The sequence below is a fragment of the Nereida sp. MMG025 genome (assembly GCF_021654165.1).
Taxonomy (GTDB): Bacteria; Pseudomonadota; Alphaproteobacteria; order Rhodobacterales; family Rhodobacteraceae; genus Nereida.
In genome coordinates this window covers 1-57671 of record NZ_JAKFZN010000001.1, presented here as the reverse complement: position 1 = coordinate 57671, position 57671 = coordinate 1, and the positions used below count along the sequence as shown (strand labels likewise).

Below are 57671 nucleotides of genomic sequence, written 5' to 3'. Positions count from 1 at the left end.
TTTCGACCTGATGACGTGCAAACAGCGGCAGGCTGTCTTCGTAACGCTTTACGTTTTTGGCGTGGCTCGGCATGATCATTTTCATGAAATCTTTTGCCGTGCGATACCCAACCTCGCCCTCAACCCAGACCTCATCAATCTCGCGGTTGTAAAGGTCGCGGATGGAGCGTTTGATCAGGTTGCCTTCCTCGTAAATCTTGGCAGGTGCCATGGATTTGAGGGTCAGCTCGCGGATTTGTTCCCAAAGGCGTTGCAAATACTCATAGTCGCGCTTGATTTCCGACTTGGTCCGCTTGGCCCCCGCCGTGCGCACGATCAGGCCAGCCCCGTCAGGAACCTGAATTTCATTGGCAATTTCTTTGAGCTTTTTGCGGTCCGCTGCATTGGTGATCTTGCGGCTGATACCGCCGCCACGCGCTGTATTTGGCATCAAAACACAATAGCGGCCAGCAAGGCTCAGGTATGTGGTAAGTGCGGCACCTTTGTTGCCGCGCTCTTCCTTGACAACCTGCACAAGCAGGATTTGACGAACCTTGACCACTTCCTGAATTTTGTAGCGACGCGGACGTGGCTTGCGCACGCGGCGCACTTCTTCGGCGTCATCGTCATCGGCGACAGTGTCAATGCTGTCGTCTTTGTCGGATGCCGTAGGTGCGCTATCCTCATCACTGTTATCAGTGTCGTCATCTGTGTCGTTCTGTGCTGCGGTGTCTTTTTTCAGCGCAGGCGCATCATCTGCCCCCTCGCCTGCATCAGAACTCACCTCGTCAGCGGCAGGTGTTTCAACGGGTGTTTCGCCCACCAGCTCCATCGGCGAGGATCCTTCTGGCGCATCTGCATCCAGATCAATCGTCTCCATTCCGGGCACAGCGTCGTCCGCGACCTCGGCTGTCACAACGGCATCATCGTGCTTGGCAGATTGCGCCTTGGACCGCCCGCGACCGCCACGACGGCGCCCGCGCTTGGGTTTGTTTTCTTCTTCCTCTTCCTGCGCCTTCAGGCTTTCGGCATACGCGCGCTCTTCGGCCAAAAGCGCCTCTCGGTCCGCAACAGGAATTTGATAGTAGTCAGGATGAATTTCCGAAAACGCCAGAAACCCGTGGCGATTTCCACCATAGTCCACGAAAGCCGCCTGAAGCGAAGGTTCCACCCGTGTAACTTTGGCGAGGTAAATATTTCCTGCAAGCTGGCGTTTATTTTCGGATTCAAAGTCAAACTCTTCAACTTTGTTTCCATCAACTACTACAACGCGTGTTTCCTCGGCGTGTGTGGCGTCAATAAGCATCTTTTTAGGCATTGTATCCATTCGCACCGTCCGCCCAAACGCTTAAACATCCCAGGCGGTGGCCTGAAACGCGTAAACAGTTGATCGGATGGGTGTCTATCTGAGGCGATGTGCAGTGCGAAAGACCCGTCAACAGGCAGGCCGAAAAGGCCTGTCATCTGCTGCTGTCCTATCGTCGCGCGCGTCATCGCGTTTCTTCTCCGACGCTGGCCGCTTTTGTGCGGTGCGCCCGTTTTATCGCCCGCATCCATCTGCAAAAGCAGGGATCGGGCCAATTACTCTTGGGTCAAATGACCCGCTCTCGGTCTGATCTGTCTGGTCTTTTCCCGCTTTATGCGGTCTCCACGACAAATCAGCGAAACTCATACCGCGGCACCACTTTTGAGCCCGCGTCCTTACACATAACGACAGTATGATATGAAATACAATGGACAAAGACGCACAGTGGGCAAATTGCGCCGACACGCGATGGTTGTGCTAGGCCAAGTAGTCAGATCGCTGCAGCCCGTATTTGGCCATTTTCTCGTTCAATGTGCGGCGCGGAAGGCAAAGTTCTTCCATTACACTGACGATGCTGCCTTTGTGGCGACGCATTGTGTTGTCGATCAGCATCCGTTCAAACGCTTCGACATATTCCTTAAGCGGCTTGCCTTCGGTGGTCATAACCGGCGCGATTTGATCGGTATCAGCCATAAGAAGCGATGTGATCGAGCCAGAGCCACGGCGGTTTTGTAACACAGCCCGTTCGGCGATATTGATCAACTGACGCACGTTGCCGGGCCAAGGGGCTTGCAACAACTGGGCCGCTTCTTGTGCACTGACCTGCGGCGCATCGCAGCCGTATTCTTCGGCAAATTGATCAGATAGACGGGTGAAAAGGGTCAAAATATCCTCACCGCGTTTGCGCAGCGGCGGCACGGTGATCCGCAACGCGGCAAGGCGGTAAAACAAATCGCCACGCAAAACATCTTCGCATGTGCGGCCCTGCTCTTGCAGGTTCGAGATGGCAACAATGCGTGTTTCCGCAGGAGAGCCCTGTTCGTTGATGACCTGCAACAACCGCGCTTGGGCGGCATCCGACAGGCTTTCGATGTCTTCCAGCACCAAAGTGCCGCCTCGGGCCTCTTCAATCGCAGGGATGCTGCCATCGCTGCCCGGTTCAAACAGCCGCTCAATCAGCGCGTTCTCTTCGAAGGCAGAGCAGCTTACGATAACAAATCGCTTCGATGCGCGCGCGCCAACCGCATGCAGCGCATGCGCGACAAGCGTTTTGCCAGTGCCCGTTTCACCATCGATCAGAACATGGCCGTCCGCCTGCCCCAGATCCAGAATGTCTTCTTTAAGCCGCTCCATCGCGGGGCTGACCCCGATGAGCTTTTTCATCAGTGCACCACCATCTGAAAGCTCGCGGCGCAAGGCGCGGTTGTCCAGCGTCAGACGGCGGGCTTTAGTGGCCTTTTTGGCCAATTCGGACATGCGATCGGGGTTGAATGGCTTTTCAAGAAAATCAAACGCGCCGACCCGCATCGCCTCGACCGCCATAGGCACGTCACCATGCCCTGTGATCATAATAACGGGCAGCGCGCTATCGACGGCCATAAGGCGCTTGAGAAACTGCATGCCGTCCATGCCGGGCATTTTGATATCGCTCACCACGACGCCGGGGTAGTCTTGCTCAAGGCCTTTCAAGGCATCCTCGGCACTGGCAAAGGTTTCTGTTTCATAACCTGAAAGGGCCAACCACTGGCTGATGGACTGGCGCATATCACGCTCATCATCCACAATCGCAATTTTCATTGGTTTCACCATGACTTATGGCTCCTTCTTGATGTGCTTTTTGCGCCGCTCGATCTTATTGCGCCGCGACACCACTGTCTGCGTCTTCGCGGTAAATGGGAAGCCGTACCTCAAAAACAGCCCCGCCATTGGCGGCATTCCGCGCGGTCAGACGTCCTCCAAGGTCGCCCACGATGCCAGACGATATGGCAAGCCCAAGCCCGACCCCATCTCCGGGTTGTTTGGTGGTGTAAAACGGCTCAAACAGATCATCGAGGTTTTCGATCCCCGTGCCATTGTCACGCACCGCCAGCAGAACTTCGTCCCCCACCGTCAGCAAGATATCCAGCGCAGGATCATCACTGGAGCGCGTCGCATCCAGCGCGTTGCGCAAAAGGTTAATGATGACCTGCTCCAACCGCAGCCGATCGGCCATGACCAATACGTCCATCGGTGGCATGGTTTTGGTGATCTGCACGGTTCGGCTTTTTAGTTGCGGCTCCATGATCGCAAGCGCCGAATTGATCGCCTCTTCGCAGTTCACAGGTTCAAAACTGTCACCTGCCTTGCGCGCGTAGGATTTAAGCTGACGGGTGATCGCCCCCATCCGTTCGATCAGATCATCAATCCGCGCGAACGACGACAAAGCCTCTTCGGAGCGTTTGCGCTGCAACAACAGCTTGGCCCCTGCCAGATAGGTTTTCATCGCCGCAAGCGGCTGGTTCAATTCATGGCTGACCGCCGCGGACATTTCGCCCAAAGCCGCCAATTTCGAGGATTGCGCCAAGGTTTGTTCGGCGCTTTTCAGATCCGCCTGCACCCTTTGACGCTCTGCAATCTCTTGTTGCAGTCGCGCGTTCAGCGCCCGCAATTCCGCACTTTCCAGTTGGAACACACGGGCAAGGGATGCAGATTTCCGGTTAAGAAAATAGAACGCCAAGGCCAGTAGAATTGCAAAGGCCATAATCTCAAGCGCCAGCACGCCGTTCACACGCTCGCGCACTGATTCAAAAGATGTGAAACTGGCCAGCCGCCAGCCGCGAAACGGAATACGCGCCTCCAGCCGCATCACCCCACGACCGCTCAGATAAGCGTCTGGCGTGGTGTTCCAATCGGCCGTTGCCTGCAGCGCACGCTGCAGAGCCGTGGGCACAGACGTATCACTCAGCGCGGCCACTTCTGCCTGCCCGCGCCAGCGCGGTTCGGTGGCAAGGATAATCGTGCCTTCACTGTTGGTGACCAAAACAGCGTCCGAAATGCCCGCCCAACTGCGTTCAAACTTTTGCAGATCAACCTCGACCACAACAACACCAAGCCGTTCTCCGCCCACCAAAACACTGCGCGAATAGCGAAAGGCAAAGCCGCCCTCTTCCCGCTCTTCGGATGTAAACACAGTGTCGTTCGAGCGCAGCGCATCCACGAAATAGGCCTTGGTGCGATGGGTTGATCCCAGTTCCTCACGGTTGGTGGTGGCCACAGCGCGCCCGTCAATATCCATGAGCATCAAGGACGCCGCACCAATTTCATCCACAAAGGAAATCAACCGCTGCGTTGTTTGCGAATAGTCCGCCGCGTTCAGTGCCGAAATCAACGTCGGGTCACGTGCCAAAAGCTGTGGCACAATGGCGTTGCGTTGCAATTCGGACAGGATATTGGCGCTATAGAGGGTAAGACGCACCTCGGCGCGGTTGCGCGTGGTTTCCGTGAACCGTTCTGTCAGGATTAAATTGGTGATCCAAATTGTGACACCCGCCAGCGCAAACAACAGCAAAAGCAAGGCGCGCACACGCCAACTCATCGCGCCACGATCACGTTGGGGTCGATCTGACAGGGATGTATCTTGCAGCGCCATTGGGTCAGACTACCGCCCTGCCCGCTGGCTGCCAAGTCAGGCGTTGACCAATCCGTCAACCAATGCGCGGAACATCGCCTGACCATCTGTGCTTGGGTGCAGCGGGTCAATGGCGCGTTCGGGGTGTGGCATCATCCCCAAAACGCGGCGGTTTTCAGACAGAACACCTGCGATATCCGCACGGCTTCCGTTGATCGGCGTTTCGTAGGTAAAGGCAATGCGGTCATCCCCCTGCAACACTTCCAAAAGCGCATCATTTGCGAAGTAGTTGCCATCGTGGTGGGCCACAGGAATTTGCAAGATATCGCCCGCGTTATAACCATTGGTGAAATCACTGTTGGAGGTCACAACCTGCAATCCGACGGTTTTCGACACAAATTTCAATGCGCCATTGCGCATCAAAGCGCCCGGCAAAAGGCCCGTTTCGGTCAGCACCTGAAAACCATTGCAAACCCCAAGCGCATAGCCACCCCGTTTGGCGTGATCCACAACCGCTTGGCACACGGGTGATTGCGCCGCAATCGCACCGCACCGCAGGTAGTCGCCAAAAGAAAACCCACCCGGAACGGCCACCAAATCGACGTTGTCAGGAAGGTTCGCATCTTTGTGCCACACCATTGTGACATCCGCGCCCGCCTGTTCCAAAGCGACCTTCATATCGCGATCACAATTCGATCCTGGGAAAACGATGACAGCGGCTTTCATGGCGATGATCCTTTTGAATGTTAGCGCGGGTTTAGTCGGCACAGACGCATGAGTCTATCCCGCGAAATCAGTTATAACGGCAATTCCCGGCGGGGCTGGTGCATCAAAGGCCGCAACAGCTTCGCTTGCCTGGCTCAGGGCGATTGTGCGGGTGACCAGCGGGGTCAGATCAATCTTTGCGGTCTGGATGAAGGACAAAAGCGACGGGTATTTCCACGCTGGCATCCCGCGCGTGCCAAACACACTGAGTTGCTGGCCATAGACAACATCCATCGGGATTGGCATGACCGTGTGATCGCCTGCGGGCATTCCCACCTGCACCATACGCCCCAGTTTGCCCAAGGCCTTCAAGGCGGGAATGGTTGTTTGCGGCATGCCCAGTGCTTCGATGCTCAGGTCCGCGCCACCGTTCGTCCACGCGTGGATCACAGACACCGCATCTGTTTTGGACGCATCTACTGTAAGATCGGCCCCTAATCCTTTGGCATATAACAATTTATCGGCATCGATATCGACAACGATGACACGTGCGCCCAATCCCTTTGCCAGCAACAAAACCGACAGACCAATTCCCCCGCCGCCAAAAATCGCAACCGTTTCGCCTGCCCGCAACGCCGCGCGATCCGTCAAAGCATGCCACGCGGTTGTCACACGGCAGCCAAGGGCAGCCGCCAAAGGCGGTGCCAGTTCATCTGGTAAGGCCGTCAGGTTTGCATCGGCATGCGGGACCGCCAGAAATTCAGCAAAAGATCCATTGCAGTTGAAACCGGGCAAAACTTGGGTCGCGCACGTCGTTTGATGCCCCGATGCGCAAGACGGGCACTGACCGCATGCCAAAATAAACGGCGCAATCACGCGATCCCCCACGCGCCAGCGCTGCACATTGGCCCCTGCGGCAACAACTTCTCCACAGTATTCATGGCCCGGGATAAGCGGCAGTGCTATCGCGTCACCACCCGACCACACATGCCAATCACTTCGGCACACGCCAGACGACAGCACCCGCACAACAACGCCATTTGGCGGACAATCGGGGTCTGCAACGGTTTCGATGCTCAGTGGTTGGCGAACGCCATGCAGAACGGCAGCGCGCATCTATAAGGCGATTTCGATCTGGTAGCTTTCGATCACAGTATTGGCCAAAAGCTTTTCGCACATTTCAGTGACAGTCGCTTCGGATGTCCCATCGGCCAGATCAAGCTCGATGATCTTGCCCTGACGCACGCCATCAACACCCTCAAACCCAAGCGTTCCAAGGGCGTGTTTGACGGCCTCGCCCTGTGGGTCCAGCACACCGTTTTTCAACATTACATGCACACGTGCTTTCATTTTGCTCGTCCTTCAATTCACAAGTGTTGGTTTGCTGGCATTGCTGACGTTGGCAGGCAACACACCCAGACGACGCGCCACTTCGGTATAGGCGTCGGCCAAATCCCCGAGATCACGGCGGAACACGTCTTTATCCAGTTTCTCGCCTGTTTTCTGATCCCACAGGCGGCAGCTGTCGGGGCTGATTTCATCCGCAACGATCAAACGCTGGTAATCACCATCCCACACGCGGCCAATTTCGATCTTGAAATCCACCAATGTGATGCCGACACCGCACATCAGCCCCGACATGAAATCATTGACCCGCAGTGCCATCGCAATGATGTCGTCCAAATCCTGCTGCGACGCCCATCCGAACGCGATGATATATTCTTCGGGTACCAAAGGATCGCCCAAGCTGTCGTCTTTATAGGAAAATTCGACAATCGGGCGCGGCAACACTGTGCCCTCCTCCATGCCAAGTCGCTTGGCGATAGAGCCCGCCGCACGGTTGCGCACAATCACTTCCAGCGGAATAATTTCGCACTGACGGATCAATTGCTCCCGCATGTTCAGCCGTTTGATAAAATGCGTCGGGATACCGATTTGCGCCAACCCCGTCATGAAGAATTCCGAAAGGCGGTTATTCAACACGCCTTTGCCTTCGATAACGTCCTTTTTCTCGGCGTTAAAAGCTGTGGCATCATCTTTGAAATACTGCACGAAGGTTCCGGGCTCTGGACCTTCGTAAAGAATTTTGGCCTTGCCTTCATACACAAGTTTGCGACGCGCCATCGGGGATCTCCGTGATCAAGCGTCTGCGTCGATGATCGGGCCTTTGCCCACCCGCAGACTCGCGCCATCTCATACGCCAAGCGCATCATTGTCGCAAGCGCGTCACTGTCGCCTTGCGATAGCCCGCGTTCGTCGCCATATTCAACACGAGCCAATGGATAACAAGGACCAACCCCAGATGAGCACTTTTGATGACCGCGAAAACGCATTCGAAAACAAATTCGCCCACGATGCCGAAATGCAGTTCAAGGCGGATGCGCGACGCAACAAACTCCTTGGCCTCTGGGCGGCCGACCTGATGGGCAAATCGGGCGATGATGCCGAAGCCTATGCAAAAGAGGTCGTAAAATCCGATTTCGAAGAAGCGGGTCACGAAGATGTCTATCGTAAAGTCGCAGGCGATCTGGGCGATAAGGTCGACGAAACAACCCTGCGCGCCAAAATGGCAGAACTGATGGCCGTGGCCAAAGAACAGATCATGTCAGAACTCTAGGGTTTTAGACAAATAAACCGGATCAAAGGGGGGCTCCGGCCCCTCTTTTTTGTTGGCTGTTAAGACGGCATTCATGCTGGATGGATATAACACCTACACCAGTCAAAGACGGAAAGTAGGTTGGACCATGACATTTCTTAAGGGCCGCGAACATGCGTTTGAAAGCCAGTTTGCCCTAGACGCTGACGCCGAATTTCGCCAGCGCACGGCCAAACATCGCGCTGCCGGACTTTGGGCCGCGGCTCTCATGGATCACCCTGCCCCCGATGCATATGCCGCAAAACTGGTCAAATTGGGCATGCAACCGCACGGAGAACGCGACATTTTTGACAAATTGCATGCAGACCTAAATGACCTTACTAGCATTGCAAATATTCGGTGCCACCTTTCTTCCCCAAACGGCGACACGATCCGCCAAGCATAGTTGCAGGCATATGACTGTAGACAGCTCTTTTGAAAAACTTGGCCACGGCCAAAACATCGGCGCGACCAAGCGCACAAAAGTGTTGCGTCTGTTGCGGTTTTTCGCGCCTTTGGTGGTGGTGATTGCGTGCCTGGTGTGGATTGCGCAAACAGTGCCGCTTCCCAGTTGGGAAGATCTTCGCGCCGCGTGGAAGGATATTTCCGCAGCGGCATGGCTCATGGCGCTTTTTTGGACCGCAATCAGTTTTTGGGCGGTGGGTGGCTATGACGGCATCTGGCATCGCACCCTGAAAACGGGCATCGCGATGCGGCGAACGCGGATCGCAGGCATGGCAGCCGTGGGCCTGGGCCAAGCCACAGGCGCAAGCGCACTTGTGGGCAGCCTTTTGCGTTGGCGACTTCTGCCATCTCTGGGGGTCATGAAATCCGGCGCAATGACAGCCTCCGTCGCGATCAGCTTCATCCTCGCTTGGGGTACACTTACGGCGATCACCCTTCTGGTCCTTGGCCTTCGAACCGATTTGGCTGTTCTAAGCATCGCATTTCTGATCGGCATCGCCGTTCTGTTGACGCTTGGGCGCAATCTCGGCACGCTTCGGTTTTTCGGACGCACTGTGCATATCCCCACCCTAAGGGCCTGCGCGCAGATGCTTGCGCTGACCGCACTTGATACGGCCGCCGCGGCTCTTGCGCTTTTTGCCCTTATGCCAGACGGAATTGCCTTTGCTGACCTCTTCGCGCTTTACCTTCTGGGCCTTGGGGCCGCGCTGATTTCCAACACACCTGCAGGCATCGGGCCGTTTGATTTGGCCTTACTGGCGGGTCTTGCAGCACTTCCCACCAGCCCCGACACTGCGCAAGTTGTCGCCTCTTTGCTGGCGTTCCGGCTTGTTTACTACGCATTACCTGCGGGTCTGGCCGTCGGTGTTTTGGTCTTGGACCGCACATCACAACAGCTGTCGCAAACAACCCTCGCCAACCCATCACCCAAAATGCTGTCGCAAGCCGCCCAGGCGAAACGCAGCGAAACGCTATTGATGCGTGCGGCAGGCTCGAAAATCCTGACCGATGCAAACGGGGCAGGCACATGGCTGGCCCGCCCCTTGCGCAACACTCTTGCTGTGCTGTTCGACCCGATCACCGACCCCGCCACCAACGCCCTCACCGCCCTTGACCAGCACGCCAAGGCACATGGATATCGCCCCTTCATCTATAAGTGCAATCAGGAGACGGCCGCGACGGCCCGCCGCCTTGGCTGGACGACGATGCATATCTCTGATGAGGCCGAAACCCCGACACATCCCGCCCCCGACATGCCCGGCCCCGAGTTTCGTCAAGTACGGCGCAAATTACGCAAAGCCAAGCGCGCGGCGGTTTCCGTCCGGACGTTCCACAGCGCCCTGCCCCATGATTGCTTGCAACGCGTCGCAAGCGATTGGGTGGACCGCAATAAAAATGAACGCGGATTTTCCATGGGACGCATGGATCAGGCATGGTTATCTGACCAGCTTGTCTTGGGCGCCTATTATAACCAGCAAATGGTCGGCTTCGTCAGCTTTCATACGGGGCACCACCATTGGACACTGGACCTTGTTCGCATTGGGACAGACGCACCTGATGGCACCGCGCACACGCTGATCGTTGCGGCCCTTGATGCGGCCAAACAGGCAGGTCTTGCATCCATCTCGCTGGCCGCCGCCCCGCGACCGCGCGATGCAACCGCAAGCTTTTTACAAAACGCACTGTCTGACGCCACAAAGGGCGATGGACTGCGCCAGTTCAAACAGGCTTTTGCGCCCGATTGGCAACCGCTTTACGCTTGTGCGCCGTCACGTTGGGATCTGTTCTGGGGCGGCGTTGAGGTAACGCGACACATCCACAAAGGTGAAACCACCGCCACCTCATAATAATCATGCCGATTATGAATTTGCATAATGTGCATCAATTTGCGATTGGGCCCCTGACACAACGATTGGAACGCGTCATGACCCATCCAAATGCACTCAGCGATCTTCTGTCCAAGCGCGACTGGCTTTTGGCGGATGGCGCAACCGGCACAAACCTTTTCAACATGGGGCTTGGTGCGGGTGACCCGCCCGAATTGTGGAATGTCGATCACGTTGATCGTATCGAAACCCTATATCGCGGTGCGGTAGAGGCTGGCAGTGATCTGTTTTTAACCAACACATTCGGCGCAAATGCGTCTCGATTGACGCTGCATAATGCGCAAAGTCGCGTGCGCGAGCTGAACAAAGCAGGTGCCGAAATCGCCCGCGACATCGCCGATGCGTCGGGCCGCGACGTGGTGGTCGCCGGATCGGTCGGACCAACGGGCGAGATTATGGCCCCAATGGGTAGCCTGACCTTCGACATAGCGGTCGAGATGTTTCACGAACAAGCCGAAGGTCTAAAAGAAGGTGGCGCGGATGTCGCTTGGGTCGAAACGATCTCGGCGTTTGAAGAATTCGCGGCTGCCTCCAAGGCGTTTTCACTGGCGGGTATGGCCTGGTGCGGCACCATGAGCTTTGACACGGCCGGACGCACCATGATGGGTGTGACCAGCGCAGATATGGTGCGCAAGGTCGGCAAACTGGAACATGCCCCCATTGCCTTTGGTGCAAACTGCGGGGTCGGCGCATCGGACTTGCTGCGCACCGTTCAAGGCTTCAGCGCCTGCGCGCCAACTGTCCCGCTGATTGCCAAAGGCAACGCTGGTATCCCCAAATACCACGACGGACATATCCATTATGATGGCACGCCTGATCTGATGGCCGACTATGCCTGCCTTGCGCGCGACAGTGGCGCAACGATCATCGGCGGGTGCTGTGGCACCACGCCCGAGCACCTGCGCGCGATGCGTGCAGCGCTTGAAACGCGCAGCCCCGCATCCAAGCCGACGCTTGATCAGATCACAGAGGCTTTGGGCGGTTTTTCATCTGCCTCTGACGGCACAGACGGCGCCGGCCCTGCCCCCCGCCGCACCCGAAGATCCAAACGCAGTGCCTAGACCGTTTTGTCAAAAAAACGTGCAAGTTGTCGCACCAGCGTCGGCCAGACAGCGATCTATGTCGCAAATGCCCTAGGTTAGACAAAAATCTTTCTGCCATATTCGAGAGTAGGAAACGTAGCGCAACTGACTGCGCCCTGAATAAGGAAGACCCGATGTCCGACGAAGAAGACGATATCATCCTCGCCGATCTGAACGATGAAGAGCTTGTCGCGCAGATGTTTGACGACCTTTATGACGGCCTCAAAGAAGAGATTGAAGAAGGCGTAAACATCCTTCTCGAACGCGGTTGGGCCCCATACGATATTTTGACCAAGGCGCTTGTCGGCGGCATGACAATCGTGGGCAATGACTTCCGCGACGGTATTTTGTTCGTGCCAGAGGTTTTGCTGGCGGCCAATGCGATGAAGGGTGGGATGTTCATCCTCAAACCGCTGTTGGCCGAAACAGGTGCGCCGCGCGTTGGCAAAATGGTGATCGGCACGGTCAAAGGCGACATCCATGATATCGGCAAAAACCTTGTATCAATGATGATGGAAGGTGCGGGCTTCGAAGTGGTCGATCTTGGGATCAACAACCCTGTGGAAAGCTACCTCGACGCATTGGAAGCAGAAAAACCTGACATCCTTGGCATGTCGGCGCTTTTGACCACGACCATGCCCTACATGAAGGTTGTCATTGATACGATGGTCGAAAAAGGGGTGCGCGACGACTATATCGTTTTGGTGGGCGGTGCCCCGCTGAACGAAGAGTTTGGCAAGGCAATCGGCGCTGATGCCTACTGCCGCGATGCCGCGGTCGCTGTTGAAACGGCCAAAACCTTCGTCGCGCGCAAACACAACCAAATGGCTGCGGGATAACGGCCCGACGCAGGCTTTACGCAATGCCGCCCTGCCCTGTTCGGGCGGGGCTTTTTGTTGGGACTGGTGCATATGGACGACAACACACTCGCAGTTCAGGGCTTGCCCGCCAATGGGTCTGGTTCTGTCCTTTTGGTTGCATGCGGTGCGCTGGCCCGCGAAATACTGGCCCTCAAGGCAGCCAATGGATGGGACCACATGGATCTGACGTGTCTGCCTGCCCTTTTGCACAACACGCCCAACGCAATTCCAGATGCGGTAGAAGCAGCCGTGACCCAACATCGCGCAGCCTATGACCACATATATGTGGTCTATGCCGATTGCGGCACGGGCGGTATGTTGCAAAAGCGCTGTGCGGCCTTAGGCGTTGAGCTGGTGGAAGGCCCCCATTGCTATGCGTTTTTCGAAGGCAATGCCGAATTTGCCGCCCGCGGGGAAGTTACCTGTTTTTATCTGACAGACTTTCTGGTGCGACAGTTCCATGCCTTTGTGATGAAACCGCTTGGGTTGGATAGACATCCCGAACTTCGCGACATGTATTTTGGCAATTACACCACCCTTGTTTACCAAGCCCAGACCGATGATGCAGCCCTGACCGATCTGGCCAGACACCATGCAGACAGACTGGGTTTGGCGTTTGAACGCAGGTTTACGGGATACGGCGAACTTCAGACCACCCTACAGACATGGGCAGCAGGGTCTTAGGCTGACACGGCCTCGGCCGCGGTCAGGCGGATACGTTCGACCATCGCACGCACACCGTTGGACCGTTGTGCCGACAAATGTTCGTTCAGCCCAAGACGTCCAAGCTCGGCCAACGCATCAACCTCGCCCACCTCTTTAACAGTAAGCCCTGCGTAAAGGTCGTGCAAAACCGCGATCAGCCCTTTGACGATCATCGCATCGCTTTCGCCTTGAAAGTCGAACTGCGCCGTAGGTCCGGTGCCCTCTATCATCGGGCGCAGCCAAACCTGGCTTGCACAGCCGTCGACCTTGAAGGCGGGCACCTGAAACGCGGGGTCCAACCCCTCAAATGACTTACCCATATCGATGACGTGACGATACCGATCTTCCCAGTCGTCCAGAAACTCGAATGTTTCGGCAAGGTCTTCAAATTTTTCGCTGGCCATGGTCCGTCTCTCTCGCACTTACGTTTGTTCCAAACAGGTAGGCGGCGCGTGCCCGCACGTCTAGGGGCAAATCGCGCATAACTGCTGCTTTTCAAAACCGCAGCGATCCGATAGGCATTGCGCAAGAAGATCAAGGAACACGCCTATGTCCGCACGTCCGTTTCACCGCATTGCACGACACATCTGTCTGATTTTGGCTATAGGTCTCGGCGTCTCTGCATGCGGGCGTCTGGCCGAAAGCCGCGTGAACCCTGTGAATTGGTTTGATCGCGAACGCCCCGAACGTGTGCAGCCTTTGGTCGAAGACATTTCTGTCGAGATCGACCCCCGCCCGCTGGTGCAAGACGTCAGCCAGCTGACCATCGAACGCGTGGCAGGTGGTGCCATTGTTCGCGCGACAGGCGTGCCGCAAAGCCAGGCGTTTTATGAGGCCGAGCTTGTGGAAGTTGAAAGCGACGACCCAACAACCTTGACCTATGAGTTTCGCGTGATCCCGCCCCGCGCAGGTGCGCCAGTGGGCTCGCAGGCCTCGCGTGAAATTATCGTTGGGCAGTTCGCGACGGATCAACAGTTGCAAAATGTGCGGATCATCCGTGTTCTGGGGTCAAACACCGCACGCTCGGTCCGCCGCTAAAGGCGCGCCGCCCTATTTTAATTCGACGGTAACAACCTTTTCGCCGTCAGCAGCAAGGCCAATCTTGCCCTCGCACAGGCGCAGTGCATCGTCGCCAAAGACCTCGGCCCGCCAACCGCGCAGCGATCCGGTCGATCTATCACCAGAGGCGATTGCATCCAATTCCGACGCTGTGGCAACCAGTTTTTGTGCCACGCCCGTCGTATCGCATTTTGCTTTCAGCAAAACACGCAGCAGATCGGCCAAGGCCGGATTCACCTGCTGATTTGCCTTTGTATTGGCGACTTTGGGGTAGGCTTCGGGCGGACAGGCCAAACCCTTTTGAACAGCGTCCAAAATACCTTGTGCAATGTCCCCTTTGCGTGCTTCGCGCATCAACAACCGCGCACCACCAAGATCCTTTAAGGATCCAGGCTTCATAGAGGCCATTTCAAGCAACGCATCGTCTTTCAACACACGGTTGCGCGGCACATTTTTGGTCTGCGCATAGGTTTCCCGGAATTCTGCCAAAGCCTGAACAAGCGCCATAAACCGTCCTGAATTGGTGCGCGTTTTGACACGGCGCCAAGCCTCTGACGGGATCATCTGGTAGGTCTCGGGGCTTGTGAGAACTTGAAGTTCTTCCTCTACCCACTTGTAGCGATTGGATTTTTTAAGCTCTGCCGACAGAAATTCATAAATCTGGCGCAGATGTGTGACATCGGCCAAGGCATAGTTTTTCTGAGCATCAGACAGCGGCCTGCGCGACCAATCCGTGAACCGCGAGGATTTGTCCAACGGTTGTTTGGCAATTTTGCGCACCAAAGTCTCATAGCCGACCTGTTCGCCAAACCCGCAGACCATGGCGGCCACTTGCGTATCGAAAAGCGGGTTGGGAAAGACCTGTGCATCAACAAAAAAGATCTCCAAATCTTGCCGCGCGGCGTGGAACACTTTGACGACAGACGTATCGCGAAAAAGATCATAAAGCGGCGCAAGTGACATCTCGCCCACCAATGGATCGACCAGCACAGCGTCATCATCCCCACCGCCGGGGAATGCCATCTGGATCAAACAAAGTTTGGAATAATACGTCCGTTCGCGCAAAAACTCTGTATCGATCGTAACATAGTCATGGGATTTGGCGCGATCGCAGAATTCTGCGAGATCTTGGGTCGTTGTGAGTATCTTCATTCTTGGCCGCCGATTGTAATTTGTGCAAGATTGCCCGCCTTGCATGCGCGATTGCTCAGTCTGGTTTAGCCTTTTTTATCAGCAATATATAGCAATTTTGTCCAATTTATCTGACACCCCCGCGTCAATTAAAACTTACAAGTTGCGGCGATCAACCTTGCTGCGCCGCAGCAAACTTGCGCAAAACCTCTGGATATAACTTATGTTCTTGGACCAAAACACGATTTGCAAGCACCTCAGCGGTATCCTCTTTCTGCACCCGCACGGTTGCCTGCCCCCAAATTGGACCATCATCCAGCAGGGCTGTAACTTCATGAATCGAGCACCCATGCAAGGAATCACCCGCATCAATCGCCCGTTGGTGGGTGTTCAGACCTTGGTATTTAGGCAGCAACGACGGGTGAATATTCAGCATCCGCCCTTCCCACTTCGACACAAATCCGGCCGTCAGAATACGCATAAACCCCGCAAGGCAAATGATATCGGGGCGAGATTGTTCAAGCCGCGCATGTAGTGCTTCTTCAAAGGCCTCGCGGGTGGCGAAATTCTTGTGCGCAACCGTGGCCGTTTCCACGCCAAGTGCATCCGCCTTGTCCAAACCACCTGCGCCCGCAATATTGGACAGAACAAGACACGGGCGCGCGGGATGGTCGCCGCTCATACTTTCGACAAGCTTAACCATATTCGAACCGCCGCCCGAAATCAGGATCGCCACGCGGAGTGTCACAGAAGCGTGCCTGTGTAGCTGACGTCGCCCTGCCCCTCGCTGACCTGCCCAATCGCGGTGACCACGTGACCATCACGCGCAAAAGCGTCTGTCACCACATCCACCTTACCCTCTGGAACAAAAGCCACCATGCCAATGCCGCAGTTAAAGGTTTTCAGCATCTCGGCCTCGGCAATACCACCGACCTCGGCCAGCCACTTAAAGACAGGCGGCAGATCCCAGGCAGACAGATCAATCTGACAGGCCAGACCATCTGGCAAAGCGCGCGGCAAATTCTCGGTCAGGCCACCGCCTGTAATATGGGCCAACGCATGCAGCGCATCTGCGTGCTTGATCGCCTCAACCGCGCCTTTGACGTAAAGCGCCGTAGGCTCAAGCAGGGCCGCGCCCAAGGTGCCTTCGGTCCATGGGCACGACGCGTCCCATCCAAGCCCCGACACATCTACGATTTTACGGACCAGCGAATAGCCGTTTGAATGCACACCGTTCGATGCAATCCCGAGCAAAACATCACCCGCTTGGACATTCGCAGGCAACCTCACACCGCGTTCCATCGCACCCACGGCAAATCCCGCAAGATCAAAATCGCCACCTTCATACATGCCAGGCATTTCAGCGGTTTCCCCGCCGATCAACGCACAGCCGCTGTCTTGGCAGCCCTTGGCGATCCCGTTGATCACGCGCGTTGCATGGTCCAGGTCCAACTTACCCGTTGCGAAATAATCCAGAAAGAACAGCGGTTCCGCGCCTTGGCAGATCAGATCGTTGACACACATGGCGACCAGATCAATGCCCACCCCGTCAACGTTGCCCGTATCAATCGCGATCCGCAATTTCGTGCCAACACCATCTGTTGCCGCAACCAAAATCGGGTCGGAATATCCAGCCGCCTTTAGGTCGAACAACCCGCCAAACCCGCCAAGCCCCGCCATAACACCAGCGCGATTGGTGGCTTTCGCCGCAGGCTTGATCCGGTCAATCAGCGCATTGCCCGCATCAATATCAACGCCCGCATCGGCGTAGCTTAGGCCAGTCTTGTTTGAAGGGGTATCGGTCGACATGAAAGCAGCTCCATCAAATGTTGCCGCCTGCTAACAGGTCCGCCCGAATGCGTCAAAGGGCCAATCTGTCTTTTGCCGCCCGATCAGCGTTTGATCCCGTCCCGACCGCCCAGAAAAAGAAACAAAACAGCCACACCCGTATAGACGACAAACAAAACTACCATCACCAAAAGCAATGCACCTGGCGCAAGCGTATCCATCGGCACCAATCCAGACGCCAGCGTGATAAACAGCCCCATAAGCAATTGAATGGCCACCACAAAGGCCGCAAATTTGATCATCTCAGAACGCGTCATGACACGTTTTTCCGCTTTGGCAAATTGCATTCCCGTCAAAAATGCAGGCACCAAGGTTGCCACAACCCCACCCATCTGTCCCAAGCTGACGCCCAGAACGGCCTGCAAGGTGATATTGAGCAGCATGATAAAGATGAGGGTCAGCACCAGATACAGGAAAAATCGGCCAACCCACCGCCAAAGATATGTCATTTTGAGTCCCTTCGAACGCGCTAAGTGAGCCGAATTGTCTTGAAGGCTGAGATGCCCCCGAACGCTGGCGTTATGAATTTTTTTGTTGGGCTAATCAATCACGCAAATGACATTTGCCTGCATTAGGTGGGCAAGGCTTTTGACGGGATGATCTTGACGACGCGGCCATGTCTCGGTAGCTCGCTAAATGTGTGGGCCTGTAGCTCAATTGGTTAGAGCAGAGCGCTCATAACGCTTTGGTTGCGGGTTCAAGTCCTGCCGGGCCTACCACACAAAACTGTCCTACTTGCTGAATATCATATCCGCGCGCAGGCCGCCCATCCGGTCTGACTGCGACAGGCGCAAGGTGCCGCCGTGTGCGCGCATGATATCGTTGGCAATAGCCAGCCCAAGGCCAACGCCCGATGCCTTGTTTTGATTGCGCCCCCCTTCCAGACGCGTGAAGGGTTTAACCGCATCCTCGCGTTGATCTGCTGGAATGCCGGGGCCGTCATCTTCCACGCGGATACGGACCGATCGGTCCATTTGCGAAACGCTGACGGCCACGCGGCCTCCGTATTTGGCCCCGTTGGAAATCAGATTGTCCAAGGCCCGCTTGATCGCAAGGGGCTTTACAGCCATCACAATACCCGCGGGCGGGCTGTCCAGCGTCACGGGATGATTGGCCCTTATCGCGGTATCCACGCAGTCTTTGACAAGGGCGCCCATATCCGTGCGCTCTACATCTTCGGAACTGCCGTCTTTGGCGTAGTTCAAAAACTCATCCAGCATGCTTTGCATCTCTTGGATGTCACGCTCCAGATCTGTTGTGTCGTCCTCAATCAACGACAACCCAAGCCGCATGCGCGTAAGCGGTGTGCGCAAATCGTGGCTGATGCCCGATAACATCATACGCCGTTGTTGTGCATGACGGTCCAGACGTGCGCGCATGTCCAGAAACGCATTGCCCGCCAGCCGCATCTCTGTCGCGCCCGATGGCCAATAAGGCACAATCTGACCACGGCCAAAGGCGGTGGCCGCATCCGCCATTCGTTTGATGGGACGCAACTGGTTGCGCAAAAAGATATATGCGATGATCGTCATCACGATCCCGATGAAAAGCATCCAGACAAACAGCTGGTGGGGATTGTCAGGCGACACGCGCACGCGATCAAACCGTATCGCCACAGGGCCATATCGCGACGCGGCAACAAGCGACACGCGGTCACCGTCACTTGCCAGATCAATCGCGTCAATCGGATCAACCATTTCAAACAAGATCCGCCGCACGGTCATGCCAGTCAGGTCAAACCACGGGCGGTCGTCGCGCACATCCACATCTTGCAAGTTGACGTCCAATTCCAATGCGCGGCCGCTCTCTTGCGCGATCTGTGCTGCCTGCTGCCTGTCAGCCGCCGCCTCGACGGTTTCCAGAATATAGGCAATCTCAAGACCAACGACGCGGCTCATTTGTGCTGTGACATCCTCAAAATGGCGTTGGACAAAGGCAATCGCCACCACCACCTGAAGCATCACGACAGGCAGGATCAGGATCAACGCTGCCCGTCCGTAAAGGGACCGCGGCATGTATCGTTTGAGCCAAGCAAAAAACATACCTATTGGTAGACGCAGCCGTGCCACGAAGAAAGCCGATAAATGAGCCTGACCTACCAAACACCCTATGATCTGACCCGCGCTGGCAGCCCTGCCATCCGACGCGTGATTTGCGAAAACCCCTCGCCCCTGACGGGATTTGGCACCAACAGCTATTTGATTGGCACGCGCGATGTTGCGGTGATCGATCCTGGCCCAGATGATGACAGACACCTTGCCGCAGTGCTGGACGCGCTGACGCCCGACCAACGCATCACACACATTCTGGTGACGCACGCCCATCTGGATCATAGCCCGCTTGCCCGCAAACTGTCTGAACGCACAGGCGCGCCCGTCTTCGCCTTTGGCGGCCCTGATGCTGGTCGATCGGATATCATGACCGAATTGATGGCCCATGCGGATCTTGCAGGCGGCGAAGGCCGAGACGAAATATTCCGCGCTGATGTCACTTTGAAAGATGGCGACACTGTAAAAGCCACGGATTGGGCGCTGACCGCCCATTGGACACCGGGTCATTTTGGCAATCATATGACGTTCGAAACTGGTGATACGGTGTTTTCAGGTGATCTTGTCATGGGGTGGGCAACCTCGCTTGTTTCGCCACCCGATGGGGATTTGACGGACTTTATGGCCTCGTGCCGTGCGCTGCGGGGCCGCGCCCCCGCACGCCTGCTGCCCGGTCACGGTGCTGTGGTCGAAAACGCCTGTGAGCGCATTGACTGGCTGATTGACCACCGGCTGCAACGCGAAGCACAGATTCTTGAGGTTCTTTCCACCCGCAGCGCAACAGCCGCTGACATCACCAAGGTCGTCTATCGCGATGTTGCCACCCACCTTTGGCCTGCCGCAACCCGCAATGTTCTTGCCCATCTTATTGACTTAAAACAACAAAACCGCGCTTTCACACAATCGCCCATCAAACCGGACAGTGTTTTTTCGGCCTCAAAATAACCCCGGGAAACCCTGTGCAAATAAACTGTGCTTTTTGACGAAAACCCTCTTGTCGGAGCCAAATGCCATTGCTATACGCAGCCTCGGTATTCCGGCGTAGCTCAGCGGTAGAGCAGTTGACTGTTAATCAATTGGTCGTAGGTTCGATCCCTACCGCCGGAGCCAACTTTCCTTCAAGCTATTGAAAACGTGTGGTTTTCGGATTTAGCTCCGTACGCTTTCGGGTGTTTCGGCGCTTTGCTGACACCTAGATGTCACAACGCATGCACTCCTGGTGAACAGGTCAGTCCTTCGGTGTCCCTCATCAAGAGGGCATCATGCGATCCAAACCTACTTTTACCGCCAAGGCCGCCACTTTCATTTTCGACGCCGCATCCCGGGGTTATCCACATCTATTCGTCCCATTCGCATCGCTTGGGGACGACAGACGAGAAAACGGCGCATACGTGGTCCAGAACACTGATTACAGAGTTCGAAGCCATGCTGGACGCCTTTCTTTTCGTAATTGACCCCCTCCCTGAAGAGCTGATCGCGCAGTACTTTGATGCACGGCTGAAGATACCCTGCGCCGTCAGTCGCAAATGCAGCGGATGTCTGGCCGTTCGGCAGCCCCCGGCACTGCTGCACCCATCCAGCGCACCGTGATCGAAAGCCTCTTGAAAGACGGGATCAAGGATGGCTTTCCTCCCTCTCGCCTAAACCCCAAGTGGTGTGCCCAAGAAGTCAAAGGCGCTGTGGATCTCTACGCCGCTGAACACGAGTATCAGATTTTGGAAGCATACCTGCACGCAAGACTTGCTGCGTTGGGCGCGGAACAGGTTGCTCAGATTTTTCGCGCCAAGCTCTACGAAGATCGCGCAAAGGAGATGGTGACCTCAGCGGACATCCTTCAGTCATTCGAAGCGCCCCAGATCGCAGCAGCGCGGCAGCCCTGGTCCGACGGTCAAGCAGAGGAGCCACAGGGGCCACTACGCGTTAGTTCCCAACCTATTGCCGTCGCGACCCCAAGCCCTTCCCTGCCACCATTGGCCACAAAAGTTTCCGCCTTTACTGAAGGTGTTTCCCAGATCAACGGCCCGTTCACGATCGCGAAACTTCGCCAGCAGTTGAAGCAAGCGGAAGATGTCGCCAAGGAGAGAGGCCAAGCGCAAAAGGGCGCCGATATCGCCAGCGTTTTTTGGCGCATGGCACTCACTGATGGCTTCTCCAACGAAACGATCAACCAGCGGATTACTGAGATCAGATTGTTCTGTCCAACGACCGGTTTGCAAATGGTTGACCAGATCCGGCAGCATCACCTGTCTGTATTCCGGGATGCAATGAGCGATTTTCCGAATAACTTCATGAGATCTGAGCATGATGCCACGAAGACCTACGAAGAAATCAGGCACGCAGTAAGGCAGAATCCAAAGTCGTTTGCCGCCCTGAGCGACACCACTCGAAAACGGCACACGAAACGATTGAATTGCTCTTGGAACGCGCCGCTTCCGAAGGTTATCAGCTGGACGACGCTCTGGATGTTTCTAAGATCACCCCGAAGGTCAAAGGCCAGTCCAAAAAGCACAAAAAACGCGCCGCTTTCAAGTTTTCGGAGGTTCAGGCCGTGTTCGGACATACGCTTTGGCAAGGAGCCCAAAGCAAGGGACGACGGCATGTTCCTGGGAATGTCATCACGAAGGATTGCCGTTTCTGGATTCCGCTGATCCTCCAGTATACTGGGGCGCGCCGCGCTGAAATCGCAGGGCTGCTTTCATCGGATATTCAAGTCCGCGAGGGCTACGATTGCATCGTTATTCACGCGAACAAATATCGAGGGATCAAGGGCGAAGACCCAGGCGAGACGGATGAGGCGTTGAAGCTGACACGTGTTGTGCCGATTCATCCGCATCTGATTGAACTCGGGTTCCTGGAATATGCGCAAGAGATGCAGAAAGAGGACAGCCCCCTTCTGTTCCCCGACGTCGTGCCCACGCCTCGTAAGGGCTCAAAGAGATCTCTCGCGCCTGACCCAGAGATGCACGTCGATAAATTTGGTGAATCGATTGACGACATTTGGCGGAACGGCCTGAAGCATGCTCTGAACGGCAATCCACGGAAGCTCTGTATGCATTCCCTGGGTCACTACGTGAACAACTTCTTCTTGTTTTCGAAGGATGTCAGTGCTCTGGTTCGGCTCGCTATCGTTGGCCATGTCGACAATGACAAGGAAGATACGAACACTGACGTTTACCGCGATGATGCTCCCATGGAGTTGAAAGTGAAAGCCATTCGTATGCTACCCAGAGCGTTCTGAAGCAATAGGTGGAGCGGGCATCAGCTGGTGGAAGCTTGATTTTCTGAAAGACGCATGAACGACGACGATGATCTTATCGCCAAAATCGAAATCACCTTATCCCCAGCCATCTAAATATGCGCACTGGAAATTTGTCCTTGCGGCTAACGCTTCCCACCGTGCAGCTGGAGTTAAAAACTTGGAACTCGCAATCAGAACCAACGGTCCTTGCCGGGCCCTTTTCGGCCGTTTTGGGCTCCTGCACGTCGTCCATACCAGATGGCTGCATTTAACGCGGCTCAAAAGTCTCATCAGCTTCTTGGTCTGCAGGATCATCGATACCAAACTTGGCGAGAATTATCCTGTCGGAAGGCTCCTCAGCGATCCAAACACCGGGCTTCCGGGTTACGAGCTTCCAACCGTCGCCAGACACCACTACGGCTTTCTCGCCCTCAAACGATGATATTCCAGCCTGCCATGCGCAGTCAGGCAGCACCTCTTGACCCGTGCGGATCGCAAATCGCAGCAGGTCTACCCATCGATGCTCCCCTCCAGTTGGTGTCGAACCCATGCCGTGTCGATCCTGATCTGAGACACCATCGCTTTCAGCTGTTCCTGCTCTTCGACCATTTGCTCCATCAGCGTTGCCCGCGGGATGAGTGCCTCCATGGCTGTCGCATGGCGCATTATCAGGGTGCGGATGCTCTCGAACTCCGCCACCAGGGCCTGCAAGTTCGCGGCGATGTCCCGGTCCTTGTGGCTGTCGAGAACGGCCGTGAGCAGCCCGATCAACTCTGTCATCTGGGTTTTCATTTGGGTGGTATCTTCGTGATCGTCCGGCATATGGGATGACCTCCAGTTTGGTTCTAAGCAGTTCAGCCTGCTTTATGATGATGTGAACGATGCCGCCGCAAGGACGGCGGTTCGAAGGTGCTGAAGTCTGCGAGCAACCTTTGAGATGACCGTTGTCAGCCTCGCAGCTACAGAAACTGCCCTTGGCAGGCCGGTTCGTTCCAGGGGCTGACAGTTAGGATGGTGCAGCGGTAGGTCGTACGGATGATCGTGTGGCCTGCCGCCAATCTTGGGTGCATCATGGCCTGCCCAGTTAACCCGGTACTGTCGAGCATTCATCACGGCCATACGCCGCCAGAGACGGTCATACGTCAGTCTTGAGAGTTCATCCTCGTCGGCCTGTGTCGCCGACGCGCGTCCGCCCAACACACCGCCTTTGAATACGGTCGCCCCGGACCCGACCTTGGCTTTGACCGTCAGACGCCCATCCCGCAAGGGCCCGAGGCGATAGCCCACATCCATTAGGCAGGATGCAAGGTCCAAAGCAAAATTGAGGACCGATTTGGTTTCAAGCCGATTGGCTAAACCCTTGACCTGATCGAGAATGAAAACTTGGGGATCTTCAAGGAACTCGGTGACTCCCGAACGCATCGCGGATCGATGTTTTCTTTCCAACCAGTCCGGGCCTACGGGCGCCGGGTGTTTCGAACTATTCGGGTCGTACCAGCCAAATTCCTCATTCAGAAGATCTTGGGTAGTACACCATATCCGACCGGCCGAGGATTTCGGTGGGTTGGGGTTATAACTGCGAATTGCACCAACATCGCGGTGAGCGAAACGCGGACTGACAATATTGATTTCCAGACGCCCCAAATGAGTGTGGGTCGAGGCCAGTATTGGCGGGCGGTTCGCAGGCGGAATACCGGGGAATGCCGTCTCCAATGTAAAGGACAATGCAGCGGATCCCTGACCCCGTTCTTTAGGACTTCCAGAATTGAATGCCGCAACATCGATATCATCCTCGTGGAACGACAACACCAGCGACCTGTATCGCCGCTGCGTTCTCTGAACTGCGAGATAGGATTGTATGACGAACGGGTCGCCCAGAAGGAGTTCTGGTGTCGGTCGCCGCTGCTCGATCACTTTGCGCCCGTTGATCCAACGCGGCACATATTCGGCCAACAGGTAGCGCGATGGCTGTGCCGGGTCGGAACTGACGTGATGCTTTGACCAGCTGATCCTCAAAGCACGAACTCCCTGACCGATGCTAGGAGTCGAATGGTCCGCTCCAGCTGGTTGAGTTTCGACAGGATGAGAAGGCCGTCCGCGTCGTCCGGCGCCCCGTAGGCAATGCGGCGCAGCTCCTTCTGGGTCGTCTCAAGTACGGCCAGTCCATTGGCAAAGCTTTCGGCAGACACGCCTGCCGTGCGGCCCAACGCGGCCTCAACAACAAAAGCGGAAACGGAAAGCCCGGCTTGCTGCACGGCCCGCCGGATGTGCGCCTGCTCCTCCGCGGACGCGCTGTATTTGTATTGCTTCTTCGCTGAAACAGGTGCTCGTCGGGTCATGGTCGGTCCTGCCGGAAATAGGCCTACGCTGGGGATCTTGATGGTGCTTATGTCCCGCTCAGTATATGTGTCAGGCAATCTGACGATGAGTCCGGCACCGCTGATTAATGTGGACAACTCAAAGGGCTATGAACCCTCGACGTCAAAACTGTGGATTGCTAAGCTAACGGCACGGCCGACAAGAGCCGATGAGGGGGAGTGGACATGCCGACATTGGACTGGTTGGGGCGCGAGGCGCATCTGCGCGCGGCAGAGGCCGTGCCGTATCGGCTGCTCACCGAGGACGACACGTTGGGCGTCGCGGCACAGGACGGGGCGGACAACCTGCTGGTGCAGGGCGACAATCTGGAGGCGCTCAAGGCGCTGCTGCCCTTTTATGCGGGCAAGGTGAAATGCATCTATATCGATCCGCCCTACAACACCCGCTCCGCGTTCGAGCATTACGATGACAGTCTGGAACACGCGCAATGGCTGGGGATGATCGTGCCGCGCCTGATGCTTTTGCGGGAGTTCCTGTCAGAGGACGGCTCCATCTGGGTCAGCATAGACGACAATGAAGGGCATTATCTGAAAGTCGTGATGGACGAGATTTTCGGGCGGCGGAATTTTGTGGCTAGCGTAATTTGGGAAAAAAGAAAAAGTCGAGAGAATAGGCGCGTATTCTCATTCAAGCATGACTTCATACTCTCGTATGCGAATGACAAAGTTAAATTCGCTTCTTCACGAAACCCAATACCGATTTCAGACGACGTAAGAAAACGTTATAGAAATCCCGATGATGATCCTCGCGGAAATTGGCAATCAGTTGCTATCACAGCGCAGGCTGGACACGGTACCGCTAGTCAATTTTATGATGTGACCACACCAAACGGACGCAAAATATCTCCCCCAAGTGGAAATTGTTGGCGCTACAATCGTGAAAAACTTGGGGAACTGATTGACGAAGGTAGGATTTACTTCGGCAAGACTGGTGGAAATGTTCCAAGACTCAAAAAGTTTCTTTCTGAGTCTTCATTGGCGGGTATGACCCCTGAAACGCTGTGGTATGCAGATGACGTTGGTACGAACGATGAAGCGAAACGCTCAGCAAATCAACTTTTCGGTTCTGCTGTCTTCGACACACCCAAACCCGAACGCCTCCTCCAACGCATTCTCCACATCGCCACCAACCCTGGCGACCTTGTGCTCGACAGTTTCCTCGGCTCAGGCACCACGGCCGCCGTGGCGCACAAGATGGGGCGGCGCTGGATCGGGGTCGAGATGGGCGATCACGCCCGCACCCATTGCGCCACCCGCCTGCACAAGGTCATCGAGGGTGAACAGGGCGGCATTTCCAAGGACGTCGATTGGCAGGGCGGCGGCGGCTTTCGGTTCTGCACCCTGGGGCCTGCGGTCTTTGATGCGGAGGGTCGTGTTGCCGATGGCATCCGCTTCCCCGACCTTGCCCGCCATGTCTGGTTTGCCGAAACCAAGACGCCGTTGACCACCGCCCCGACAGCCTCGCCCGTGTTGGGCACACATGGGGACCGCACCATTGCGCTGCTGTTCAACGGGATCCTCAAGGACCGCTCCGCCCAAGGGGGCAATGTGCTGACCCATGCCACGTTGCAGCTGATCCGCGAGGATGCGGGCCATGACGGCCCCCTGACCGTCTATGGCGCGGCCTGCCGCCTGTCCGAAGCCACCCTGCGTGACCGGAACATCGTTTTCCGGCAGACGCCCTACGACCTGCCACAGAGGGCCTGACCATGCAGCTCAAGCGATACCAGCAAGCCACCCTCGATGCGCTCGATCGGTTCCTGACGACCGCCGCCGCCTCGGGCCCCGCCGACGCCTTTGCCCGCGAAGTGGCGCGGCAGGATGAGGAAACACGGCTTTTGGGCATTCAACCAGGCAGCCGCACCTACACCCCCCTGCAAGAGCTTCCCGATGTTCCCTATGTCTGCCTGCGCCTACCCACCGGGGGCGGCAAGACATTGCTTGCGGCAGAGGCGATCCAGCTGGCGGGGCGATCCTATTTGCGGCGCGATCATCCCCTGACGCTGTGGTTCGTGCCTTCCGATGCCATCAAGACCCAGACGCTGGAGGCCTTGGCAGACCCGGCCCACCCCTATCGCCGTCGCCTTGACGAGGTGTTCGGCGGCCGGGTCCGTGTCTTCGACATCGCGGCTTTCGACACGATCCGCCCGCAGGATATCGCGCGCAACACCTGCATCGTCGTCTCGACCATTCAGGCCTTTCGGGTCAAGAACACCGTTGGCCGCCGTGTCTATTCGCATCACGAGGAGCTGGAGGCGCATTTCGCAGGCGTGCCCACCGCAGGGATGGAGACGGTGACGGCAGAGGACGCGAATGCCGCGAAGGGCCACGGCTTGCTGAGTGAAGGCGCGGTCAAGTTCAGCTTTGCCAATCTGCTCTTCCATCACCGCCCCCTGATGATCGTCGATGAGGCGCATAACGCCGTGTCGGGCCTGACCCGGGAATTGCAGGCGCGCATCCGCCCCTCGGCCATCCTGGAGTTCACGGCGACGCCGCGGGGTGTGTCGAACATCCTTCACTCCGTGACAGCCGCGGCGCTGAAGGATGAGGAGATGATCAAGCTTCCGATCCGGGTCCGCCCCCATGATGATTGGCGCGCCGCCGTCTCCGCGACGGTCGCGACCCGCCATATGCTTGAGGAGAAGGCCTTGCATGAGGCGGAGCATCTGCGGCCCATCGCGCTCTATCAGGCACAGGCGAAGAACGGGCATCCGACTGTGAGCGAATTGAGGGATTACCTGACCCAGGAAAAGCTTATCCCGGAGGAGCGCATCAAGGTCGCGACCGGCGAACAGCGCGAGTTGGACGGCGTCAACCTGCGCGACCCCGCCGAAGAAACCCGGCACGTGATCACCGTGGCCGCCCTGAAAGAGGGATGGGATTGCCCGTCGGCCTATGTCCTCTGCGCCACGCAACGCCTGTCATCCTCAACGGCTGTCGAACAGCTTCTGGGGCGCGTTCTGCGGATGCCCTATGCCGCGCGGCGCAAGGATGAAGCCCTGAACGCGTCTTACGCCCATGTGTCGGAGCCGTCCTTTCAGGAAGCCGCCGAAGCCCTGCGCGACAAGCTGATCGACATGGGTTTCACAGACGAAGAAGTGCGCCAGTCTTTGAAGCCCACCTCTGTCGAGCAAGACCCACAGGGGACGTTGTTTGACCCAGACCCAGTGCGCCCCAAGCCGGTTTTCCAGTTCGACCTGCCCGATGGCGACGCTGCAAGACGCGAAATTGATGATCCAGCTGTTGACTGGATACCGCGCGAGGACGGCAGTGTTACCGTTGCGATACGGGGTGATGTGTCAGACGAGGTGGCAACTGCGATCACCCGACTTGCCCCCGCCGATGCAGAAGCTGAGATTACGGCAAGACTAGAGCGTCATCGTGCAATCGTGGAAGCGGGGCGATCACTCGCGGACAAAGGTGCAGTCATCGAGGTCCCCCTGCTTCTGGCGCAGATGAATGGTGAGGTCTTCTTAGCTGACGCCGAGGCCATCCTCGAGCGCACGGATTGGTCCCTCACAAACCACCCTGCCCGTCTGTCCGAGCAAGAGTTCGCTTTCCGTCGCGATGAAGAGCTTGTTGAAATAGATCTGGACGGTGATCGTCTGGTCTATCGCAGAGACCGCCGGGAACAGGTGTCTTTACCCGCGCTCGCAGGACCGTCTGATGGGGAAATGCAAACGGGCTTCATTCGGTGGCTGGAACGTGAATGCCGCGTTCAAGATGTATCTCCTGGCGAGATGCAGACTTGGCTGGCGGGCGTAGTGGTGAATTTTCTCAACCGAGGGATAAACATCCGCACCCTGATCGACTGGCAACATGCCCTGGCGGCACGTTTACGTCGAAAGATCTCTGATATCAGGGACAGTGAACGCAAAAAAGCGTATCAAGCGACGTTGTTCGACACCAAACACGAGAATGATCAGCCTCCTCCGGTGATCCGGTTTGATGCGTCCGTTTATGCTGACGTTCCGACCAGGCCAACTGGCGCACTTAGACTGAACCGCCACCTGCTCGGCCATGATCGTGCGCCGCTCACAGATGGCAACATTTCCGGGGAAGAATTCCAGTGCGCGCTGGCCTTAGATAATATTGACGGTGTTGACGTCTGGGTTCGCAATGTGGCTCGCCACCGCGACTCTTTTTGGCTCCCCCGGGCTAACGGTCACCGGTTCTATCCCGACTTTGTGGCTAAGCTTCATGACGGCCGATTATTCGCAGTCGAGTATAAAGGAGCACACATCGTCGGCGCACCAGAAGCGCAAGAAAAAGACCTGATAGGCCGGCTATGGGCACGACGAACCGGAAATGTCTTCTTGACAGTCGTGAAAGACCTAGCTGGATCTGATCCTGGACAGCAGCTGGCGAGAGCTATCCAAAGCTAGCATCTTGGGCGGAAAGTGTGAATTCGCGGCATTGCGGCGGGGACTTGACGAAATCGCCAAAGCGGAAACAACGCTTGGAAATTAGGTCGGTCTTGTTTCGGAAAATTTTTTCAGGGAAAAGCTATTCGCTGCAGCTCGCACTGAAAGCAGCCGAAAATCTAAGGTAGTCGGGTGTGAGGAGGTCAAAGAACAGTAAGGGCAAATGATCGCAAATATCTGGAATGGGAAAACCAGACTGATTAAATGATCCACGGGTTCGCCGAATTGTGGACCCGCTCCGCGCGTCTCCATACCGGCCCGCGGCCATGAACGGTGCCGCACACTATGTCACGCATCAAGAAAATACGAGCCATTCTTAGCAGACTTAACCGTGGCAAAAAAACGGCATAACTGATGAATAACGAACACTACGGTAGTCCCGAGGCGGTCCAGTTTTAAAGTTGCCGCTCATCAGTTTTCCAACTTAAAATTAAGTCGGCGTGCGGACATTGTCCTTCAGCATTTTCAGCCATATAAATCAAAGCAAACCGCAGTAAATCGGGTGCGTTTTCGAGTTCGCTGCGTTGCACATCAACATGAATTTTACCCTGTAACGCGATTATAGAGAGCGCAATCAGGAATACATCACCTTCAAGACTAGCAGCTATTTCACTCAGCCGATCGCTGGCAGGAAGCAACTGTGGCCGTAACATGCCGATCACTCTGAGTGTCGCAGGGTCCAGCGCAATCTCCGGTGAAATAGATTGCCAGATTTTTGAAATCTGCGCTAAATTGGCCCCCTTGCACCACGAAAGTGCAACGGCCCCGATGATCGTCCAACCGGCACCATAGCAGAGATGCTCCCAGAGCAAAGCATCATAATCTTCAAGTTTTTTAAGCGCATCTCGGTCTGCCTGATCCAACATTTCTCTGATTTTGAAGAAATGCGAATTCCTGGGGACAGTTTCCCATTCCTGCGCGTTCGAATGAAGCATTTGCCAGACGTCTACCGCGCTCACGGGACCGTCAAGCCAATGTACTCCATCGGTTATCGCACTTACTGTCATGTCGGTCTAGCGACTGCGAATGACAGTAAGGCTCGACAGATCAAATGGCTGAACTGGTGTCGGTGGCAATCCGGCGGCCTCGCGGGTCAGTGGCCCGTCTGGACGCGGACACCTTTCGTCTATCAGCGGTCCCTCCGACGGGCCCAGTGCTTTTAAACAGGCCACCATATCCGGGTCATAAAGTGGCTGATCTTCAAACTTGTAGATCGGTATCACGTTTGTTCCGAAATACGGATCAGAGAGTTTCTCGGCCTCTCGCGCGTAGTATTCGCGCTTGAGTGGCGCCGGTTCTTTCAAGAAGTAATGCAGTGACAGCTGCGCGAAACCCTCTGGGTCACCACGTCTCGACACCTCTTCAAGCAATGCCTTCCCGCGCGTAATCCTGTCACGGTTCGCCGGGATCGGTAGTAAGGATTGCAAAAGGTTTAGGTCGTGCCGACCGAGGAGAAGGATACCTCGAAGATCGTCGCGCCTTGCTGCTTCGATAAAGCACGCTTGTGCGCGTGTAGGATCAGCAGGCCCCGCCCTACCGGAATGATGGTAGAGTCCCATCCCGATATACCCACGCACGTCGCCGCGCCGGGCCATTTCGACGTTCCAGCGAAAAGCCGCTTGGTGATCGCGTGGAAAACTATCTGGATCAGAGTGCCCCCAACCGTTCTGCTCGTACACAGAAAGGTTGTTCATTGCGCCAACATGGCCTATCTCGGCCGCCTGTGAATAAAGCCTGCGGGCTTCCACTCTGTCAGGCTCGATTCCACGCAATTCTACAGGTATTGTCTCCGGCATCTCGACCATGATCGTCAAGTCATGCGCGCGGGCCCGCTGGTAGATCTGTTCTGCTTCCGGACTGGTGTTCGGCGCAATCAAGTCACTGTCGTTGAACATACACATCTTATCCGTCAAGTTCTTCGCTGGTACGGTGTTAGCCGTTGCAAAATATAGACCCAATCCAAGAAACCCCACTGTCGCGACGACAGAGATCATGACCTTAACCAAGACTGCCTCCCTCGCCCAGTGGCGTGATCTGCGCTAATCGGTTGGCACGTTCGTCATTGGGGTCACGCCCGTCTGCCGTATAGTTCACGACCCGGCCGTGCGGTAGACGCACGGGCGACCCGGCCAAAACTGAATTTTGGGCGACCATGTCTTGCCACTTGGCGAAGGCCAGCATCGGATCGTTGCCACGATCAAATTCGTTCATCGGATCCCCCACAAGGATATTCATGATTTCACGGCGCAGACGAAGGGCCTCCTGCCCGTCCAAAACGCCGATGTTCAGCTCTGGATCGCTTTCCATGCCACGTCGATTATAGTTAGCGGACCCAATCGAATAAAAGACATCGTCGACCAGCAAAAGCTTGGCATGGACATAGACCGTTGAATGGTACGGTGCTTCCTCGTTCAACATCGTTGTCATCGAGATTGGCGTGCCGGCAGCGTTGAACTTGTCAAAGGTCACGCCATCATGACCAGCCTGAGTCCGTACGGACTGGCGATCAAAAAAACCGAGCTCGTCGATGTTGGCTGGGATATTCCAATCATTCGTGACGATCATCATCGGCACTTGTTTCTTGCGTGGAATATCGCGATTTGTGGCCCACCAATCGATGATCCGGTCAGTCAGAGGCCAATTTCGGAAATACTGATTGACCATCAAAATGTAACGATCAGCGTTTTGCATCGCATGTAGATAGAGCTTTTCGATATCCCGTGCAGGAGGAGAGGCTTTTGGAAAAGTCGCGGCAACTTGTGCCGGGGCCCGGCGAGCGCGCCCGCTGAAGCGTGATACCGCAGGCGCGGCTGGTGGATTATTGCCCGTGTTTGCTTTCCACACGCGCGAGAAGTTCGCGTAGACGTCTACGACAGCCTTGCCCCAAATTTGTGTACTGATGTCGAGATAGGGTTTGATCCGTGATGACGTCTCGGTCCGGTAGGTAAAATGACCTGCATGTTCAAGATCGCGCAGTGCTTCATATTCCTGTCGGAAACGTTCAACAGTCGCTGCATGGTGCGGCGGCACATATCCGGTCATATCCCGGTAGAATTCGTAGTTCTTCCGCGCGGTTTCAAGCTGTTGAGCGTATTGATCAGCACTGACCTGATCCATCGTTCTCAGGTAGAACTGACGCCGTGGACTGACGCGGCGCAAATTGACTGAGGACCAGTAATTGACCAGCATGTTGTGGCCCATCACAAATGCTGTTGCCGCGGATGGGTTTTCGATGTCGATAATAATCGACTTCTGGTGGAAGCTGGGAAACAGGTGGATCGGGTTGGTGCTCAACGAATTTGTCATCTCAAATTCGATGTTTGGATAGTCTTTCACAAGCTCGCGAAACTTCGCGAGGTTCGTGCTATTGCCGCCCAAGTCTGCGTCGGTTGGATCCTCAGCGCCGCTACCGCCGGAACCGATACCGACCTTGTAATGATCCCAAACCACCATTCTGATCCGAAAGGCCGGATTCCTGGCTTTTTCCAAAAGCATTTCGCCTAGAATGGCCTGTTTGTCCCAGTTATTTTCAGTGCCGCGCTCCAGCAACATTGCGGGGTCCAAACCCCAGAAGCAGAGGTTGATGCTGCTTCGCGCAGCGCGCAACGCCCGTGCGACAGCGGCGAAGGCATCTTCTCCGCAAACCAGCGGCGATACCGTGGTGGCGGGCCGCATTGGAAACTCGCTGTTTCGGCCAAACCAGTCGACAACTTCAAACGACCGCCCTGAGGAAGGGTCATATGGCTGTGCAATTATAGGGGGCGGATCTTCTCTGCTCATGGGATCACGGTAGCAGTGCTTTGAGGAATTTCGTTACGCGTTCCGAAGCAGTGCTGGCGTCGTCTTCGTCGCGTGCCGCCTGAAACCAGCCAAGTCCGCCCGTGGCCTCATTCCGGTCTGGCGACAGAGCTGTCTTATGGCCTTCATCCGCAATTGTGTAACCCAACGCAGCCAAACGATCATCGACCCCGGCAGGTGTATCTGCGGGCGCCAGCCCACGCACATCCAAAGTCCAAATGCGTCCGACAGCTTCGACCCGGAAGACGCCACTGACTTCAACAGGGTCGAAGGTAATCACGCCTTTCTCGTCCGTAATACCTTCTTGGACGAGGCCATCGTTGTGGAAGAGTTTGTATGGTTCTTTGTAGTAGCCGTGATCCGCGCTGCCGGGGATCTGAGATAACACAAACCGAACCGACGGTTTCACGTCGCCCGTCCCCTGGCCCCATGTGTCATCTCCAATGAAAACATCACCAGAGCCGGTAGACACCGACCCCCCGCAGGAAATGGCGTCACCAACGCGACTGGCAGGTCTGTTGTTAATGTTCACTGTCGCAGACCCTGCCGACACGCTGCGCCCATGCGGCGGACATTGCCCGCAGCCATGAGGCATGACCGCGTCCCCTTTGCGTAAAGCAGGCCGCGCGTTTGTGAAGACGTCACCGCTACCTTCTGCTGTAGGACTGGGCGGGAAACATCCATGTCCCGAGCCAATATCGGCCAATCGTCCTGCGGCGGGCATCAGTCTTTCACCTTTGCTTCGTCAGGCGGCTGTGGCGTATGGCCCTCGCCCACAACACCATTGAACGGTGATCCGCCCGAATTGATGTTGACCTTCGTTCCACGGATCGTAATGCCATCCGCCCCGATCCGAATAAAACCACTTGGCGCTTTAATTATGAGGTCACCCTTGCTTTCGATGACGGTGGCGTTGCCTGCTTGGACAAAAACGCTCTCGCCTGCGATGACCGAGAACTTGTCCCCGACCGACAGCGCGCTGTCTTTTCCAACAGATGCGGAATGACTCTTGGCAGTTGCGTCAATGCGGTTCTCACCGACTGAACTGCTTTTATTGCGCTTCACATCTTCGTTTCGATTATTATCGACTTTGAAATGAGCGTCATTTTGAACCCACTCGCGAAGATCGTTTTTAACGATGATATCCTGATCCATCTCTGCCTGAATAAAGATTTGTTCGTCACCATTTCGATCTTCAAAGCTGATTTCGTTGAACCCTTCGCCTTGATGTGTATCGGATCGAAAGACGGATTTGGTTTTGTGTTGCGGCAATTCATAGGGCGCATCGTTTTTGCCATTGTAGACACAGCCCGTCACAATGGGTTTGTCTGGATCGCCGCGCAGGTGTTCGACAATGACCTCCATGCCAATGCGGGGGATGACCATGCCGCCCCAGCCTTTGGAGGCCCAACTTTGGCTGACCCGCACCCGCATCGTCTGTGCGCCATCGAGGTCCCAGTGGAACCGACACAGGATGCGGCCATATTCGTCGCAGTCGATCTCGCCGTCGCCCACGACCACGGCCGTTTCGGGGCCTTGGACGCGTGGGCCAACCGTGCGGTGTTCGGGGCTGTAGGGCGTGCCTTCGGGCATCAGCACGTAGGACCCGGCATAGGGCGTTTCGTCCCCGCCAGCGTCGCCTGTGCCATAGCCTTGCGCCCGGAAGCGGTGCTGCGCCTTGAGGCAAACGAATGTCTTGCCCGTGGCTCCCGGCACCTCATCGCCGCGCAAGCTGACCCGCCAGCCTGCGCCAAGTGAGATTACATCGCCTTCGGCCTCATGGCGTGAAGCCTGCCCGCGTTCGGCATCAACACGGGTGTTCACGACCCCTTGGCCTTCACCCTGGCTGAGGTAATCCCCAGGCCAGTCATAGCTTTCGATGTCGCCGCCAGGGTGCGTGGCATCCCCCATATGGTCAACTTCTTGGGCTGCCATGGGAATTTTGAAGTTATACTCTGTTAATCGGACCGCCCCTGTCGTGACCCGATCAGCTGATGACCAGAGGCTAAAATGCTCTTCTTCATGCTGGTGAAAGCCGCCGACGCCATAGTATGGACGCGACGCACCGGGGATTTCCGGCAGGCTGAATGGCGCATCGGTCAACAGAAGCGTGTGATTGCCTACCGCATGCCGCCAAGACCAAGATATGCCATGCCGCTCGAGCTGGCGACGGACAAAATCCGCGTCGCTTTCGCCATACTGCACCGTATATTCAAGGATCGGATAGTCGCCTGTAACTCGGCTCTCAAAGTGCGGGCTGCCAAAGCCGACATACGTGTTGAGGATATCTTCTACGATGTTGATCACGGTCTTATTGTGGAAAATCCGCATGTTGCGGCGCAGGCTGGCGGCGTGCAGCCACGGGCGCAGCATGAGATCATAGCGAAACCCGTTCTCAAACGCGCCGCGCGCGCGGGCCTCACACACGATGCCATCAAAGGGGCGGGTCCCATCGGCATGGTCGATTTCGACTGTGGCATGGGTGCCCAATAGCCCATGCAAATCGAGCGCGGGCTGATCCGCAAGCGCCTCAACCCGCCATTCAAAATCGCCGGACAGTTCTTCGGAGCCGTCCATACGCTGGAGAACCAAAACGTTCTCGCCCAATATCGTGGACAATCGCCCCTGACGCGCCTGCTGGCTAAAGAGCTTGTTCAAACAACTTCTTCTCCGAAATACAAAACTGCGTTCACGGTAACACTTCCCGGAGAAAGAGAAAACCGAGAGTTTATAAGGAATGCAGACAGCGTCGTGAGAGTAAGAAAGCTACTGAGATAGAGAACTCTACTCCCAAGAATCGTAATCCATCAGCTCCCATTTGATCTTGCCCCCATTTCACCGGACACTCGGGCGGTTGCGAGTGGATGCCGCACAAGCGAAAGCCCAAAACCGAACGGCGGCATTGTCCCGCACACTATCAGTTCGCCGCGACCCCGATTTTGCGCCCGCAGCGAAAGTCCAGAATGACGGGCCGCAGCGCAGCGGTGGCGGATCGTAGCCAATGGCGGCTTTGGGCCGCCAGTGAAGGCGGCCCTTTAGTCTAAATTTCAATAGCTTCTGCGATTGCTAGTGCATCCTCCAGTTCGACCCCAAGGTACCTGACTGTGCTGTCCATTTTGGTGTGACCAAGCAGAAGCTGGACAGCACGAAGGTTTCCGGTCTTCTTGTAGATCTGAGTGACTTTCGTCCGCCGCATCGAATGTGTGCCGTATGCGCTCGCCTCTAGACCAATCGACGTGACCCAATCCCGGACGATCCGCGCATACTGGCGGGTTGAGATATGAAGGCGTTCATGAAAACGGCCTGGCCAAAGATACTCCGAGCCGATCATGATCTCGTCTTCCATCCACTTCTCGACCGAAGCTCGAGTACCTTCTGAAGTCTCAAAACGCACAGGTTCCTGTGTCTTACTTTGTAGCACTGATGCCCGTTCTTTGATCTGGCCGGACGCCATGATGTCGACGACCTTCATCTTGACCAGATCGCAACCGCGTATCTTGCTGTCGATTGCCATATTGAAGAGTGCGAGATCGCGATGGTTTTCTGCCAATTCAAGTCGCACCCGGATCGCCCAGACGTGTTTTGGCTTCAGCGGCCGTTTCTGACCGACGATGCGGCCTTTGGTCCAAGCAGGGCGAAGTGCGCGAATGGCCGGTAAGTTTGGTGTGGGTTCCATGACTGATCCTCCGATCCTCCATGCCCTCCCAGAACGACAACCCCACGTTGCCTATTTGACCTTATCACAAATCTCAAACGATCCTTCGGTACTTAATTTAACTGGCGCACCCAAAGCATACATTGTGCCGCGCATTCAACGGGATCTATAACCTCTGCGGAGAGTTCCCTCCTGACCGCATCGACAACTTCGACCATGCCGGCACAGCCAAGAATAATTGCGGAAATGCCGTCTTCTTGTTCAGCCACCAACGCTTCTTGCGCAACCATCTTGATGGCAAGACGAGTGTTCGTTTCCAGTTCCAGAACGGGGATTTCAGAGGCGCGGACTTTTGACACGACATGGCCGAACCCATGGCGTTCTATGTTTGATTGAATGATTGGCTTTGAGATGGAGAGGGTTGTCACCACGCTGAAGCGCCAGTTTCTGAGGGCTGCATAGTGATAGGATGCCTGACCGATGCCTACAACTGGGCAATCCGCAATTGCTGCGGCCTCTTCCAGGGCGGTGTCGTCAAAGCATCCGATGATAATACCGTCGGCACCCTGCGAGGACGCGCGTTTGACCAACTCAAGCAACGGCGTTCGCGCGGCTTCGCCGTCGGCCTCGCCCTGAATAGCGGTAGGCCCATCGTATGAGGTCCAGCCCTCGAACGCCAACTCGGGGGCTGATCTGCGTGCTTGGGCGAGCATGGCATTGGTCATTGACCGCGTACTGTTGGGGTTGATGATGATCACCGCCATTAGATCATGCCTTTGCCGGCATCGGAGCCTTCCCGTGCACGGCGGTGGTTCAATAGCCAAACGACAACCAGAAAGACACCGATCACCAAGAGCGAGAATACGGTTGTCAACGTGCCCAAGGCGAACAGCACCGGCGTGGTTACATTCGTAGTCATGCCGAAAATCTCAAGCGGCAGTGTGTTGTAACTGCCCGAAGTCAGCAGGGTTCGGGCGAATTCATCATAACTTAGGGTGAAGCCGAAAAGAGCAACTCCGATCAGCGAAGGCGCGATGATGGGCAGCACCACATGGCGAATGACTTGCCACGGGCTTGCGCCCAGATCGCGAGCGGCTTCCTCGTAGGAGCGGTCAAAGCGGTTGAAAACGGCGAACATGATCAAGAGACCAAAGGGCAACGTCCAAGTGAGCTGTGCACCAAAGCCGGAACTTGACCAGTGTACCGGCAGGCCCGATTGCGACCAGATAAGTCCGACGCCCAGCGAGATCAGGATTGAGGGGATCACCAGCGATGTGATGATGAGGTAGAACAAGGCCGTGGACCCGGCAAAGCGCTTGCGGAAGGCCAGCCCCCCCATGACCGAGACAACAACAGTCGTCACCATCACCATTAGTCCCAGCACCAGTGACCGGCTGAACGAGCCCCAGATATCGCCAACTGCCTGTTGTTCGAACAGGTCTCGGAACCAATGCAGCGACACGCCCCGCATCGGGAAGGTCAGGCCGCCGCCCGGGCCTTGGAACGACAGAATGCCGATGGTCAGTGTGGGGCCATACAGAAATACAAGGAACAGCACGAAGAGGGCGCTGAGGAAATAGAATGACTTGGGGCGCGGCTCCATGATCAAAGCTCCTTGCGGATATCGACGAAGCGCAGCAGCGTTCCGATCAGGATAAGAACCGTGACCAGCAGAATCACTGCGGTCGCCGATGCGGACGGATATTGCAGCAGCGCGATGTCGTTCTGGATCAAACGTCCCATGTTGGCGGATTGAGAGCCGCTCATGAACCGGACCGTGATGAAGTCTCCCATGACGAGCGCCACCACAAAGATCGTGCCAATCATGATGCCGGGTTTGGTCAAAGGGATGATCACGTGCCAAAGCGTTTGCAAGCCCGTTGCGCCTGCGTCCGCCGCCGCCTCGATCAGGGATTTGTCGATGCGCATCATCGTGTTGAAGATCGGGACTACCATGAAAAGCGTGTAGAGGTGCACAAAGGCAAGGATCACACTGAAATCGCTGAACAGCAGCCACTCCAGCGGCTCATCAATGACGCCCATCGAGATCAGTGTCGAATTGGCAATCCCGTTGCGCCCGAGAAATGGGATCCAGGAGATCATGCGGATGATGTTCGATGTCAGGAACGGAATCGTGCAGAGCAAAAACAGTGCAATTTGCCATGTGAGCGTGCGGATATGGAAGGCCAGGTAATAGGCGACAGTAAAGCCGATCAGCAGGGTAAAGACCCATGTGATAAAGGCGTATTTGAAGGTGTTGAAAAAGACCCGATAGGTCACATCCGAGGTCAACAGGAATTCGTAATTGTCCAACAGAAACGCCGGATAAATCGACCATTCCGTTGCGCCCCAGAAGCTGACCACCACGATCATCACAATCGGGGCGACAAGGAACACCAGCAGCACCAGCGACAATGGGGCCGCCAAAAGCCAACCTATGACTGTATTGTTCCGCAAATCTGCCTCTACCGTCTTTCTTGAAAATTGCTGTGTGCCGGAGGACCAAGGCCCCCCGGCGCGCATCGCTTAGGCGGCTATGAACTCGTTCCACTTGCGGACCATGTACTGGTTCTCGTCCATGACAGAGTTCCAGCACACCACGGACCCCATGCGATCCAGGAAAGAGCCGCCGTCGCGGACTTCGCCGGGACCGGCAAGCTTGTCGCCGGTGGGGGAGACGATGTCGCCCTGAGACTCTTTGCCTTCGTACCAGTAGCCCCATTCGTCCTCGGTCATGAATTCCTTGGACGTGCTTGGAACGGCAGAGTAATAGCCCTGACGCATCAAATAGCCGCCGACCCAACCGGACAGGTACCAGTTGATGTATTCATAGGCTGCATCCAGCTCCATGCCCGATAAGGATGCCGATAGCCCAAGACCGCCGCCCCAAGAGCGATAGCCCTCTTCCAACGGCTGATAGACGCAAGGAATGCCTTGCGAACGCACAGCGGTGATCGCAGGTGACCACATCGACTGGATCACAACCTCACCCGACGCCATCAGGTTCACGGATTCATCGAACGACTTCCAGAACGCCCGGAACTGACCGTTCTTCTTGGCTTCGGTAAAGATGCCAAGCGTCAGATCGATCTCTTCCTTCGTCATATTGCCTTTGTCCGGGTAGGTGTATTCGCCCATGGATTCCACAACCAAGGCCATGTCCATGATGCCGATGGACGAAATGTCGAGGATCGAGGCTTTGCCCTTGAATTCCGGGTTCAACAACTCGGACCAGTTGTTGATCGGGCGACCGATCAAGTCCGGGCGGATGCCCAAGGTGTCAGCGTTGTAGATCGTTGGGATCAGGGTCATCCACCCGGATTCTTCCTGAACGAACTCCGTGCCATCAACGCCGGTGGTGAAGCCCACGGTGTGCGGCGCGGTGCCTTGGGCGATGGTGCTTTCAGGTGTCAAAAGCCCGCTGCGGAAGGTCCCTGCAATGTTGTCGTACTGTGCGATCTTGGAGGTATCCATCGCTTGCAGGTTGCCTGCCGCCCAGACTTTCTTACAGATAAAGTACTCGATATCGGCAATGTCAAAGCTGTTGGGCTGCGTCGCTGCACGCTGTGTCACACTGTCGGTGTCCAGCGCGGTCATTTCCAGATTGAAGCCAAGGTCTTCCTTGACCTTCAGTGCAACGTCATTCAGGTTCGACACCCCGGTACCAAACTGGCGCAAGGTGATGTCTTTCGTCTCTTGACCCCATACCATTGGAGCCGGAAGCGCGGCGGCCGCCACCGCCGCGCCACCCGACTTCAGCAGCGAGCGACGCGAATAGCGTACTTTGGAGATTGTCGTCATGGTTTGTCCTCTCTGTTGAACGGTTCGTTATCCAGCCAGGGCATGCGCTGCCTCGGCCTCCCAGTCGAGACCGATGGCCTCGCCCAACTCCTTCGGGTTGCCGAAGAATTCCTTGTCTGACAGCAATGCGGTTACTTCTTGCGCACCGGGAACAGTGGCCGTTAGCGCGACATGCGTGCCTTGATATTCAATGTTGGTGATGGTGCCGGGTAGCTTGGCCGAAGTGTCGCTTGTTATTTTCAAAGCATCAGACCGGACCGCGACCATCCCTTCGGGCATCGCCACCACATTGTGAGAGCCCAGGAACCGGGCAACAAAAGCCGTTTTGGGCGCGTCGAAGACGGATCGCGTTTTGCCAGCTTGCTCAATACTCGCGTCATTCATGACGACGATCTCATCGGCCAGCGCCAAAGCCTCGTCCTGACCATGAGTGACATGGACGAACGTGATGCCCAGTTCCCGCTGCAGCTTTTTCAATTCGGCCCGCATACGAATGCGCAAGAACGGGTCCAAAGCCGAGAGCGGCTCATCAAGCAACAGAACATCCGGTTTCGTAATCAACGCCCGCGCCAACGCCGCGCGCTGCTGTTGACCGCCAGACAATTGTGCAGGTAGTCGGTCCGCCATTGCCGTCATGTCAACGAGTTCCAACAGTTCATGCGCGCGGGCCAAGCGCTTGGGCTTGTCCACACCTTTCATGGTCAGACTGAAGGCCACGTTGTCGAGTACGCTCAGGTGCGGGAACAGCGCATAGTTCTGAAACATCATTGCTGTGCCCCGCTTGGCAGGTGGCAGGTCGGAGATGTCCCGGCCTCCTAGGGTAATCGATCCATCAGACACAGTTTCATGTCCGGCAATCATGCGTAGGGTGGACGACTTCCCGCACCCGGAAGGCCCCAGAAGGCAAGCGTAGGTACCCGCGCTGAAGTGGTAACTGATTGCATCTACTGCGACGGTCGTGCCGTAGCGTTTCGTGAGACTGATGAGTTCGAGATCGATCTTTTGGTTCATGTCACCCCCAAGGCGTCGAAACAAAGCTGCCTCAAGACTCCGGATGTCACCAAATTGAATTCATGCTCTGCGGTTCAAAGAACTAACGGCTGCATATTATGCAGCGTTGGCAAGTGAAATTGTGCAAAAAATAGGCAATAATTGTATACAATAATACAGGAGATTGATTAAGCCATTGTACCATGACTGTGGAGTTCGCAAATTGAGGTCAGGGGGGCATCATGTCGAGCATCACCAAAAGTAAGAGCGTTACAGCTGAAGAGATCACGGCACAGCTTTCAGACGCTGTGCATGAGCATCGGCTCAAGCCTGGGGCGAAACTCCGTGAGGACGAAGTCAGCGATGTCTTTGGGGTAAGCCGGACCGTAGTTAGGCAGGCTCTGCGCGCGATGGCGTTCGAAGGCTTGCTTGCGATAGAGAAAAACCGTGGGGCCTTTGTCGCCAAACCGACCCTAAAGGAAGCACATGAAGTCTTTCAGGCACGTGCCCTATTGGAACCAAGCACAGCGCGCGCCGCTGCCGAACGCACTACACCTGAAGATATTGCTCTGCTCGAGCGGCACATCAGTGAAGAGCACGATGCACTTGATAAGGGCAAGCCCGGACTGGCCTTGAAACTGTCGGGAGACTTTCATCTGGAAATCGCTCGAATTGCGGATCAGCAAACGATCGAGCAGTTTCTTAAACAACTTGTGTCCCGTTCTTCACTGGTCATTGCCCTCTACTGGAAGCGGCGTAATGCCCTATGCGAAAGTAATGCCCACCACGCCCTTGTCGATGCGTTGCGCAACCACAATGGATCCTCCGCAGAGGACCTTATGAAGGGCCACCTTCTCGACATCTATTCTCAACTTGATTTGCGAGAGAGTGATGAGGGTTCAACGTCCTTGAAAGAGGCCTTGCGACGATGACAAGTTGTCGAAACGCTGGGAATTCTTCCAGTTAACTGTAAGGCGCAGCGAATGTCCGAATTGCGGGCTGCGGTCGCAGCATTGCGCGGGTGGGGCCAATGTCGGCTTGGGGCCGAAAGCAGACAACTTCATCCAGTCATTCCTCCCTCTTCTCCACAACATCGAAATATCGATCAATCATCCGTCGGATCATCTCCGGAAGACTAGGCAAATCAGTTTCCATTTTTCGCAAATCGTCGATCTTCGATATCGTTGAAGTCTCCAGGCGCAGAGACAACTGCTCAGTAGTTTTTCGGGGGCGACCCATTTTTTCATCTTATAAACCTAGAACGAATTTATACCGCATGGACACGGGAGCGGCAACTCCTGCGTCCATGCTAACCAAACGATCTACAAGGAGATCACGATGGCTGAGATAATTCATACCACGCAGGAGAAGCCTGCGAAACACTCCCCGGCGTCCGATCGGGTTGCGTTGGAAGTAGTCAATGACCTGCTTCAGGACGCTTTGCGGGCTGACTGGACATTGCATGTCAGCCATGCGGGCCTCGATACTGAAGTTGGGCGAACGCTTGGCCATGCCGCGGCTCTGGCTTGGGCAAACTTTGAGAACGCTCTTGGGGATCTGCGGTTGATGTCGGAGGTGAACCTTCACATTCGTGATGCGGCAACACGTCCCGAATACCTTTTGCCCCCAGTATTCCCGATGGCACCTTGCTCGGGCGGCATTTTGCAGAACTTCTCGCGCGGGCAAAGAAACTCCGCAAGGTCGATGCTGAATTGGCCGAAGCGATCCAGATTACGGGCTGTTTGTTCAATATCTACGTGGCCAATCGTGATCTCATCACGGCACGATCGGCGGCCTGATCCTTAAACACATCTGGTAGACCACATCTCCTCGGCCGATCCCGTGCCGAGGGGAATGATCTCTCACGCGCTATGTTCAACGGCCAGTCGAATGGCTCGGCTTGTAAACGGTGCGCGTCCAGAAGGATTTTCTCATGCGCCATCCCTGTTTGTTTTACCCGTTCAAAGTGAAGGGACGCTTCCCAACCTATCACCCGGGTCCGGTTCTACCTCATTGGAAAGAAGCCGCAGAAAGCAAGGGCTACATCGCCTTAGGCCGCGGTGGCGGGGATCATCAAACGCTCGTACTTGGATGCAAGAAGTGCGGTGAGCCCCTGCTTCGGCGCACCATCGTCGTCGTAAATAATAACATTCATTGCCGATCCTGTCTTCGCCCCCCCTACGATGACGCCGCCAAGCACTTTGGCGCGACGACCATCGGAAGGTGCCAAGGGGGTGACCGCCATGATCGTATTTTGACGCTGAGCTGCGGTCACACGAAAAAGCTGCAGCGCAATCAGGTCAAAAAGGTTGGCCGGGGTGAGGTGAATGTCGATTGCGAAACGTGTCGTCACAAACGATACGATGACGAGGCTAGGCTCAATGGCTGGAGATTCCTGAAACCTTCCGGGGATCGCGCGGCCTATGGCGTGTACCGCCACAAATGCGGCATCGAGCATCAAGTCAGCATCGGCAACATGAAGACCGGACGGTGTGCCTGCCCACGATGCGGTCCTGATAAGGGCCCTGTCAGATCAGGAATCTACGTCTTTCAAATTGATTTGCCGGGACTTCCCCTCATGAAGCTAGGACACAGTCACCGGTACGAAGATCGCCTGCACCGTGACCTCAAGATCGACAAGGATGTGCCTACGGCAGTCCTTCGATATCACCCGATGTCGAGCCGCTATCTGGCCCAGACACAGGAAAAGGCAGCTCACGAAATCCTGAAGGCAAAATACCCAGAATGGGTCGTCCCGAAGAGCGTCTTCGGCAATGCCATCGCGGTAAAGTCGGAGATCTATCGAGCCGAAGCACTCCCCGCAATCCATCGGCTCCTTAATCAGATCGTCGCGCGGCACCCTGCTCCCCCCTTGACCTTGGACCTAAACAAACAGTCCTAACCTGCTCTCTCTTGGAACCTATACCTATGCCTTCTACATCATTGAACACGTGCGCCAGCACGTCCTTGTCGCATGCCCGGACACGGGCTCTCACCCATCGCCTTACCAAGGCGATCATGGATCGCTATTGCGAAGCCCACGGCGACGACCTTTCGAAGTCCTGGGGCGCGGACAACGCGCCTCGCTTGCCACAGCTACAAGACATTGCACGCTTACTTGCCGTTTCCAGACAAGGCGTACCAACGGCGTCCCAGATGACCCCGGACGAAATCGCAGATAAGATTGAATCGGAGACCGACCCCTACGCCGCCGCGATGGCCGAGCAGTTTCTGACGCGTGCCGATGCAATCGCCCATCTGAACTACATTCGATCAATCGTCGAACGCGAACTCAGGAAGCATGCTCACTAGTCCCATTCGCCGACCAGAGGTCTGTGCGTTCAGCTTGCACCACGATATCACTCCAGTGGCACACCGCTGTCACAAAACCAACTCAGGACACCAAGACTGACCTAAAATATCGTTTTCGTTCAGAGCTTTAAAATTGCGCGCGGAAACTAGCTCCGATCCCTACCGTCGGAGCCAAATCTCTTAAAATAGCGTATAAATTATCCGCTTTGACGGCTATTCTGATGATGGTTTTGGGTAAGTGGCGGTCCCTAGAGGATTCGAACCTCTGGCCTCTGCCTTCGGAGGGCAGCGCTCTATCCAGCTGAGCTAAGGGACCGTTCGTTTCATATAGCCAGACGCCGCGGGTGCCGCAACGCTGTTTTGAGGGCTTGGCTATGAAAACAACTCGTGACACAGCTCAAGCGCGTCGATCAGCACATCGACTTCGGCTTGCGTATTATAAAGGCCAAAGGACGCGCGGCAGGTCGCAGGCACACCCATATGCTCCATCAAAGGTTGCGCACAGTGATGGCCGGCGCGCACGGCAACGCCTTTTTTATCAAGCACTGTCGAAATATCGTGTGCATGCGCAGCACCTTCCAGGGTGAAGCTGAAAATCGCTGCTTTATCAGGTGTTTGCCCTTGGATGTTCAACCAGTTCAAACCTTTTAGTTTCTCCCAAGCATAGTCACGCAACTGATCCTCATGGGCCGCGATGTTGTCCATCCCGAGGTCCATCATATACTCCAGCGCAACGCCAAGCCCGATGGTCTGCACAATACCGGGTGTGCCCGCTTCGAACTTCATGGGCGGGTCATTCCAAGTGACCGTATCGCGATGCACCTCGCGGATCATGTCACCCCCACCGATAAAGGGGCGCATCTCTTTCATGCGGTCCATCTTTATGAAATTTGCACCAGATCCCGACGGACCATAAAGCTTGTGCCCCGTGATACAGTAGAAATCACAGTCCAGATCGGTGACGTCGACAGGCCCGTGGACAGCCGCTTGACTGCCATCCACAAGGACCGGCACGCCCCGCGCATGGGCCGCTTGCGTGATGGTTTTCACATCAACTTTGGTGCCTAACACATTGGAAAGATGTGAGATTGCAATCAGCTTTGTCTTTGGTCCCATGGCATCGATCACAGCCTGCGGATCAAGCGCGCCATTTGCGTCCACATCAACCCACTTCAAAACCACGCCTTGGCGTTCCCGCAAGAAATGCCAAGGCACGATATTGGCATGATGCTCCATCACCGAAAGGATAATTTCATCACCCGCCTGCATGCGTGGCATGGCCCACCCGTAGGCCACCAGATTGATGCCTTCTGTGGTGCCGCTGGTAAAGACAATCTCGTCCTCGGACGGCGCGTTCAGGAATTTGGCAACCACCCCGCGCACAGCTTCATATCGATCTGTCGCAAGATTAGAAAGGTAGTGTAAGCCACGGTGAACATTGGAATATTCCTCTGCATACCCGCGGGTGACAGCATCAATCACAACCTGCGGTTTTTGTGCCGAGGCCCCATTGTCCAGATAGACCAGCGGTTTGCCGTTCACTTCGCGTGACAGGATCGGAAAGTCTGCACGCACTTTATTGATATCGTAGCCCATGGGCCATTCTCCTTCAGGCGCTGACATTCACCAGCGTGAGTAACAGACTGAGACCGAGAGCAAGGCCCACAATCACCAGAATTAGCATCTTTGCCGCCTTCCAGACCGATCCCAACGCATGGGCAATGTCGATGAAGGTCACAAGCAGGTAGAGCAGGTATCCCGCAACAACCATAAACATAAACGCGCCCAACAGCGGGGCAATGGTGACCAAGATGATCACGCCAATTTGAAACGGCAGCGAATACAGCTGCAACCAGGTCAGAACGATCGCCACCTCGGGCAAGGACCCCCGCCCGTCCAACATCCGGCCGCCCCAGTAGACCGAGAAAATCAGGATGACCAACTGGCCAAACTGGCGCAGCGCAATGATCCACGGCATATCAGGCTGGCGCCCATCGGGCAGCTCAACAGGGAAAAGCTCTTGTGAGACACCGGACAGCAGTGCGGAAAGCACAGCCACGAAAGCAACCGACAGCCACACAGCATTGCGCGGCATGGGCATGGAAAGCACGGCATGCGCCCCTTCGCGCGGGTCTTGCCATGTCAGGCGAAACAAACCCTGCAGCTGCGCAAGCCCAATGGTCATACTGCCGCCTCGGCTGATGCAGCACGCATACCCTGAACCCAGAAAAAACCAAACGCACCGATCCAAAGTAGCCCCACCAATTGCAGAGCAGGCCCTTCGCCCACAAAACCCGCAGTCAGCCCATTGAGCAGCGCAAGCGGTGTGGCCGCCAAAAGCGCCCAGAAGGTCGCAAGCCGCGCAGAATACCACGTGCCCTGCCCACCGATCACCTTTGACACAAGATGCGCCAGACCAGCCACACCGTAAAAAAGCAGCGGCCATAGCAAAAGCCAGCCCATGAAGGCATAAGACAACGCCTGAGTCGTATCGCCCCCTTCAAGATGTTGGGTGCGCGCGATGCGCGGCAAATCCGATATAAACATCAGCAAGCACGCCCCCATCAGGATTGCCAAGGCGCGGTCTTCGCGGTGGCCCATACCAAGCAACCGCGAAACCACACGTCTCGGACCCCGATAGGTCGCCAAGATATCATTGCTGAGAGACATGCCTAGCCGCGCCGCCGCTCCAGCCATGCTTCCAGACGGCCCAGAATATCGGCGGCGATGTCGGCATCCTCGATCTCGTCAATCGCTTCGGCAAGGAATGACAAAACCAACAGGTCCTCTGCACGGCCCTTTGGCACACCACGCGAGCGCAGATAGAACAAGGCATCCTCATCAATCGCGCCCGAGGTGGACCCATGCGAACAGGCCACATCATCGGCGTAGATTTCCAGCTCTGGCTTGGCCAGAAACTGGCTGTCATCGTCCAGAAGAAGCGATTGGCTGATCTGATACCCGTCGGTTTTCTGCGCATCAGGCTGCACAAGGATCTTGCCCTGGAAAACCCCGACCGCACCGTTGCGCAGAACCTTTTTGAAGACCTGACGGCTTTCACAATTCACCGCGTCATGTGTGATAAACACCGTGTCGTCATGATGAAATGCGCCGTCGCCCAAAGCCGCGCCTGCAACATGGGCTTGCGCGTCATCACCGGTCAGTTCCAATACCACTTCGTTGCGTGTCAAAACGCCATTGGCCGTCAGCGTAAAGGATTTGAAGACAGACTCGGTGCCCAAACGGCCGAACATATGCGTCACTGCACGGCGTTCATGGTCGCGCCCTTGCGCACGGATATGATGAAACGCGCCCGTGTCTGCGACGTCGATTTCCATACATTTGTTGAACCGTGCGGCAGCAGGACCGTTTTCAAGGATGGTGACAGACGCCCCTGCTTCGACCTTGACCACATGATGCAGGACCGCATCGCTGGACGCATCTTTGTGGCGATAGATCATGCTGATCGGTTTGGTGGGTGTCCCTGTCACGTGGATCAACAACCCGTCAGTCGCCAGTGCTGTGTTCAGCGCAGCAAGGGGCCGTTCCACAGGTATTTGACCTTTGGTTTCCAACACCCCGTAAAGGTCTTTGGCCCAATGAATATCGGCGCGTCCGGCATCCGACAGCCGCTCGATGGTCACGCCTTCAAGGGTCAGGTCATCAGAGGCTTCCGCATCGAAAACGCCGTCCACAAAGACCACGCGAAGGCGGTCGATTGTGTCATAGAGCGGCGCTTCATCGCTGGCTTCAAAAACCGCGGCCTCAGGCGCCTGCGCAGATGTCAGCGTTGTCGGGTCAGTATATTTCCAATATTCATCACGCTTCGTTGGAAGCCCCATGGATTGCACGCGCGCCACGGCATCGGCACGGGCCGCAGCCAGCCAAGCGCCGCTTTCGGGCACCGCGTTCGCATCCAGTCGCGCCGCTGTAAGCTCTTGTTTTACGTCTGGAAGTGCCATCAGGCCACCTCTGCCAAAATATCGGCGTAGCCGTTGTTTTCCACCTCAAGCGCCAATTCTGGGCCGCCCGATTTGATGATTTTGCCGTCGGCCATAATGTGCACGACATCCGGTTTGATGTGGTCCAGCAGGCGTTGGTAATGGGTGATGACAAGGAAGGTGCGGCCCGCATCGCGCAGCGCGTTCACACCTTCGGACACCAATTTCATCGCGTCGACATCAAGGCCCGAATCCGTTTCGTCCAAAATACACATTTTGGGTTCCAGCATCGCCATCTGCAGAATCTCGTTGCGCTTTTTCTCGCCACCCGAAAAGCCCACATTCACGGGCCGTTTCAACATGTCTGCGTCGATTTTAAGGGTCTTGGCTTTCTCGCGCACAACTTTCAGGAAATCGCCGGCCGACAGCTCTTCTTCGCCGCGCTGTTTGCGCTGTGCGTTCACGGCTGTACGCAGGAATGTCATGTTACCCACACCAGGAATTTCAACAGGGTATTGAAAGGCAAGAAAAAGGCCCGCTGCCGCACGTTCTTCAGGCTCCATGTCCAGCACGTCTTCGCCCAACAGGTGTACTTCCCCATCGGTTACTTCATAGCCGTCTTTGCCCGACAAGACGTAAGACAATGTCGATTTGCCCGATCCATTGGGCCCCATGATCGCATGGACTTTGCCCGCTTCAAGAGACAGGTTCACACCTTTGAGGATTTGCTTGTCCTCTTCTTCAAGTTTCACGTGCAGGTTCTTGATCTCAAGCATGATTGCCCCCTCGGCTTTGATGGTCACGCAGCACAAAAACCTCATGTGATACATGAGGTTTATTGCGTAAGTTATTGTTTATGGGTGTTTTTACTGTTCTTTTGGGTTGGTTAGGTCCTGATAGACCTGACTGTCCAAAACCGCTGTGACGACGGTATTCTGCGCTGACAAAATGCCCGCATTGCGCGTCAAAAGTGTGGGTTCTGTCCGCTCGGTCACGGTGGCGACCCAGTCCGACGAAAACGCCATTTCGAATTGTGCTGGTGCAAGATGTGCGCCCAAGTGAAGCGTGGCCGCAGCAATCGCGATGCCCGCCAGATGGCCCTGCATCACTTTCTTGCCCTGCACCTTCAGAAAGTTCCGCAACCCCCAACCGATTGCAAAAGTTCCGGCCAGTGCCATGGCCAGCGCGCCGAGCGTCGGAAATCCGATGCGCAAGGTTCCCATCAGGTGCAATTCGGCCAGTGAAAAGGCGATATACGCGACCAATCCCGTCAAAAAGCCCTTTACCATACCCGACTTGCGTTTGCCCGCGCCCGCGCCGTGCATGACGTTGCCATGTGCTTTGTTGATACGCTTCATGCGTGCGTCGAAACTGGTTGTGTCGATAGCCATAGTCGTGCCCAATCGTTTGCGTCACTTCGCGTGATACAAAACGGATTGGGCCACAATTGGGCAGGATTTGGGCGATTACGGTCATGAATGCATCGGCCTAGCCGACCGACCCTTCAAGGCTGATGGCCACCAGCGCCTGTGCTTCCATCGCAAATTCCATCGGCAGGGCCTGCAGAACTTCCTTACAGAAGCCGTTCACGACCAAGGCGACAGCCTCTTCCTCGTCCATCCCGCGCGAACGGCAATAGAACAACTGATCGTCGTCCACTTTGGAGGTGGTTGCCTCGTGCTCAACACGGCTGCTGTTGTTTTTCACTTCGATATACGGGACGGTGTGCGCGCCGCATTTATCACCGATCAGCAAGCTGTCGCATTGGGTGTAGTTGCGCGAATTTTTGGCTTTCGGGTGCATAGACACCAGACCACGGTAGGTGTTTTGCGCCTTACCCGCGCTGATGCCTTTGGACACGATACGCGACTTGGTGTTCTTGCCAAGATGAACCATCTTGGTGCCAGTGTCCGCCTGCTGGTAATTGTTGGCGATGGCAATGGAATAAAACTCGCCCTGCGTGTCGTCACCGCGCAGGATGCAGCTTGGGTACTTCCATGTCACCGCGGACCCTGTTTCCACCTGCGTCCACATCACCTTGGCGCGATCACCACGACAATCGGCGCGTTTGGTCACGAAGTTATAAATGCCACCTTTGCCGTCCTCGTCCCCGGGGAACCAGTTCTGCACGGTCGAATATTTCACTTCGGCGTCTTCTTCGATGATGATCTCGACCACCGCCGCATGCAGCTGCGCCACATCGCGCTTGGGCGCTGTGCAGCCTTCCAGATAGGACACATAACTGCCTTTATCGGCAATGATCAGAGTGCGTTCGAACTGACCCGTGTTTTCGGCATTGATACGGAAGTAAGTGGATAGCTCCATCGGGCAGCGCACGCCTGGCGGCACGTAAACGAACGAGCCATCCGAGAACACGGCCGAATTTAGCGTGGCATAATAGTTGTCCGACACCGGTACGACCGATCCGAGGTATTTCTTAACCAATTCCGGATGTTCTTTGATCGCCTCAGAAATCGAGCAGAAGATCACGCCGGCCTTGGCCAGTTCGTCCTTGAAAGTTGTCCCAAGCGAAACGGAATCGAACACCGCATCAACAGCGACTTTGCGCTCTTCTTCGGGCATCTCAACACCTGCGAGAATAGCCTGCTCTTTCAATGGAATGCCAAGTTTCGCGTATGTTTCCAGCAATTTGGGATCGACCTCGTCCAGCGACTTGGGCTTTTCGGTCATGCTGGCAGGGCGGGCGTAATAGTACTGGTCCTGAAAATCGATCTTGGGGTAGTCGACCATCGCCCATTTCGGCTCGGTCATCTTTTCCCACCGCTCGAACGCTTGCAGACGCCATTCAGTCATCCACTCTGGTTCGTCGTTCTTTTCGGAAATCAGCTTGACGATATCGGGGTTTACGCCTTTGGGGGCGTATTCCATCTCGATCTCGGTTTCCCACCCGTATTTGTAGGTGGACAGGTCTTTGACCGCCTCGACGGTGGCCTCTTCTACGCCGTCTTTGACCTCGACATCCAAACCCATGATCGTTCCCCTTTTTCAAGCTGCGCGGCTGCGCATCCGTTTCTCTGCTTTCAGCCAAGCCTGCGCGAATTGCAGGACCTGCGCTTCCGTCGTATCCAAACCCAAAGAGACGCGCACCGCTGATGCGGCCTGCTCTTCGGAATATCCCATCGCCTTCAACACGCGGCTGGCCTTGACCTTGCCGCTGGAACACGCACTGCCCGCCGAAATTGCAAACCCGGCAAGATCCATTGCCATGACCTGCGTCTCGCCTTTCCATCCCTCGCGGATAAAACAGCTTGTGTTCGGCAAGCGTCTATTCTCTTTCCCGACAAAAATAGTCTGATTGGCACCATCCGCAAGGGCGTTTTCTAGAATTATTCTAAGTTTTTCGATCCGCGCCCATTTTCCGTCTGCAAGGTCTTGTGCCGCGGCCTGCGCCGCCGCCCCAAATCCAGCAATCCCGATGATGTTTTCCGTGCCAGAGCGGCGGCCCATTTCCTGCCCGCCCCCTTTGATCTGTGCCGCGACATCCGTGCCTTGTGGAAAGACGAGGGCCCCAATGCCCTTTGGCCCACCCAGTTTATGCGCGCTCACCAATCCCATGCCAGCACCAGCCCAATTGAAAGCAAGCGGCAGTTTGCCGAAAGCCTGCGTCATATCGCTGACAGCCACACCTTGCGGCAGATCCTGAACGATGCCCGTTTCGGAGTTGGCCAATTGCACACAAGACTGCGCGGGATCAGCTATCTGCACCTGCCCGTTCACCATGGCCAGATCAGGCGTGATCCACGCCGCAACAGCATCATGTTCGATATCCGCGCCGTGCAAACCGCGTCCCGCAAGGGCCAGCGCGGCGCTTTCGGTGGCACCAGACGTAAAGACAATATCGCACCCGCTCGCGCCCAATGCCTCGGCCACTTGGGCGCGGGCCGTTTCAATCAACCCTTTGGCAACACGCCCTTCTGCATGAACAGAGCTTGGGTTGCCCAAAACATCCATCGCAGAAATCATCGCCGCACGCGCCTCGGTACGCAGGGGCGTGGTTGCATTATGATCGAGGTAAACGCGGCTCACTCGTCCACCACCTCAAACAGTCCCGGCACAGCGGGGCACGGTGCAAGACCATTGCCCACCACATCACTCAGGCGGGTTTGGTGCAAAAACACATAGACATGGGCGCTCAGCCCTTCCCACAAACGATTGGTCATGGATTGCGCACGGCTGCCCGATGACCCGCCGCTTGCCCCCGCGCCTGTATGAAGCGCGTTGACGGTTTCATCGACCGCCGACAGGATATCGACCACGCGAATATCACTGGCAGAGCGCGACAGACGATACCCGCCGCCAGGGCCGCGCACAGAAGCCACCAGATCGGCTTTGCGCAGTTTGACGAACAACTGCTCTAGATACGGAAGCGATATGTCCTGACGCTTTGAGATTTCCCCAAGCGAGGTGAGCGCATCGGCAGGTTGCAATGCCAAATCCGCCAAAGCGACCATCGCATAGCGGCCCTTGGTGCTTAATTTCATGGCTTGCCCCCCTTCTTTCACCTGATGGATTGGCGCGTATTGATTGACGTCTGCGCCCAGAGCGATTAGGTCCATCTGACGCCGTTAAGGTGCGCGAATTAGAATGGTTCTAAAGTGCTTTAGTAAATTCGTCAAGAATAGCAAAAGCGTCCGTCAGAACTGCCACAGAATAAAAAGGCGCAGATATGCCCGAAGTCATTTTCCCAGGCCCAGAGGGTCGCTTGGAAGGCCGCTACCACCCCCAAAAGGAAAAGGACGCGCCAATCGCGATTGTGCTGCATCCGCACCCGCAATTTGGCGGCACGATGAACAACAAAGTCGTCTACAATCTGCACTACGCATTCTACAACATGGGCTTCACCGTGTTGCGCTTCAACTTCCGCGGCGTCGGGCGCAGCCAAGGTGAATATGATCAGGGCATCGGTGAGCTTTCGGATGCGGCAAGCGCATTGGACTACCTGCAATCGATGAACAACAACTCCAAACACTGTTGGGTTGCGGGCTTCAGCTTTGGTGCGTGGATCGGCATGCAGCTTTTGATGCGCCGCCCCGAAATCACGGGCTTTATCAGCGTATCGCCCCCCGCCAATATGTATGACTTCAGCTTCCTTGCACCCTGCCCGTCATCTGGCCTGATCATAAACGGTTCAAATGACCGCGTGGCCCCGCCCGCCGATACCGTTGGGCTGGTCAACAAGCTGCACGAGCAAAAGGGCATCACCATCACCCATGAAGAAGTGCAAGGCGCAGGCCACTTCTTTGAGAATGATCACATGGACACGCTGATCGACACGACGACCGAATATGTCCAGCGCCGCCTAACCGAGAATACGCGCTAGCCCATGTCTGATCTGACCGAACTTGCCAACAAGCTGGCAGACGAATGTATCGCGGTGCAAAAGAAGATCGGCGATGATCGCCTTTTTATGCGGATGGGCGATGTATTGGCTGCATCCTCGCAGACCTTGGAAGAGGCTTTTCTGACAGCCGTCCGCACGCGCATGGCATTCGAAAAAGGCCGCGCGTTTTTGGCAAAGACTTTGGATGATCACGAGGCTGGCCAGGGGTGAATAGCCTTAGCTGCCAACTGGAATTCCTAACGGAAGCTGACAAACTCAAAAACGTGATCCGCAACAACACACTGCTTGATGCCACACGGCGCGAAAACACGGCAGAACACAGCTGGCATGTGGCGCTTTTGGCGCTGGTTGCTGCGCCCTATTTTCCGCAGGACGTGGACGTGGATCGCGCGATTGCAATGCTGATCCTGCATGATCTGGTCGAAATTGATGCAGGCGATCACCCCATCCACCAACGCCACGATCCACAGGCGATTGCCGCCAAGGAACAGGCCGCGGCAGACCGGCTGTATGCGATATTGCCATCAGCGCAGGGAAGCGCTCTGCGCGCCCTTTGGCAAGAGTTCGAAACAAGCGATAGCGCAACGGCGCAATTTGCCCGCGCCTGCGATTGGCTGCACCCCGAGATCATGACCCTTATGGGCCGCAGCCCAACGGCTGCGCACCTGCAAATCAGCATCGACAACCTGAAAACGGGGCGCGTGGCGCGTCTGCAAACCATTTGGCCCGATGCCTACCATCTGATCCAAGCGATGGTGGACGGGCGTTCAGATGACACGCCCCTTGGACGCGTCGCAGGGTTTATTGCCCAGACCGATGCGCTCAAACATGTTTTGCGGGCCACACCGATTTTGCAGGGCTCGCGGCGCGAAAACTCTGGTGAACATTCGTGGCACCTGTGCCTGTTCGCCCTTGTTTTGGCCGACCATAGCATCACCCCATCAAACGTCAGCCGCGTCATCCGCATGTTGCTGATCCATGATCTGGTGGAAATTGATGTGGGCGACACCCCCATACACGGTGACTTCGATCAAACCGATATCGAGGCACGGGAACTGAAAGCCGCCCGCCGTATCTTTGGCCTTCTGCCCAAGCCCTGCGGTGCTGACCTTCTCGCGCTTTGGCAAGAATTTGAAGCCGCCCAGAGCGCGGACGCCGTATTTGGCAAATCGCTTGACCGTGTGCAGCCCGTTATGGCGAACCTGTGTTCAGGCGGCGGCACATGGCCTGAGTACAAGGTAACCCCCGCACAACTGGAAACGCGTGTGGGAACCAAGGTCAAACGTGGGGCCCCCGCGATCTGGGCAGCCCTGCATCCACGGATCGAAGCATGGTTTGAAGCGCATAAAACATAGGCGGTATACAAACGCATACATCGCTTTTCATTTGACCGATGATCGGCTATCCGACACTCAAAGGTAAGGCCAACCAAAGGGAACACATCATGTCGAAGATCAAAGTCGAAAACCCCGTTGTGGAACTGGACGGGGACGAGATGACCCGCATCATGTGGGATTTCATTAAGAAAAAGCTGATCCTACCCTACCTCGACATCGATCTGAAGTACTATGATCTGGGCATGGAGGTCCGCGACGAGACCGAAGACCAGATCACCATTGATGCCGCCGAAGCCATCAAGAAATATGGTGTCGGCGTGAAATGTGCGACCATCACGCCAGACGAAGCCCGCGTTGAAGAGTTCGGCCTCAAAAAGATGTGGCGCAGTCCCAACGGGACCATCCGCAACATCCTTGGCGGTGTTGTGTTCCGCGCGCCGATCATCTGCAAGAACGTGCCACGGCTTGTGCCCGGATGGACGGACCCGATTGTGATCGGGCGCCACGCCTTTGGCGATCAATATAAAGCCACCGATTTTCTGATGCCGGGGCCTGGCAAACTGACCATGAAGTTTGTGGGCGAAGACGGAACGGTCATCGAAAAAGAGGTGTTCGACAGCCCCTCTGCAGGTGTGGCGATGGGGATGTATAACCTTGATGACAGTATTCGCGACTTTGCGCGCGCCTCTTTCAATTACGGTCTCAACATTGGTTGGCCCGTGTATCTGTCGACCAAAAATACCATCCTCAAGGCCTATGACGGGCGTTTCAAAGACCTCTTCCAAGAGATCTATGACGCTGAATTTGCAGACAAATTCAAAAAGGCCGACTTGTGGTACGAACATCGCCTGATCGACGACATGGTGGCAAGTGCTATGAAATGGTCGGGTAAATTTGTCTGGGCCTGCAAAAACTATGACGGTGATGTCCAGTCCGATACAGTCGCGCAGGGGTTTGGCTCTTTGGGTTTGATGACCAGCCAGCTGATGACCCCCGATGGCAAGATCGTCGAGGCCGAAGCGGCCCACGGCACAGTCACCCGCCACTACCGTCAGCACCAGAACGGCGAGGCAACATCCACCAACTCAATCGCGTCGATCTATGCATGGACGGGCGCGCTCAAACACCGGGCGAAACTGGATGAAAACAAACAGCTGATGCAGTTTGCGCAAACACTTGAAAAGGTGATCGTCGATACGGTCGAAAGCGGGTCCATGACCAAAGATCTGGCACTTCTTGTTGGTCCGAACCAAGGTTGGCTAACAACCGAAGGCTTTTTGGAGAAGATTGACGAGAACCTGAACAAAGCCATGTAAAATGGCCCGTCAGGAGCCACATAAATCCGTTCGCCATAGTTGGCATGAAGACGCCCAAGCCTTTGTTTTGGGGACATTTCTTTGCGCCGTCTCTGTGCAGTTTCTTACCGCGTCCGGGCTGATCACAGGCCAGACGGCGGGGCTTGGTGTGCTTTTGTCATACGTGCTGCCCCTGCCCTTCGCCGTCACCTTTTTTCTGGTCAATATCCCGTTCTACGTGCTTGGCTATCTTCGCCTTGGCGCACGTTTTACAATCAAGACGTTTCTGGCTGTCGCGCTGGTTTCGGGGTTTTCCGAACTGGTCCCGCTTTACCTGTCATTTGAAACGCTCAACCCGTGGTTTGCCGCATTCTTTGCAGGGGCGACAGCCGGTCTGGGATTGATCGTGATTTTCCGTCATGGCGCATCCCTTGGCGGCATCGGCGTTTTGGGACTTTGGATGCAGGACCGTTTTGGAATACAGGCGGGATGGGTCCAGTTGGGGTTTGACGCACTGCTTTTTGCGGCCGCGTTTTTCGTCCTCGATCCGATGCTTGTGGTGATGTCCTTGGCCGGTGCCGTGGTGGTCAATCTGATCATCGGCGTCAATCACCGCCAAGATCGCTATATCGGACGCTAGCACCAAAAATCCCCGTGGTGGGCAAACCAACGGGGACTTTGTGGGACGGCTGACCAGGCAGGGAGGACCCTGATCAACCGTTGAGGTTTTTTCTGGTTTAGAAGTTCGCCTTCGAGCGCAGCGCCGCTGCTTTGCCGCTGTCACCTTCGGCTTGCGCATCAGCGATCAGGCGGGCATAGTCGAA

58 protein-coding genes, 3 tRNA genes and 1 pseudogene (1 of these 62 running past the window's edge) are annotated in these 57671 nt (G+C 55.9%); 22 read left to right on the top strand and 40 right to left on the bottom strand.

Features of this window, described 5'->3' with window-relative positions:
• The 7 genes from L1065_RS00310 to purC all read right to left on the bottom strand — a co-directional run.
• On the bottom strand, positions 1–1297 hold the 5' portion of the coding sequence (locus L1065_RS00310) for a ribonuclease E/G (RefSeq protein ID WP_237094508.1). Its footprint begins 1388 nt before the window's first position; 1297 of the gene's 2685 nt are visible here — the first part of the coding sequence; its start codon is at positions 1295–1297; the stop codon falls past the left edge of the window.
• A gap of 465 nt (positions 1298–1762) precedes the next feature.
• On the bottom strand, positions 1763–3094 hold the full coding sequence (locus L1065_RS00305; protein ID WP_237093450.1) for a sigma-54 dependent transcriptional regulator: 1332 nt from the start codon (positions 3092–3094) through the stop codon (positions 1763–1765).
• A gap of 43 nt (positions 3095–3137) precedes the next feature.
• The gene (locus tag L1065_RS00300; RefSeq protein ID WP_237093449.1) at positions 3138–4913 is read right to left on the bottom strand and encodes an ATP-binding protein; all 1776 of its coding nucleotides are present in this window, start codon (positions 4911–4913) and stop codon (positions 3138–3140) included.
• Between the two features lie 36 nt (positions 4914–4949).
• Complete coding sequence (gene purQ, locus L1065_RS00295; RefSeq protein WP_237093448.1) at positions 4950–5618, bottom strand: phosphoribosylformylglycinamidine synthase subunit PurQ; 669 nt, start codon at positions 5616–5618, stop codon at positions 4950–4952.
• A gap of 54 nt (positions 5619–5672) precedes the next feature.
• On the bottom strand, positions 5673–6713 hold the full coding sequence (locus L1065_RS00290) for an alcohol dehydrogenase catalytic domain-containing protein (protein WP_237093447.1): 1041 nt from the start codon (positions 6711–6713) through the stop codon (positions 5673–5675).
• On the bottom strand, positions 6714–6947 hold the full coding sequence (gene purS, locus L1065_RS00285; RefSeq protein WP_237093446.1) for a phosphoribosylformylglycinamidine synthase subunit PurS: 234 nt from the start codon (positions 6945–6947) through the stop codon (positions 6714–6716).
• 12 nt (positions 6948–6959) lie between these two features.
• On the bottom strand, positions 6960–7721 hold the full coding sequence (gene purC, locus L1065_RS00280; protein WP_237093445.1) for a phosphoribosylaminoimidazolesuccinocarboxamide synthase: 762 nt from the start codon (positions 7719–7721) through the stop codon (positions 6960–6962).
• 178 nt (positions 7722–7899) lie between these two features.
• Here purC and L1065_RS00275 point away from each other — a divergent pair, with 178 nt between their 5' ends.
• The 6 genes from L1065_RS00275 (at position 7900) to L1065_RS00250 (ending at position 13209) form a co-directional block, all read left to right on the top strand.
• A complete protein-coding gene (locus L1065_RS00275; RefSeq protein ID WP_237093444.1) occupies positions 7900–8214 on the top strand; it encodes a DUF1476 domain-containing protein in 315 nt (104 codons plus the stop codon).
• A 127-nt stretch (positions 8215–8341) separates the two neighbouring features.
• Positions 8342–8638, top strand: a complete 297-nt coding sequence (locus tag L1065_RS00270) for an ATPase inhibitor subunit zeta (protein ID WP_237093443.1) — start codon at positions 8342–8344, stop codon at positions 8636–8638.
• Between the two features lie 10 nt (positions 8639–8648).
• Positions 8649–10544, top strand: a complete 1896-nt coding sequence (locus L1065_RS00265; protein WP_237093442.1) for a phosphatidylglycerol lysyltransferase domain-containing protein — start codon at positions 8649–8651, stop codon at positions 10542–10544.
• A 77-nt stretch (positions 10545–10621) separates the two neighbouring features.
• The gene (gene bmt / locus L1065_RS00260; RefSeq protein ID WP_237093441.1) at positions 10622–11644 is read left to right on the top strand and encodes a betaine--homocysteine S-methyltransferase; all 1023 of its coding nucleotides are present in this window, start codon (positions 10622–10624) and stop codon (positions 11642–11644) included.
• A gap of 155 nt (positions 11645–11799) precedes the next feature.
• Positions 11800–12504, top strand: a complete 705-nt coding sequence (locus L1065_RS00255; protein ID WP_237093440.1) for a B12-binding domain-containing protein — start codon at positions 11800–11802, stop codon at positions 12502–12504.
• Positions 12505–12576: 72 nt separating this feature from the next.
• Complete coding sequence (locus L1065_RS00250) at positions 12577–13209, top strand: DUF1638 domain-containing protein (RefSeq protein WP_237093439.1); 633 nt, start codon at positions 12577–12579, stop codon at positions 13207–13209.
• Here the strand turns inward: L1065_RS00250 and L1065_RS00245 are convergent.
• On the bottom strand, positions 13206–13634 hold the full coding sequence (locus L1065_RS00245; protein ID WP_237093438.1) for a SufE family protein: 429 nt from the start codon (positions 13632–13634) through the stop codon (positions 13206–13208). The two genes, L1065_RS00250 and L1065_RS00245, sit on opposite strands and share 4 nt — an antisense overlap.
• A 145-nt stretch (positions 13635–13779) precedes the next feature.
• Here L1065_RS00245 and L1065_RS00240 point away from each other — a divergent pair, with 145 nt between their 5' ends.
• The gene (locus L1065_RS00240) at positions 13780–14268 is read left to right on the top strand and encodes a hypothetical protein (protein ID WP_237093437.1); all 489 of its coding nucleotides are present in this window, start codon (positions 13780–13782) and stop codon (positions 14266–14268) included.
• Positions 14269–14280: 12 nt separating this feature from the next.
• Here the strand turns inward: L1065_RS00240 and rnd are convergent, their stop codons facing one another.
• The 4 genes from rnd to L1065_RS00220 all read right to left on the bottom strand — a co-directional run bounded on the left by rnd (position 14281) and on the right by L1065_RS00220 (position 17717).
• Positions 14281–15441 (bottom strand): ribonuclease D, encoded by a 1161-nt coding sequence (rnd, locus tag L1065_RS00235; protein ID WP_237093436.1) that lies wholly within the window; start codon positions 15439–15441, stop codon positions 14281–14283.
• A 151-nt stretch (positions 15442–15592) separates the two neighbouring features.
• Positions 15593–16168 carry a phosphoribosylglycinamide formyltransferase gene (gene purN / locus L1065_RS00230; RefSeq protein ID WP_370641096.1) on the bottom strand — a complete coding sequence of 192 codons (576 nt, stop codon included), beginning with the start codon at positions 16166–16168 and terminating at the stop codon, positions 15593–15595.
• Positions 16165–17229 (bottom strand): phosphoribosylformylglycinamidine cyclo-ligase, encoded by a 1065-nt coding sequence (purM, locus tag L1065_RS00225; protein WP_237093435.1) that lies wholly within the window; start codon positions 17227–17229, stop codon positions 16165–16167. The genes purN and purM overlap by 4 nt, the downstream gene beginning before the upstream one ends.
• An 83-nt stretch (positions 17230–17312) precedes the next feature.
• Complete coding sequence (locus L1065_RS00220) at positions 17313–17717, bottom strand: ABZJ_00895 family protein (RefSeq protein ID WP_237093434.1); 405 nt, start codon at positions 17715–17717, stop codon at positions 17313–17315.
• 193 nt (positions 17718–17910) lie between these two features.
• Here L1065_RS00220 and L1065_RS00215 point away from each other — a divergent pair.
• Positions 17911–17987 (top strand) — tRNA-Ile (locus L1065_RS00215).
• Between the two features lie 12 nt (positions 17988–17999).
• Here L1065_RS00215 and L1065_RS00210 read toward each other — a convergent pair.
• Positions 18000–19283, bottom strand: coding sequence for an ATP-binding protein (locus tag L1065_RS00210; RefSeq protein ID WP_237093433.1), 1284 nt, complete (start codon positions 19281–19283; stop codon positions 18000–18002).
• Between the two features lie 69 nt (positions 19284–19352).
• On the opposite strand from L1065_RS00210, the gene L1065_RS00205 reads away from it, so the two are divergent.
• Positions 19353–20261: an MBL fold metallo-hydrolase gene (locus L1065_RS00205; protein WP_237093432.1), complete on the top strand. Its 909-nt coding sequence runs from the start codon at positions 19353–19355 to the stop codon at positions 20259–20261.
• Between the two features lie 90 nt (positions 20262–20351).
• Positions 20352–20426 (top strand) — tRNA-Asn (locus tag L1065_RS00200).
• 803 nt (positions 20427–21229) lie between these two features.
• Here L1065_RS00200 and L1065_RS00195 read toward each other — a convergent pair.
• Positions 21230–21652 carry a hypothetical protein gene (locus L1065_RS00195; protein WP_237093431.1) on the bottom strand — a complete coding sequence of 141 codons (423 nt, stop codon included), beginning with the start codon at positions 21650–21652 and terminating at the stop codon, positions 21230–21232.
• 80 nt (positions 21653–21732) lie between these two features.
• Between L1065_RS00195 and L1065_RS00190 the strand changes: the two genes are divergently transcribed.
• Positions 21733–22554 (top strand): hypothetical protein, encoded by an 822-nt coding sequence (locus L1065_RS00190; protein WP_237093430.1) that lies wholly within the window; start codon positions 21733–21735, stop codon positions 22552–22554.
• Positions 22555–23064: 510 nt separating this feature from the next.
• Here L1065_RS00190 and L1065_RS00185 read toward each other — a convergent pair.
• The 3 genes from L1065_RS00185 to L1065_RS00175 are packed head-to-tail and all read right to left on the bottom strand — an operon-like array spanning position 23065 to position 24893.
• Positions 23065–23376 (bottom strand): hypothetical protein, encoded by a 312-nt coding sequence (locus tag L1065_RS00185; protein ID WP_237093429.1) that lies wholly within the window; start codon positions 23374–23376, stop codon positions 23065–23067.
• Positions 23377–23418: 42 nt separating this feature from the next.
• Positions 23419–24570, bottom strand: a complete 1152-nt coding sequence (locus L1065_RS00180) for a hypothetical protein (protein ID WP_237093428.1) — start codon at positions 24568–24570, stop codon at positions 23419–23421.
• Complete coding sequence (locus tag L1065_RS00175; RefSeq protein ID WP_237093427.1) at positions 24567–24893, bottom strand: hypothetical protein; 327 nt, start codon at positions 24891–24893, stop codon at positions 24567–24569. The genes L1065_RS00180 and L1065_RS00175 overlap by 4 nt, the downstream gene beginning before the upstream one ends.
• A 204-nt stretch (positions 24894–25097) precedes the next feature.
• Between L1065_RS00175 and L1065_RS00170 the strand changes: the two genes are divergently transcribed.
• Together L1065_RS00170 and L1065_RS00165 are read left to right on the top strand one after the other, a co-directional pair.
• Positions 25098–26639, top strand: coding sequence for a site-specific DNA-methyltransferase (locus L1065_RS00170; RefSeq protein WP_237093426.1), 1542 nt, complete (start codon positions 25098–25100; stop codon positions 26637–26639).
• Between the two features lie 2 nt (positions 26640–26641).
• Positions 26642–29317, top strand: a complete 2676-nt coding sequence (locus tag L1065_RS00165) for a DEAD/DEAH box helicase (protein WP_237093425.1) — start codon at positions 26642–26644, stop codon at positions 29315–29317.
• A 434-nt stretch (positions 29318–29751) separates the two neighbouring features.
• Here the strand turns inward: L1065_RS00165 and L1065_RS00160 are convergent, their stop codons facing one another.
• The 12 genes and pseudogenes from L1065_RS00160 to L1065_RS00105 form a co-directional block, all read right to left on the bottom strand.
• Positions 29752–30315: a hypothetical protein gene (locus L1065_RS00160; protein ID WP_237093424.1), complete on the bottom strand. Its 564-nt coding sequence runs from the start codon at positions 30313–30315 to the stop codon at positions 29752–29754.
• A gap of 54 nt (positions 30316–30369) precedes the next feature.
• The gene (locus L1065_RS00155) at positions 30370–31350 is read right to left on the bottom strand and encodes a tetratricopeptide repeat protein (protein ID WP_237093423.1); all 981 of its coding nucleotides are present in this window, start codon (positions 31348–31350) and stop codon (positions 30370–30372) included.
• A gap of 4 nt (positions 31351–31354) precedes the next feature.
• Positions 31355–33031, bottom strand: coding sequence for a phospholipase D-like domain-containing protein (locus L1065_RS00150; protein WP_237093422.1), 1677 nt, complete (start codon positions 33029–33031; stop codon positions 31355–31357).
• A 109-nt stretch (positions 33032–33140) separates the two neighbouring features.
• The gene (locus tag L1065_RS00145; protein ID WP_237094564.1) at positions 33141–33563 is read right to left on the bottom strand and encodes a hypothetical protein; all 423 of its coding nucleotides are present in this window, start codon (positions 33561–33563) and stop codon (positions 33141–33143) included.
• A 42-nt stretch (positions 33564–33605) separates the two neighbouring features.
• Positions 33606–33878: pseudogene (locus L1065_RS15885) on the bottom strand (PAAR domain-containing protein); the annotation flags it as partial.
• Positions 33878–35812: a type VI secretion system Vgr family protein gene (locus L1065_RS00135; RefSeq protein WP_237093421.1), complete on the bottom strand. Its 1935-nt coding sequence runs from the start codon at positions 35810–35812 to the stop codon at positions 33878–33880. The pseudogene L1065_RS15885 and the gene L1065_RS00135, both read right to left, overlap by 1 nt.
• Positions 35813–36194: 382 nt before the next feature.
• Entirely contained in the window at positions 36195–36830 is a 636-nt protein-coding gene (locus L1065_RS00130) for a tyrosine-type recombinase/integrase (RefSeq protein WP_237093420.1), read from the bottom strand.
• A 92-nt stretch (positions 36831–36922) separates the two neighbouring features.
• Entirely contained in the window at positions 36923–37573 is a 651-nt protein-coding gene (locus L1065_RS00125) for an aspartate/glutamate racemase family protein (RefSeq protein ID WP_237093419.1), read from the bottom strand.
• Complete coding sequence (locus L1065_RS00120) at positions 37573–38412, bottom strand: ABC transporter permease (protein WP_237093418.1); 840 nt, start codon at positions 38410–38412, stop codon at positions 37573–37575. The genes L1065_RS00125 and L1065_RS00120 overlap by 1 nt, the downstream gene beginning before the upstream one ends.
• Positions 38413–38414: 2 nt before the next feature.
• Positions 38415–39266, bottom strand: a complete 852-nt coding sequence (locus L1065_RS00115; RefSeq protein WP_370641090.1) for an ABC transporter permease — start codon at positions 39264–39266, stop codon at positions 38415–38417.
• Positions 39267–39335: 69 nt separating this feature from the next.
• Positions 39336–40601, bottom strand: coding sequence for an extracellular solute-binding protein (locus L1065_RS00110; RefSeq protein ID WP_237094506.1), 1266 nt, complete (start codon positions 40599–40601; stop codon positions 39336–39338).
• A 36-nt stretch (positions 40602–40637) separates the two neighbouring features.
• Positions 40638–41621: an ABC transporter ATP-binding protein gene (locus L1065_RS00105; RefSeq protein ID WP_237093416.1), complete on the bottom strand. Its 984-nt coding sequence runs from the start codon at positions 41619–41621 to the stop codon at positions 40638–40640.
• A gap of 221 nt (positions 41622–41842) precedes the next feature.
• Here L1065_RS00105 and L1065_RS00100 point away from each other — a divergent pair, with 221 nt between their 5' ends.
• Together L1065_RS00100 and L1065_RS00095 are read left to right on the top strand one after the other, a co-directional pair.
• Positions 41843–42532 carry a GntR family transcriptional regulator gene (locus tag L1065_RS00100; protein ID WP_237093415.1) on the top strand — a complete coding sequence of 230 codons (690 nt, stop codon included), beginning with the start codon at positions 41843–41845 and terminating at the stop codon, positions 42530–42532.
• A 714-nt stretch (positions 42533–43246) separates the two neighbouring features.
• Complete coding sequence (locus L1065_RS00095; RefSeq protein ID WP_237093414.1) at positions 43247–43399, top strand: hypothetical protein; 153 nt, start codon at positions 43247–43249, stop codon at positions 43397–43399.
• 251 nt (positions 43400–43650) lie between these two features.
• Here L1065_RS00095 and L1065_RS00090 read toward each other — a convergent pair whose 3' ends face one another.
• On the bottom strand, positions 43651–44058 hold the full coding sequence (locus L1065_RS00090; RefSeq protein ID WP_237093413.1) for a hypothetical protein: 408 nt from the start codon (positions 44056–44058) through the stop codon (positions 43651–43653).
• Between the two features lie 120 nt (positions 44059–44178).
• On the opposite strand from L1065_RS00090, the gene L1065_RS00085 reads away from it, so the two are divergent.
• Together L1065_RS00085 and L1065_RS00080 are read left to right on the top strand one after the other, a co-directional pair.
• Positions 44179–44502 carry a hypothetical protein gene (locus L1065_RS00085; protein WP_237093412.1) on the top strand — a complete coding sequence of 108 codons (324 nt, stop codon included), beginning with the start codon at positions 44179–44181 and terminating at the stop codon, positions 44500–44502.
• A 116-nt stretch (positions 44503–44618) separates the two neighbouring features.
• Entirely contained in the window at positions 44619–44912 is a 294-nt protein-coding gene (locus L1065_RS00080; protein WP_237093411.1) for a hypothetical protein, read from the top strand.
• Between the two features lie 239 nt (positions 44913–45151).
• Here L1065_RS00080 and L1065_RS00075 read toward each other — a convergent pair.
• From L1065_RS00075 to L1065_RS00030, 10 genes are all read right to left on the bottom strand, one after another.
• Positions 45152–45228 (bottom strand) — tRNA-Arg (locus L1065_RS00075).
• A 56-nt stretch (positions 45229–45284) separates the two neighbouring features.
• Positions 45285–46508: a cysteine desulfurase gene (locus L1065_RS00070; protein ID WP_237093410.1), complete on the bottom strand. Its 1224-nt coding sequence runs from the start codon at positions 46506–46508 to the stop codon at positions 45285–45287.
• Between the two features lie 13 nt (positions 46509–46521).
• Positions 46522–47097, bottom strand: a complete 576-nt coding sequence (locus L1065_RS00065; protein ID WP_237093409.1) for a YIP1 family protein — start codon at positions 47095–47097, stop codon at positions 46522–46524.
• Positions 47094–47582 carry a hypothetical protein gene (locus L1065_RS00060; RefSeq protein WP_237093408.1) on the bottom strand — a complete coding sequence of 163 codons (489 nt, stop codon included), beginning with the start codon at positions 47580–47582 and terminating at the stop codon, positions 47094–47096. The genes L1065_RS00065 and L1065_RS00060 overlap by 4 nt, the downstream gene beginning before the upstream one ends.
• Before the next feature lie 2 nt (positions 47583–47584).
• A complete protein-coding gene (locus L1065_RS00055) occupies positions 47585–48874 on the bottom strand; it encodes a SufD family Fe-S cluster assembly protein (RefSeq protein WP_237093407.1) in 1290 nt (429 codons plus the stop codon).
• A complete protein-coding gene (sufC, locus tag L1065_RS00050; RefSeq protein WP_237093406.1) occupies positions 48874–49629 on the bottom strand; it encodes a Fe-S cluster assembly ATPase SufC in 756 nt (251 codons plus the stop codon). Before sufC ends, L1065_RS00055 begins: the two co-directional genes overlap by 1 nt.
• 90 nt (positions 49630–49719) lie before the next feature.
• Positions 49720–50244, bottom strand: coding sequence for a hypothetical protein (locus L1065_RS00045; protein ID WP_237093405.1), 525 nt, complete (start codon positions 50242–50244; stop codon positions 49720–49722).
• 97 nt (positions 50245–50341) lie between these two features.
• Positions 50342–51844, bottom strand: a complete 1503-nt coding sequence (sufB, locus tag L1065_RS00040; protein ID WP_237093404.1) for a Fe-S cluster assembly protein SufB — start codon at positions 51842–51844, stop codon at positions 50342–50344.
• Between the two features lie 15 nt (positions 51845–51859).
• Positions 51860–52900: an aminotransferase class V-fold PLP-dependent enzyme gene (locus tag L1065_RS00035; protein ID WP_237093403.1), complete on the bottom strand. Its 1041-nt coding sequence runs from the start codon at positions 52898–52900 to the stop codon at positions 51860–51862.
• Positions 52897–53355: an Rrf2 family transcriptional regulator gene (locus L1065_RS00030; protein WP_237093402.1), complete on the bottom strand. Its 459-nt coding sequence runs from the start codon at positions 53353–53355 to the stop codon at positions 52897–52899. Before L1065_RS00030 ends, L1065_RS00035 begins: the two co-directional genes overlap by 4 nt.
• Positions 53356–53540: 185 nt before the next feature.
• Here L1065_RS00030 and L1065_RS00025 point away from each other — a divergent pair, with 185 nt between their 5' ends.
• The 5 genes from L1065_RS00025 to L1065_RS00005 all read left to right on the top strand — a co-directional run bounded on the left by L1065_RS00025 (position 53541) and on the right by L1065_RS00005 (position 57487).
• Positions 53541–54194: an alpha/beta hydrolase gene (locus L1065_RS00025; RefSeq protein ID WP_237093401.1), complete on the top strand. Its 654-nt coding sequence runs from the start codon at positions 53541–53543 to the stop codon at positions 54192–54194.
• 3 nt (positions 54195–54197) lie between these two features.
• Complete coding sequence (locus L1065_RS00020; RefSeq protein WP_237093400.1) at positions 54198–54425, top strand: hypothetical protein; 228 nt, start codon at positions 54198–54200, stop codon at positions 54423–54425.
• Positions 54422–55570 carry an HD domain-containing protein gene (locus L1065_RS00015; RefSeq protein WP_237093399.1) on the top strand — a complete coding sequence of 383 codons (1149 nt, stop codon included), beginning with the start codon at positions 54422–54424 and terminating at the stop codon, positions 55568–55570. Before L1065_RS00020 ends, L1065_RS00015 begins: the two co-directional genes overlap by 4 nt.
• Positions 55571–55659: 89 nt before the next feature.
• Complete coding sequence (locus L1065_RS00010) at positions 55660–56868, top strand: NADP-dependent isocitrate dehydrogenase (RefSeq protein ID WP_237093398.1); 1209 nt, start codon at positions 55660–55662, stop codon at positions 56866–56868.
• Between the two features lies 1 nt (position 56869).
• The gene (locus L1065_RS00005; protein ID WP_237093397.1) at positions 56870–57487 is read left to right on the top strand and encodes a YitT family protein; all 618 of its coding nucleotides are present in this window, start codon (positions 56870–56872) and stop codon (positions 57485–57487) included.
• The last annotated feature ends 184 nt before the right edge of the window (positions 57488–57671 follow it).

Excerpts from the sequence above, each read along its gene's own strand:
- L1065_RS00305 (WP_237093450.1), bottom strand. The coding sequence starts at position 3,094 with ATGGTGAAACCAATGAAAATTGCGATTGTGGATGATGAGCGTGATATG.
- L1065_RS00300 (WP_237093449.1), bottom strand. The coding sequence starts at position 4,913 with ATGGCGCTGCAAGATACATCCCTGTCAGATCGACCCCAACGTGATCGT.
- purQ (WP_237093448.1), bottom strand. The coding sequence starts at position 5,618 with ATGAAAGCCGCTGTCATCGTTTTCCCAGGATCGAATTGTGATCGCGAT.
- L1065_RS00290 (WP_237093447.1), bottom strand. The coding sequence starts at position 6,713 with ATGCGCGCTGCCGTTCTGCATGGCGTTCGCCAACCACTGAGCATCGAA.
- purS (WP_237093446.1), bottom strand. The coding sequence starts at position 6,947 with ATGAAAGCACGTGTGCATGTAATGTTGAAAAACGGTGTGCTGGACCCA.
- purC (WP_237093445.1), bottom strand. The coding sequence starts at position 7,721 with ATGGCGCGTCGCAAACTTGTGTATGAAGGCAAGGCCAAAATTCTTTAC.
- L1065_RS00275 (WP_237093444.1), top strand. The coding sequence starts at position 7,900 with ATGAGCACTTTTGATGACCGCGAAAACGCATTCGAAAACAAATTCGCC.
- L1065_RS00270 (WP_237093443.1), top strand. The coding sequence starts at position 8,342 with ATGACATTTCTTAAGGGCCGCGAACATGCGTTTGAAAGCCAGTTTGCC.
- L1065_RS00265 (WP_237093442.1), top strand. The coding sequence starts at position 8,649 with ATGACTGTAGACAGCTCTTTTGAAAAACTTGGCCACGGCCAAAACATC.
- bmt (WP_237093441.1), top strand. The coding sequence starts at position 10,622 with ATGACCCATCCAAATGCACTCAGCGATCTTCTGTCCAAGCGCGACTGG.
- L1065_RS00255 (WP_237093440.1), top strand. The coding sequence starts at position 11,800 with ATGTCCGACGAAGAAGACGATATCATCCTCGCCGATCTGAACGATGAA.
- L1065_RS00250 (WP_237093439.1), top strand. The coding sequence starts at position 12,577 with ATGGACGACAACACACTCGCAGTTCAGGGCTTGCCCGCCAATGGGTCT.
- L1065_RS00245 (WP_237093438.1), bottom strand. The coding sequence starts at position 13,634 with ATGGCCAGCGAAAAATTTGAAGACCTTGCCGAAACATTCGAGTTTCTG.
- L1065_RS00240 (WP_237093437.1), top strand. The coding sequence starts at position 13,780 with ATGTCCGCACGTCCGTTTCACCGCATTGCACGACACATCTGTCTGATT.
- rnd (WP_237093436.1), bottom strand. The coding sequence starts at position 15,441 with ATGAAGATACTCACAACGACCCAAGATCTCGCAGAATTCTGCGATCGC.
- purM (WP_237093435.1), bottom strand. The coding sequence starts at position 17,229 with ATGTCGACCGATACCCCTTCAAACAAGACTGGCCTAAGCTACGCCGAT.
- L1065_RS00220 (WP_237093434.1), bottom strand. The coding sequence starts at position 17,717 with ATGACATATCTTTGGCGGTGGGTTGGCCGATTTTTCCTGTATCTGGTG.
- L1065_RS00210 (WP_237093433.1), bottom strand. The coding sequence starts at position 19,283 with ATGCCGCGGTCCCTTTACGGACGGGCAGCGTTGATCCTGATCCTGCCT.
- L1065_RS00205 (WP_237093432.1), top strand. The coding sequence starts at position 19,353 with ATGAGCCTGACCTACCAAACACCCTATGATCTGACCCGCGCTGGCAGC.
- L1065_RS00185 (WP_237093429.1), bottom strand. The coding sequence starts at position 23,376 with ATGCCGGACGATCACGAAGATACCACCCAAATGAAAACCCAGATGACA.
- L1065_RS00175 (WP_237093427.1), bottom strand. The coding sequence starts at position 24,893 with ATGACCCGACGAGCACCTGTTTCAGCGAAGAAGCAATACAAATACAGC.
- L1065_RS00170 (WP_237093426.1), top strand. The coding sequence starts at position 25,098 with ATGCCGACATTGGACTGGTTGGGGCGCGAGGCGCATCTGCGCGCGGCA.
- L1065_RS00165 (WP_237093425.1), top strand. The coding sequence starts at position 26,642 with ATGCAGCTCAAGCGATACCAGCAAGCCACCCTCGATGCGCTCGATCGG.
- L1065_RS00155 (WP_237093423.1), bottom strand. The coding sequence starts at position 31,350 with ATGATCTCTGTCGTCGCGACAGTGGGGTTTCTTGGATTGGGTCTATAT.
- L1065_RS00150 (WP_237093422.1), bottom strand. The coding sequence starts at position 33,031 with ATGCGGCCCGCCACCACGGTATCGCCGCTGGTTTGCGGAGAAGATGCC.
- L1065_RS00130 (WP_237093420.1), bottom strand. The coding sequence starts at position 36,830 with ATGGAACCCACACCAAACTTACCGGCCATTCGCGCACTTCGCCCTGCT.
- L1065_RS00125 (WP_237093419.1), bottom strand. The coding sequence starts at position 37,573 with ATGGCGGTGATCATCATCAACCCCAACAGTACGCGGTCAATGACCAAT.
- L1065_RS00120 (WP_237093418.1), bottom strand. The coding sequence starts at position 38,412 with ATGGAGCCGCGCCCCAAGTCATTCTATTTCCTCAGCGCCCTCTTCGTG.
- L1065_RS00105 (WP_237093416.1), bottom strand. The coding sequence starts at position 41,621 with ATGAACCAAAAGATCGATCTCGAACTCATCAGTCTCACGAAACGCTAC.
- L1065_RS00100 (WP_237093415.1), top strand. The coding sequence starts at position 41,843 with ATGTCGAGCATCACCAAAAGTAAGAGCGTTACAGCTGAAGAGATCACG.
- L1065_RS00090 (WP_237093413.1), bottom strand. The coding sequence starts at position 44,058 with ATGCTCGATGCCGCATTTGTGGCGGTACACGCCATAGGCCGCGCGATC.
- L1065_RS00085 (WP_237093412.1), top strand. The coding sequence starts at position 44,179 with ATGAAGCTAGGACACAGTCACCGGTACGAAGATCGCCTGCACCGTGAC.
- L1065_RS00080 (WP_237093411.1), top strand. The coding sequence starts at position 44,619 with ATGGATCGCTATTGCGAAGCCCACGGCGACGACCTTTCGAAGTCCTGG.
- L1065_RS00070 (WP_237093410.1), bottom strand. The coding sequence starts at position 46,508 with ATGGGCTACGATATCAATAAAGTGCGTGCAGACTTTCCGATCCTGTCA.
- L1065_RS00065 (WP_237093409.1), bottom strand. The coding sequence starts at position 47,097 with ATGACCATTGGGCTTGCGCAGCTGCAGGGTTTGTTTCGCCTGACATGG.
- L1065_RS00060 (WP_237093408.1), bottom strand. The coding sequence starts at position 47,582 with ATGTCTCTCAGCAATGATATCTTGGCGACCTATCGGGGTCCGAGACGT.
- L1065_RS00055 (WP_237093407.1), bottom strand. The coding sequence starts at position 48,874 with ATGGCACTTCCAGACGTAAAACAAGAGCTTACAGCGGCGCGACTGGAT.
- sufC (WP_237093406.1), bottom strand. The coding sequence starts at position 49,629 with ATGCTTGAGATCAAGAACCTGCACGTGAAACTTGAAGAAGAGGACAAG.
- L1065_RS00045 (WP_237093405.1), bottom strand. The coding sequence starts at position 50,244 with ATGGCTATCGACACAACCAGTTTCGACGCACGCATGAAGCGTATCAAC.
- sufB (WP_237093404.1), bottom strand. The coding sequence starts at position 51,844 with ATGGGTTTGGATGTCGAGGTCAAAGACGGCGTAGAAGAGGCCACCGTC.
- L1065_RS00030 (WP_237093402.1), bottom strand. The coding sequence starts at position 53,355 with ATGAAATTAAGCACCAAGGGCCGCTATGCGATGGTCGCTTTGGCGGAT.
- L1065_RS00025 (WP_237093401.1), top strand. The coding sequence starts at position 53,541 with ATGCCCGAAGTCATTTTCCCAGGCCCAGAGGGTCGCTTGGAAGGCCGC.
- L1065_RS00020 (WP_237093400.1), top strand. The coding sequence starts at position 54,198 with ATGTCTGATCTGACCGAACTTGCCAACAAGCTGGCAGACGAATGTATC.
- L1065_RS00010 (WP_237093398.1), top strand. The coding sequence starts at position 55,660 with ATGTCGAAGATCAAAGTCGAAAACCCCGTTGTGGAACTGGACGGGGAC.
- L1065_RS00005 (WP_237093397.1), top strand. The coding sequence starts at position 56,870 with ATGGCCCGTCAGGAGCCACATAAATCCGTTCGCCATAGTTGGCATGAA.